General features: G+C 64.4%; 57 protein-coding genes and 1 tRNA gene (2 of these 58 cut by a window edge). 19 read left to right on the top strand and 39 right to left on the bottom strand.

The genetic code is table 11. The features are described 5' to 3' along the window. The 3 genes in view from ACZ1JC_RS20735 to ACZ1JC_RS20725 are tightly spaced (at most 7 nt apart) and all read right to left on the bottom strand, a layout consistent with a single transcriptional unit that may run on beyond the window. Positions 1–218 carry the start of an efflux transporter outer membrane subunit gene (locus ACZ1JC_RS20735; RefSeq protein ID WP_465138370.1) on the bottom strand. 1,192 nt of this gene lie to the left of the window's left edge, so the window shows 218 of its 1,410 coding nt (coding positions 1–218); it begins with the start codon at positions 216–218; the stop codon falls past the left edge of the window. Next, positions 215–3,412 carry a multidrug efflux RND transporter permease subunit gene (locus tag ACZ1JC_RS20730; RefSeq protein WP_465138371.1) on the bottom strand — a complete coding sequence of 1,066 codons (3,198 nt, stop codon included), beginning with the start codon at positions 3,410–3,412 and terminating at the stop codon, positions 215–217. Before ACZ1JC_RS20730 ends, ACZ1JC_RS20735 begins: the two co-directional genes overlap by 4 nt. 7 nt (positions 3,413–3,419) lie before the next feature. Further along, positions 3,420–4,625, bottom strand: coding sequence for an efflux RND transporter periplasmic adaptor subunit (locus ACZ1JC_RS20725; protein ID WP_465138372.1), 1,206 nt, complete (start codon positions 4,623–4,625; stop codon positions 3,420–3,422). A gap of 215 nt (positions 4,626–4,840) precedes the next feature. Between ACZ1JC_RS20725 and ACZ1JC_RS20720 the strand changes: the two genes are divergently transcribed. Further along, positions 4,841–5,143, top strand: coding sequence for a hypothetical protein (locus tag ACZ1JC_RS20720; RefSeq protein WP_465138373.1), 303 nt, complete (start codon positions 4,841–4,843; stop codon positions 5,141–5,143). A 77-nt stretch (positions 5,144–5,220) separates the two neighbouring features. Here the strand turns inward: ACZ1JC_RS20720 and ACZ1JC_RS20715 are convergent. From ACZ1JC_RS20715 to infA, 5 genes are all read right to left on the bottom strand, one after another. Next, positions 5,221–5,296 (bottom strand) — tRNA-Phe (locus ACZ1JC_RS20715). A gap of 100 nt (positions 5,297–5,396) precedes the next feature. Then, the gene (locus ACZ1JC_RS20710) at positions 5,397–5,591 is read right to left on the bottom strand and encodes a DNA gyrase inhibitor YacG (RefSeq protein WP_395332755.1); all 195 of its coding nucleotides are present in this window, start codon (positions 5,589–5,591) and stop codon (positions 5,397–5,399) included. After that, positions 5,588–6,562: a ribonuclease E/G gene (locus ACZ1JC_RS20705; RefSeq protein WP_465138374.1), complete on the bottom strand. Its 975-nt coding sequence runs from the start codon at positions 6,560–6,562 to the stop codon at positions 5,588–5,590. Before ACZ1JC_RS20705 ends, ACZ1JC_RS20710 begins: the two co-directional genes overlap by 4 nt. Then, on the bottom strand, positions 6,555–7,121 hold the full coding sequence (locus ACZ1JC_RS20700; RefSeq protein WP_465148462.1) for a Maf family protein: 567 nt from the start codon (positions 7,119–7,121) through the stop codon (positions 6,555–6,557). Before ACZ1JC_RS20700 ends, ACZ1JC_RS20705 begins: the two co-directional genes overlap by 8 nt. A gap of 67 nt (positions 7,122–7,188) precedes the next feature. After that, on the bottom strand, positions 7,189–7,434 hold the full coding sequence (infA, locus tag ACZ1JC_RS20695; protein WP_007014967.1) for a translation initiation factor IF-1: 246 nt from the start codon (positions 7,432–7,434) through the stop codon (positions 7,189–7,191). A gap of 236 nt (positions 7,435–7,670) precedes the next feature. On the opposite strand from infA, the gene ACZ1JC_RS20690 reads away from it, so the two are divergent. Further along, positions 7,671–10,193, top strand: coding sequence for a TonB-dependent receptor plug domain-containing protein (locus tag ACZ1JC_RS20690; protein ID WP_465138376.1), 2,523 nt, complete (start codon positions 7,671–7,673; stop codon positions 10,191–10,193). A gap of 72 nt (positions 10,194–10,265) precedes the next feature. Then, on the top strand, positions 10,266–12,209 hold the full coding sequence (gene uvrC, locus ACZ1JC_RS20685) for an excinuclease ABC subunit UvrC (protein ID WP_465138377.1): 1,944 nt from the start codon (positions 10,266–10,268) through the stop codon (positions 12,207–12,209). A gap of 7 nt (positions 12,210–12,216) precedes the next feature. Here uvrC and ACZ1JC_RS20680 read toward each other — a convergent pair whose 3' ends face one another. Further along, complete coding sequence (locus ACZ1JC_RS20680; protein WP_465138378.1) at positions 12,217–12,912, bottom strand: hypothetical protein; 696 nt, start codon at positions 12,910–12,912, stop codon at positions 12,217–12,219. A gap of 212 nt (positions 12,913–13,124) precedes the next feature. Between ACZ1JC_RS20680 and ACZ1JC_RS20675 the strand changes: the two genes are divergently transcribed. Then, a complete protein-coding gene (locus tag ACZ1JC_RS20675; RefSeq protein WP_465138379.1) occupies positions 13,125–15,815 on the top strand; it encodes a M1 family metallopeptidase in 2,691 nt (896 codons plus the stop codon). Positions 15,816–16,011: 196 nt separating this feature from the next. On the opposite strand, the gene ACZ1JC_RS20670 is transcribed toward ACZ1JC_RS20675, so the two are convergent. The 8 genes from ACZ1JC_RS20670 to hisG all read right to left on the bottom strand — a co-directional run bounded on the left by ACZ1JC_RS20670 (position 16,012) and on the right by hisG (position 24,788). Next, complete coding sequence (locus ACZ1JC_RS20670) at positions 16,012–16,875, bottom strand: cupin-like domain-containing protein (protein ID WP_465138380.1); 864 nt, start codon at positions 16,873–16,875, stop codon at positions 16,012–16,014. Next, positions 16,872–18,035 carry a GNAT family N-acetyltransferase gene (locus ACZ1JC_RS20665; RefSeq protein WP_465138381.1) on the bottom strand — a complete coding sequence of 388 codons (1,164 nt, stop codon included), beginning with the start codon at positions 18,033–18,035 and terminating at the stop codon, positions 16,872–16,874. Before ACZ1JC_RS20665 ends, ACZ1JC_RS20670 begins: the two co-directional genes overlap by 4 nt. A 110-nt stretch (positions 18,036–18,145) precedes the next feature. Beyond that, positions 18,146–20,239 (bottom strand): sodium-translocating pyrophosphatase, encoded by a 2,094-nt coding sequence (locus tag ACZ1JC_RS20660; RefSeq protein ID WP_465138382.1) that lies wholly within the window; start codon positions 20,237–20,239, stop codon positions 18,146–18,148. Positions 20,240–20,706: 467 nt separating this feature from the next. Continuing rightward, positions 20,707–21,210: a hypothetical protein gene (locus ACZ1JC_RS20655; RefSeq protein WP_465138383.1), complete on the bottom strand. Its 504-nt coding sequence runs from the start codon at positions 21,208–21,210 to the stop codon at positions 20,707–20,709. Positions 21,211–21,360: 150 nt separating this feature from the next. After that, entirely contained in the window at positions 21,361–22,320 is a 960-nt protein-coding gene (thiL, locus tag ACZ1JC_RS20650) for a thiamine-phosphate kinase (protein ID WP_465138384.1), read from the bottom strand. A gap of 70 nt (positions 22,321–22,390) precedes the next feature. Beyond that, on the bottom strand, positions 22,391–22,846 hold the full coding sequence (nusB, locus tag ACZ1JC_RS20645) for a transcription antitermination factor NusB (protein ID WP_465138385.1): 456 nt from the start codon (positions 22,844–22,846) through the stop codon (positions 22,391–22,393). Further along, the gene (gene hisD / locus ACZ1JC_RS20640; RefSeq protein ID WP_465138386.1) at positions 22,843–24,132 is read right to left on the bottom strand and encodes a histidinol dehydrogenase; all 1,290 of its coding nucleotides are present in this window, start codon (positions 24,130–24,132) and stop codon (positions 22,843–22,845) included. The genes nusB and hisD overlap by 4 nt, the downstream gene beginning before the upstream one ends. After that, entirely contained in the window at positions 24,132–24,788 is a 657-nt protein-coding gene (gene hisG, locus ACZ1JC_RS20635) for an ATP phosphoribosyltransferase (RefSeq protein WP_465138387.1), read from the bottom strand. Before hisG ends, hisD begins: the two co-directional genes overlap by 1 nt. Positions 24,789–24,824: 36 nt before the next feature. Between hisG and ACZ1JC_RS20630 the strand changes: the two genes are divergently transcribed. Continuing rightward, positions 24,825–25,898, top strand: a complete 1,074-nt coding sequence (locus tag ACZ1JC_RS20630) for a DUF2332 domain-containing protein (RefSeq protein ID WP_465138388.1) — start codon at positions 24,825–24,827, stop codon at positions 25,896–25,898. A gap of 187 nt (positions 25,899–26,085) precedes the next feature. Here ACZ1JC_RS20630 and ACZ1JC_RS20625 read toward each other — a convergent pair whose 3' ends face one another. Next, positions 26,086–26,358 carry a BolA family protein gene (locus ACZ1JC_RS20625; RefSeq protein WP_465138389.1) on the bottom strand — a complete coding sequence of 91 codons (273 nt, stop codon included), beginning with the start codon at positions 26,356–26,358 and terminating at the stop codon, positions 26,086–26,088. Between the two features lie 39 nt (positions 26,359–26,397). On the opposite strand from ACZ1JC_RS20625, the gene ACZ1JC_RS20620 reads away from it, so the two are divergent. Next, the gene (locus tag ACZ1JC_RS20620; protein WP_465138390.1) at positions 26,398–26,988 is read left to right on the top strand and encodes a DnaJ domain-containing protein; all 591 of its coding nucleotides are present in this window, start codon (positions 26,398–26,400) and stop codon (positions 26,986–26,988) included. 18 nt (positions 26,989–27,006) lie between these two features. Here ACZ1JC_RS20620 and ACZ1JC_RS20615 read toward each other — a convergent pair whose 3' ends face one another. The 8 genes from ACZ1JC_RS20615 to ACZ1JC_RS20580 all read right to left on the bottom strand — a co-directional run bounded on the left by ACZ1JC_RS20615 (position 27,007) and on the right by ACZ1JC_RS20580 (position 31,700). Continuing rightward, a complete protein-coding gene (locus ACZ1JC_RS20615) occupies positions 27,007–27,504 on the bottom strand; it encodes a GFA family protein (RefSeq protein ID WP_465138391.1) in 498 nt (165 codons plus the stop codon). Beyond that, entirely contained in the window at positions 27,501–27,959 is a 459-nt protein-coding gene (locus ACZ1JC_RS20610; RefSeq protein WP_465138392.1) for an SRPBCC family protein, read from the bottom strand. Before ACZ1JC_RS20610 ends, ACZ1JC_RS20615 begins: the two co-directional genes overlap by 4 nt. A gap of 23 nt (positions 27,960–27,982) precedes the next feature. Then, complete coding sequence (locus tag ACZ1JC_RS20605) at positions 27,983–28,648, bottom strand: glutathione S-transferase family protein (RefSeq protein ID WP_465138393.1); 666 nt, start codon at positions 28,646–28,648, stop codon at positions 27,983–27,985. Next, positions 28,645–29,133, bottom strand: a complete 489-nt coding sequence (locus ACZ1JC_RS20600) for a VOC family protein (protein ID WP_465138394.1) — start codon at positions 29,131–29,133, stop codon at positions 28,645–28,647. Before ACZ1JC_RS20600 ends, ACZ1JC_RS20605 begins: the two co-directional genes overlap by 4 nt. Continuing rightward, a complete protein-coding gene (locus ACZ1JC_RS20595) occupies positions 29,130–29,756 on the bottom strand; it encodes a glutathione S-transferase family protein (RefSeq protein WP_465138395.1) in 627 nt (208 codons plus the stop codon). The genes ACZ1JC_RS20600 and ACZ1JC_RS20595 overlap by 4 nt, the downstream gene beginning before the upstream one ends. Positions 29,757–29,853: 97 nt before the next feature. Then, the gene (locus ACZ1JC_RS20590) at positions 29,854–30,654 is read right to left on the bottom strand and encodes a VOC family protein (protein ID WP_465138396.1); all 801 of its coding nucleotides are present in this window, start codon (positions 30,652–30,654) and stop codon (positions 29,854–29,856) included. Between the two features lie 2 nt (positions 30,655–30,656). After that, positions 30,657–31,028, bottom strand: a complete 372-nt coding sequence (locus ACZ1JC_RS20585; protein ID WP_465138397.1) for a DUF1428 domain-containing protein — start codon at positions 31,026–31,028, stop codon at positions 30,657–30,659. A 3-nt stretch (positions 31,029–31,031) separates the two neighbouring features. Then, complete coding sequence (locus tag ACZ1JC_RS20580; RefSeq protein WP_465138398.1) at positions 31,032–31,700, bottom strand: glutathione S-transferase family protein; 669 nt, start codon at positions 31,698–31,700, stop codon at positions 31,032–31,034. A gap of 153 nt (positions 31,701–31,853) precedes the next feature. On the opposite strand from ACZ1JC_RS20580, the gene ACZ1JC_RS20575 reads away from it, so the two are divergent. From ACZ1JC_RS20575 to ACZ1JC_RS20560, 4 genes are all read left to right on the top strand, one after another. Beyond that, entirely contained in the window at positions 31,854–32,582 is a 729-nt protein-coding gene (locus tag ACZ1JC_RS20575) for a winged helix-turn-helix transcriptional regulator (RefSeq protein ID WP_465138399.1), read from the top strand. Between the two features lie 95 nt (positions 32,583–32,677). Continuing rightward, the gene (cobS, locus tag ACZ1JC_RS20570; protein WP_465138400.1) at positions 32,678–33,670 is read left to right on the top strand and encodes a cobaltochelatase subunit CobS; all 993 of its coding nucleotides are present in this window, start codon (positions 32,678–32,680) and stop codon (positions 33,668–33,670) included. A 496-nt stretch (positions 33,671–34,166) separates the two neighbouring features. Further along, positions 34,167–34,625: a CAP domain-containing protein gene (locus tag ACZ1JC_RS20565; RefSeq protein ID WP_465138401.1), complete on the top strand. Its 459-nt coding sequence runs from the start codon at positions 34,167–34,169 to the stop codon at positions 34,623–34,625. Positions 34,626–34,779: 154 nt separating this feature from the next. Further along, positions 34,780–36,189 (top strand): methyl-accepting chemotaxis protein, encoded by a 1,410-nt coding sequence (locus ACZ1JC_RS20560; RefSeq protein ID WP_465138402.1) that lies wholly within the window; start codon positions 34,780–34,782, stop codon positions 36,187–36,189. A 380-nt stretch (positions 36,190–36,569) separates the two neighbouring features. On the opposite strand, the gene truA is transcribed toward ACZ1JC_RS20560, so the two are convergent. Further along, on the bottom strand, positions 36,570–37,316 hold the full coding sequence (gene truA, locus ACZ1JC_RS20555; protein ID WP_465138528.1) for a tRNA pseudouridine(38-40) synthase TruA: 747 nt from the start codon (positions 37,314–37,316) through the stop codon (positions 36,570–36,572). A 97-nt stretch (positions 37,317–37,413) separates the two neighbouring features. Between truA and ACZ1JC_RS20550 the strand changes: the two genes are divergently transcribed. Continuing rightward, complete coding sequence (locus tag ACZ1JC_RS20550) at positions 37,414–37,947, top strand: cupin domain-containing protein (RefSeq protein WP_465138403.1); 534 nt, start codon at positions 37,414–37,416, stop codon at positions 37,945–37,947. A 3-nt stretch (positions 37,948–37,950) separates the two neighbouring features. On the opposite strand, the gene fmt is transcribed toward ACZ1JC_RS20550, so the two are convergent. Next, positions 37,951–38,859, bottom strand: coding sequence for a methionyl-tRNA formyltransferase (fmt, locus tag ACZ1JC_RS20545; protein ID WP_465138404.1), 909 nt, complete (start codon positions 38,857–38,859; stop codon positions 37,951–37,953). Positions 38,860–38,919: 60 nt separating this feature from the next. Here fmt and recR point away from each other — a divergent pair, with 60 nt between their 5' ends. From recR to ACZ1JC_RS20530, 3 genes are all read left to right on the top strand, one after another. Further along, complete coding sequence (gene recR, locus ACZ1JC_RS20540) at positions 38,920–39,516, top strand: recombination mediator RecR (protein WP_465138405.1); 597 nt, start codon at positions 38,920–38,922, stop codon at positions 39,514–39,516. A 73-nt stretch (positions 39,517–39,589) separates the two neighbouring features. Further along, positions 39,590–40,159, top strand: a complete 570-nt coding sequence (gene def / locus ACZ1JC_RS20535) for a peptide deformylase (RefSeq protein ID WP_465138406.1) — start codon at positions 39,590–39,592, stop codon at positions 40,157–40,159. Between the two features lie 68 nt (positions 40,160–40,227). Beyond that, entirely contained in the window at positions 40,228–41,823 is a 1,596-nt protein-coding gene (locus ACZ1JC_RS20530; RefSeq protein WP_465138407.1) for a DNA recombination protein RmuC, read from the top strand. Between the two features lie 2 nt (positions 41,824–41,825). On the opposite strand, the gene ACZ1JC_RS20525 is transcribed toward ACZ1JC_RS20530, so the two are convergent. The 8 genes from ACZ1JC_RS20525 to ACZ1JC_RS20490 form a co-directional block, all read right to left on the bottom strand. Beyond that, positions 41,826–42,275, bottom strand: coding sequence for an META domain-containing protein (locus ACZ1JC_RS20525; protein ID WP_465138408.1), 450 nt, complete (start codon positions 42,273–42,275; stop codon positions 41,826–41,828). Positions 42,276–42,465: 190 nt separating this feature from the next. After that, on the bottom strand, positions 42,466–43,275 hold the full coding sequence (locus ACZ1JC_RS20520) for a TrmH family RNA methyltransferase (RefSeq protein WP_465138409.1): 810 nt from the start codon (positions 43,273–43,275) through the stop codon (positions 42,466–42,468). A 10-nt stretch (positions 43,276–43,285) separates the two neighbouring features. Beyond that, positions 43,286–43,564 carry an HPr family phosphocarrier protein gene (locus ACZ1JC_RS20515; RefSeq protein ID WP_395332831.1) on the bottom strand — a complete coding sequence of 93 codons (279 nt, stop codon included), beginning with the start codon at positions 43,562–43,564 and terminating at the stop codon, positions 43,286–43,288. Then, on the bottom strand, positions 43,561–43,968 hold the full coding sequence (locus tag ACZ1JC_RS20510; RefSeq protein ID WP_395332833.1) for a PTS sugar transporter subunit IIA: 408 nt from the start codon (positions 43,966–43,968) through the stop codon (positions 43,561–43,563). The genes ACZ1JC_RS20515 and ACZ1JC_RS20510 overlap by 4 nt, the downstream gene beginning before the upstream one ends. Before the next feature lie 66 nt (positions 43,969–44,034). Next, positions 44,035–44,997 carry an RNase adapter RapZ gene (gene rapZ / locus ACZ1JC_RS20505; protein WP_465138410.1) on the bottom strand — a complete coding sequence of 321 codons (963 nt, stop codon included), beginning with the start codon at positions 44,995–44,997 and terminating at the stop codon, positions 44,035–44,037. A gap of 52 nt (positions 44,998–45,049) precedes the next feature. Then, complete coding sequence (locus tag ACZ1JC_RS20500) at positions 45,050–45,499, bottom strand: HPr kinase/phosphorylase (RefSeq protein ID WP_465138411.1); 450 nt, start codon at positions 45,497–45,499, stop codon at positions 45,050–45,052. Between the two features lie 2 nt (positions 45,500–45,501). Continuing rightward, positions 45,502–47,103, bottom strand: coding sequence for a sensor histidine kinase (locus tag ACZ1JC_RS20495; protein WP_465138412.1), 1,602 nt, complete (start codon positions 47,101–47,103; stop codon positions 45,502–45,504). After that, positions 47,096–47,866 carry a response regulator transcription factor gene (locus ACZ1JC_RS20490; RefSeq protein WP_465138413.1) on the bottom strand — a complete coding sequence of 257 codons (771 nt, stop codon included), beginning with the start codon at positions 47,864–47,866 and terminating at the stop codon, positions 47,096–47,098. The genes ACZ1JC_RS20495 and ACZ1JC_RS20490 overlap by 8 nt, the downstream gene beginning before the upstream one ends. 238 nt (positions 47,867–48,104) lie before the next feature. Here ACZ1JC_RS20490 and ACZ1JC_RS20485 point away from each other — a divergent pair, with 238 nt between their 5' ends. The 3 genes from ACZ1JC_RS20485 to ACZ1JC_RS20475 all read left to right on the top strand — a co-directional run bounded on the left by ACZ1JC_RS20485 (position 48,105) and on the right by ACZ1JC_RS20475 (position 51,149). Next, on the top strand, positions 48,105–49,706 hold the full coding sequence (locus ACZ1JC_RS20485) for a phosphoenolpyruvate carboxykinase (protein ID WP_465169073.1): 1,602 nt from the start codon (positions 48,105–48,107) through the stop codon (positions 49,704–49,706). 134 nt (positions 49,707–49,840) lie between these two features. Beyond that, positions 49,841–50,704 carry a class I SAM-dependent methyltransferase gene (locus ACZ1JC_RS20480; RefSeq protein ID WP_465138415.1) on the top strand — a complete coding sequence of 288 codons (864 nt, stop codon included), beginning with the start codon at positions 49,841–49,843 and terminating at the stop codon, positions 50,702–50,704. Positions 50,705–50,795: 91 nt separating this feature from the next. After that, entirely contained in the window at positions 50,796–51,149 is a 354-nt protein-coding gene (locus ACZ1JC_RS20475) for a hypothetical protein (protein ID WP_465138416.1), read from the top strand. 79 nt (positions 51,150–51,228) lie between these two features. Here ACZ1JC_RS20475 and ACZ1JC_RS20470 read toward each other — a convergent pair whose 3' ends face one another. Beyond that, a complete protein-coding gene (locus ACZ1JC_RS20470; RefSeq protein ID WP_465138417.1) occupies positions 51,229–51,615 on the bottom strand; it encodes a DUF3597 domain-containing protein in 387 nt (128 codons plus the stop codon). Between the two features lie 201 nt (positions 51,616–51,816). Beyond that, positions 51,817–53,655 carry a DUF885 domain-containing protein gene (locus ACZ1JC_RS20465; protein WP_465138418.1) on the bottom strand — a complete coding sequence of 613 codons (1,839 nt, stop codon included), beginning with the start codon at positions 53,653–53,655 and terminating at the stop codon, positions 51,817–51,819. Positions 53,656–53,748: 93 nt separating this feature from the next. Here ACZ1JC_RS20465 and ACZ1JC_RS20460 point away from each other — a divergent pair, with 93 nt between their 5' ends. After that, entirely contained in the window at positions 53,749–53,961 is a 213-nt protein-coding gene (locus ACZ1JC_RS20460) for a hypothetical protein (RefSeq protein ID WP_465138419.1), read from the top strand. A gap of 41 nt (positions 53,962–54,002) precedes the next feature. On the opposite strand, the gene ACZ1JC_RS20455 is transcribed toward ACZ1JC_RS20460, so the two are convergent. Further along, the gene (locus ACZ1JC_RS20455; RefSeq protein WP_465138420.1) at positions 54,003–54,659 is read right to left on the bottom strand and encodes an alpha/beta hydrolase; all 657 of its coding nucleotides are present in this window, start codon (positions 54,657–54,659) and stop codon (positions 54,003–54,005) included. 133 nt (positions 54,660–54,792) lie between these two features. Between ACZ1JC_RS20455 and ACZ1JC_RS20450 the strand changes: the two genes are divergently transcribed. Beyond that, on the top strand, positions 54,793–55,087 hold the 5' portion of the coding sequence (locus tag ACZ1JC_RS20450) for a cysteine desulfurase family protein (RefSeq protein ID WP_465138421.1). Its footprint extends 761 nt past the window's final position; the window shows 295 of its 1,056 coding nt (coding positions 1–295); it begins with the start codon at positions 54,793–54,795; the stop codon falls past the right edge of the window.

Here is a 55,087-nt window from a genome sequence, read left to right as displayed (position 1 = left end):
TGCTCGATCAGCTTTTGCAGGCGCGGATCGCGGAAGATTTCCGTGTAGGAAACCAGCGGCAGGTTGGCCTCGCTCTGCGCCAGATAGGCATCGCCCACCGGCCACGATGCCGGAGCCGGCAGCGCGGGCTGGACATATTTCGGCGCCATCGAACAGGCGGCGAGTGCCATGGCGGGCAGGGTGAGCGCCGCCAGCTTGAGAATGCGGGAGCGGATCATGCGGCGTCTCCCTTCGCTGCGCGGCGGTTCTGGATCCGGGCGCGGACGGCGGCAAGGCCATCGCGGACCCCGCGACGTACGAGCACGAAGAACAGCGGGATGAAGAAGATCGCCAGCAGCGTTGCGGTCAACATGCCGCCGACCACGGCGGTGCCGATGGCGATGCGGCTGTTGGCGCCGGCACCGCTTGCGACGGCCAGCGGCAGCACGCCGAAGATGAAGGCGAAGCTGGTCATCAGGATCGGGCGCAGACGGATGCGGGCGGCTTCGAGGGCGGCCTCGATCACGCGCTTGCCCTGCTTTTCCGCCTGTTCGGCGAATTCGATCATCAGGATCGCGTTCTTGGCGGCAAGGCCCATGGTCGTCAGCAGGCCGATCTGCAGATAAACGTCGTTCTCAAGCCCGCGTAGTGTCACTGCCAGGATCGCGCCCAGCAGGCCGAGCGGAATGATCAGGATCACCGCGATCGGGATCGACCAGCTTTCGTAGAGCGCGGCAAGGCACAGGAACACCACCAGCAGTGACAGCGCGTAGAGGATCGGCGCCTGGCCCGAGGAGAGCCGCTCCTGATAGGATGAGCCCGACCATGCGACCGCTGTACCCGGGATCTGGCTGGCCAGATCTTCCATGATCTGCATCGCCGTGCCCGAGCTGACGCCCGAGGAAGGCGTGCCGGAAAATTCGTAGGCCTGCAGACCGTTGAAGCGCGAGGTGGAACTGGGCGCCGACGACCAGCTCAGCGTCGAGAACGCGGAGAAGGGTGCCATCTGGCCGCTCGTGCCGCGCACGAACCAGCGGGAGAGGTCTTCGGGGCGCGAGCGGAACTGCGCATCGCCCTGGACATAGACCTTCTTCACGCGGCCCTTGTCGAGGAAGTCGTTGACGTAAGTGCCGCCCCACGCGGTCTGCAGCGTGGAGTTCACATTGGCGGCGGTCAGGCCATAGGCCGTCAGCGCGCGGGTGTTCGTCGCGATCTTCAGCGTCGAGACTTCGGGAAGGTCGCTCAGGCGCACGTTGGTCAGGCGGTTGTCGGCAGCGGCTTTGGCCAGCAACTGGTCGCGCGCCTGCTGGAACTGGGCGCGGGTCATGCCCGACCGGTTCTGCAGTTCCATGGTGAAACCGGCCGAGGAGCCGAGGCCGCGGATCGCGCCGGGGACCAGCGTAAACACCTGGGCGTCGCGCAGGCCGCGGAAAGCCCCGTTGGCGCGCTGGACGATGGCATCTGCGGTATTTTTCGAACCGGGACGGTCATCCCAGTCCACCAGCGTGACGAAGGCCTGACCGGTGTTCTGGCCGGCCGCGCCCTGGCCACCGCCGGAAACGGTGAACATGCTGGCGACGTTGTCCTTCTCGTACTTCGCGAAGTACTGTTCGATCTGGCGCTGCACCGCTTCGGTGCGCGTGCGCGGCGATCCGGCGGGCAGGCGCCACTGGACCATGATCGAACCCTGATCCTCGTTCGGCAGGAAGCCGGTCGGCAGGCGCTGGAACAGCATGAACGTACCGGCGCAGGCGATCAGGAACAGCACCAGCCAGCGCCACTTGTGCTGCACCACGCGCTCCACGCGGCGGCCGTAGGCGTCGGTCATGCGTTCGAAGCTGCGGTTGAACCAGGTGTGGAAGCGATGCCACAGGCGGGCCAGCCACGGGACATGGCGATCGAGCCAGGTGGGTTGCTCCTCACCGTGGACTTTCGCCTTAAGCAGCGTGGCCGTCAGCGCCGGGCTGAGGATCAGCGCGACCAGCACCGACAGCACCATGGCAACGACGATCGTCAGCGAGAACTGGCGATAGATCACGCCGGTCGATCCGCCGAAGAAGGCCATCGGCAGGAACACGGCCGACAGCACCAGCGCGATGGCGACCAGCGCGACCTGGATTTCCTCCATCGACTTGATGGTGGCCTGCCGGGCCGACATGCCCGGATTTTCTTCGAGCAATCGCTCTACGTTCTCGACCACGACGATGGCGTCGTCGACCAGCAGGCCGATCGCGAGGACGAGGCCGAACAACGTCAGCGTGTTGATCGTAAACCCAGCGATGTAGAACACTGCGAAAGTGCCCAGCAGCACCACCGGCACGGCGATGGCCGGGATCAGCGTGGCGCGCCAGCTCTGCAGGAACACGAACATGACGATGACGACCAGCACGATCGCCTCGAACAGCGCCTTTTCGACCTCGGAGACCGAGAGCTTGATGAACGAGGTGGAATCGTTGCCGTAGGTGTATTCAAGCCCGTCCGGCATGCCCTTCGACAGCTGCTCCATCGAGGCCTTTACCCGCTCCGCTGTGGCCAGCGCGTCGGCGCCGGGGGAGAGCGAGATCGAGATGCCGGCGCCGGGGTGGCCGTTGATGCGGCTGACCGTGCTGTAATTGTCCGCACCGATTTCGACGCGGGCGACATCGCCGATGGTGACGGATGAACCGTCCGGATTGGTTTTGAGGACGATATTGCGGAACTGGTCGGCCGTCTGCAGGCGCGATCCGGCGGTGACGATGGCGTCGATCGCCTGATCCTGCGGTGCGGGCAAGCCGCCGATCTCGCCGGCGGCGACTTCGGTGTTCTGCGCGGTGATCGCCGAAGTTACGTCGCTGGGCATCAGCGCCACGGCGGCAAGTTTGTTGGGATCCAGCCAGATGCGCATCGCGTGCGGAGCGCCGAACACGTTGACGTCGCCCACGCCTTCCAGGCGCGAGAGCGGGTCCTGGATGTTCGAGGCGAGATAGTCCGAAACGTCTTGGTTCGAACGGCCGTCCGTCGCGTCGTAGACCGCCACTAGCAGCAGCTGGTCGGGGTTGGACTTGGTGACGGTAACGCCCTGGTTCTGCACCGCCTGCGGCAGGCGGGAGAGTGCGGACTGGACCTTGTTCTGGACCTGGACCTGCGCGATGTCCGGATCGGTGCCCTTGGCGAAGACTGCGCTGATCGTGGCCTGGCCGCGGTTCGACGACTGCGAGGAGAAGTAGAGCAACCCGTCGATGCCGGTCAGCTGCTGCTCCAGAATCTGCGTGACGCTGTTCTCGATCGTTTCGGCCGAGGCGCCGTTGTAGGTCGCACGAATGTTGACCTGCGCGGGCGCGATGTCCGGGTACTGCTCGTTGGGCAGGAAGGCCAGCGCACCGGCGCCGGCCAGCATGACGATGATGGCGAGAACCCAGGCGAAGATCGGCCTGTCGATGAAGATGCGCGACATAGGAGGATCAGTGGCCCTTTGCGCCGGTACCGCCGGCTTCGCCGGGCTTGCCCGACTTCGGCTTTACTTCTTGCGGCGTCGTGGAGGGCACGGCCTTGATCTCGGTGCCCTGCTTCAGGCCGTTCAGGCCCTGGACGATGACCTTGTCCCCATGCTGCAGTCCGGAAGTGACGACCGCGCTGGCGCCGCTGGTGCGGTCTGCCACGACCTTGCGGCGAGCCGCCTTGCCGTCTTGCCCCACGATCATGACATAGGCGGAACCGTCGAAATCGCGCTGCACGGCGTTCTGCGGCACCAGGAAAGCGTTGGGATCATTGGCCTGATCGAAAACCGCCGAAACGAACAGGCCCGGCAACAGCAGGCCATCGGGATTCGGGAACTTGGCGCGCAGGGTCACCGTGCCGGTGCCTTCGTCCACGGTGACTTCGGAAAACTGCACGGTGCCGGCATAGGCATAACGCGAGCCGTCGTCGAAGTTCAGGTGCACGGTGGTGCTGCCCTGGATCACGCCGCCTGCCGCCAGTCGGCGGCGCAGCGCGGTGATTTCGGCGGCCGACTGCTGCATGTCGACATAGATCGGGTCCATCCGCTGGATCACGGCCAGCGGATCGGTCTGGCTGGCGCTGGCCAGCGCACCCACGGTGATGAGCGAGCGGCCGATGCGTCCGCTGATCGGCGCGGGCACGGTGGTGAAGCGCAAGTTGGTCTTGGCCGTATCCAGCGATGCAGCGTTCTGCGCGATCGAGGCACGGGCCGAACGGGCCGTGGCCAGCGCATCGGCATAGTCCTGCTTGGCGACCGCTTCCATGTCGGCAAGCGGCTTGTAACGCTCAGCCTTGGCACCGGCGGCTTCGGCCGTGGCCCGCGCGCTGGTGAGGTCTGCCTGCGCCTGATTGACGGCAGCGCGGTAGAGGCTGGGATCGATCTGGTAGAGCGGCTGCCCCGCCTTGACGTAGCTACCCTCGGTGAACAGCCGCTTGGCGATCACGCCGGTTACCTGGGGGCGCACTTCGGACGTCTCGTAGGCCACAGTACGGCCGCTCAGCGTCACGGCGACCGGCACCGTCGACTGTTCGGCCACGATATAGCCGACTTGCGCGGGCGGCTTCGACTGATCCTTGGCGCCATGGCCCGAACAGCCGACGAGGATCGAGGCGAGAGTCAGCGTAAGGATGGTCCGGCGCATCGGAAGGGCCGGTAGCGTCGAAAGCATGATCGATTTCAAGGTGCGCACCGCGTGACGAAGGGTGCGCGAGCTATCGATGCATTCGTGAAACTGCGCAAGCTGCCATTTCGCGGATGCGACAATTTGTGACCAATTGCAGTTTTTTGCAATTTTATGGCGCGGACACTCAGGGGGGGGGCGGAAATTGAACGGCATGGCCGTCACTCTTGCAGTGTCCGATGGCCGGGGTAGCGTGCCCGGCTATGATCTATCTACAGCACCTTGTCGCCGCTCTGCTGGTCCAATTCTGCATCGCCCGCGCATTTTCGAATTGGTGGGCGGGCGCGGCGATACCGTCCGCCTATTTCGTCGGGCGGGAGATCGCCCAGGCCGAGTATCGCTGGATCGAACACTTCGGCTCCGGCTTGCGTGCGAACATGCCATGGTGGGGGCCGTTCGATTTGCGCGTCTGGACCACGCTCGATCAATGGGTGGACTGGATCGGACCGCTGGCGGGAACGTTTGCCGTGGCGTGGATCGTCACGCGAAAGCGGAGATCGGCCTGACCGACTTTCCGCTGCGTCAGCCGGCGCGTATCGTTCTGATCGGGGGAAAAGGAAGGCACCACTTCCGTGAAAGGAAGTGGTGCCCGGGGACGGAATCGAACCGCCGACACCATGATTTTCAGTCATGTGCTCTACCAACTGAGCTACCCGGGCATCCCTGGTCCGGTGCGGTGCCGAAGCTTCCGTACCGTGTCGGTGGCGGGCCTATGGCGAAGGCAGCGAACCTTGGCAACCCTAAAATGACATGTCCGCTTCAATCGTCCTGTGGAAAAATATTCGGTCGCGATAATTCCGGGAGATCGGGGTCGGCGGGCTGGCCGGGCAGGGCATAGCCATCGTCCAGCCACTTCAGGAGATCGCGATCGCGGCAGCCCTTGGAGCAGAACGGAGTGTGTTCTTCGCTGCGCGGCTTGCCGCAGATCGGGCACTTGCGGGTTTTGGTGGTCATGATGTGATCGCCTGCGCGAATCCTCCGGTCAGCGCAAGCGTTGCGTCTTCGTGCCAGCGCAGGATGCGGCCGGTGCGGCGGGCAAGGTCTGCCTCCCACTCGGGCAGTATCTTCGCACGCACGCGGGGATGAGCGGTGAGCAGTAGGGTGCCGGGTTCCGCCACGCGTTCGGCCCGGCGCAGCAGCAGGCGCGCGCAGGCCCCGGCAGGATCGTGGTGCAAGCGGTGGAGAATCGACGGACGCTCCAGCCGGGCGACGATCTGCACGAAACCGAATCCGTTCATCGCCGTGGACTGGTGCGGCCAGTGATCGAGCGCGGCGGCAAGCGCCTCGTCAACGGCGCGACGATCCTCCTTGCGCTCCAGCGTCGGGAAATCGATGCCGATCGAGCCGCCAAGGTCGAACTGTTCGATGGCGCGGACAATGGCCGGCACGGCGGCGCGGGCCAGCGCGGCGGGTGGCAGCGTGCCGTCGATATCGATCAACGTCATCGCCGGGGTGGGGATGACGAGAATCGCGCCGCCCTCGAACGCAATCTCGCCGGAAAAGGCTTCGGCAAAAATGTCGGGCCAGGGATCGTCCGGAAAAGCGCGAATCCGGCGTGTCGGCATTCCGGTGGCCTGAAGCGATTCGGCAAGTGAGGGGGCAGGGCGCACGGGCTTGGTGCTGGGTTTTGCCTGTGCGCGTTTCAGGCGGCCGGTTTCGGCCACGGCGGCACGGGTGACGATCAGGCGGATCGGCGCGCCTTCGCTGGCGTCGGCCGGAAGGCCATCCACCAGCGCTTCCTGTCCCGAGGGAAAGCGGGCGGTGCCGCGCTTCGATCCCTTGGCGCGGGAAACGAGCACGGCCTCCGCCACTTCACCGGGTTTCAGGCCGGTGTCCCAATCGAGCCTTGCGGCGAGCACTTCGTCGTTATCGACCAGGATCGCGCGGCTCTCGCCGATCCCGTCCTCGACCAGCCATTCAGCCAATTGCGAATCCCGCCGCCTTCAGCAGCGCGCGGGTCTCGAACAGCGGAAGCCCGACGACGCCGGAATGGCTGCCGGAAATCCAGGTAATCAGCCCCTCGGCACTGCCCTGGATGGCGTAGCCGCCGGCCTTGCCGTGCCATTCGCCGCCGGCGATGTAGGCTTCGACCTCATCCTTCGACAGCGGCTTGAAGCACACGATCGTTTCGGACAGCCGTTCACGCAGCGTGCCGTCGGGCGATTTGAGGGCAATGGCGGAAAGCACGCGGTGGCGGCGGCCGGACAGTAGCGCGAGGCACTCGCGCGCGGTCTTCTCATCCTCCGCCTTGGGCAACACGCGGCGGCCACAGGCAACCACGGTGTCTCCGGCAAGGACGTGCGCATCGTCAGCGGCAACCGCCAGCGCCTTTTCCCGCGCCATGCGGCGGGCGTAGGCGCGCGGATGCTCGCGCGGATCGTGCGTTTCGTCGATATCGGCGGCGACGATGGCGTGAGGCGTCACGCCAAGCCGTCCGATCAGTTCGCGCCGACGCGGGCTCGCCGAAGCGAGAACCAGCCGCAAATCGGCGGAAGCGTCGGCCGAAGCGTGTGGGCGCGGTGCGATGGCGTCTCCGTCAGGAGACGCGGCTTCAGTACTGACCGGGGCCACCGCGACCGGGCATGAAGCGATAGGTGATACGGCCCTTGGTAAGGTCGTAAGGGGTCAGTTCGACGAGCACTTCGTCGCCGACCAGAACACGGATGCGGTTCTTGCGCATCTTGCCTGCGGTATGGCCGAGAATCTCGTGACCGTTTTCCAGTTCCACACGGAACATGGCGTTGGGGAGAAGTTCGACCACGCGGCCGCGCATTTCGAGGAGTTCTTCTTTCGCCATCGGCGATCAATTTCCATAAGCTAGCTTTGTCGTTGCGGCGCGACATAGCTACGACTCGTCGAAAATGGAAGCCTTGGCGAACGTTTGGCGAAATTGAGCCTATTTGTCGTGACCCGGTTGCCACTGCGACAAAATGTTACCCGCCCCCGTCTTGCGAGCAATTCTCCGCCACGGCATCAGCGCGCCGGGGGTTTTGGGGCTTTCAACATACTATTTTTTCTTGGCGGAGACCGGACTTGCGTTGCGTTCATCTGATTCCCCTTGCTGCGGGCGTCAGCCTGGCTGCCATGGCGCCGGCGCTGGCCCATGCGCAGGAGAGCCCGGCGGTGACTGCCGATGCTCCTGTGGCGACGGATAGCGCGCCCTCGATCGAGGGCGGCAGTATCGGTACCGGCACGGTGGTCGTGAAGAAGAACGAGATCGTCGTTACCGCCGCGCGTATCGACGGGCAGCTCGACGTGCCGCAAAAGCCGATCGAGACTTTGGATGAGGACGATATCGCCGCATATGGAGTCAATTCGATCAGCGATCTGATCGATGCGATTTCGCCGCAGACGGGCAGCGGACGTGGCCGTGGCGACGGCCGGCCGGTGATCCTGGTCAACGGCGCGCGCATTTCCAGCTTCCGAGAGATGCGGGACATTCCGCCCGAGGCCATTCGCCGCCTGGAGATCATGCCCGAGGAAGTGGCGCTGCGGTTCGGCTATCCGGCGAACCAGCGCGTGGTGAACATCATCCTGAAGAAGAAGTTCGCCGCCACCACCGTTTCCGGCGAATACAATCGCCCGACCGAAGGCGGCTACGACAACTACGAGCTGGAGACCGGCCTCTTCAAGGTGGAGGGGCCCCGCCGCTTCAACGTCAGCGCCAAATATACCGACACCTCGATGCTCACCGAGAACGAGCGCGATGTGCGGCAGGCGGACGGTACCGAGCCGGCGCCGGGCGAACCGGATCCGGCGCGCTATCGCAGTCTGGCCCCGGCCGATTCCGAATTCACGCTCAACGGCACGATGACGCAAGGCCTTGGCAAGGACGGCTTCGACGGGTCGTTCACCACCAACGGCACGTTCACGCACTCGGTGACCAACAGCTGGTCCGGCCTGAACGACAGCGATGCCAACCTGCCGACCCAGCCCGACCCGCTGGCGACGCGGGTGGAGACCAACGAGTTCCAGGCCGGCCTCGGTTACAGCCGGATGCTCGGCGCGTGGAACTTCAACGTCACCAACGATGGCAGCTACACGATTACCGAGACCGACATTGACCAGCGTAGCAGTGAATCCGGGATAGTACCGGGCGATGGCGTGGATGAGGCATTGAACCGGACGGCGACGCTGTCCTCGCTGGCGACCCTGTCCGGCCGGCCGTTCGCGATGCCCGCCGGCGACGCCAACCTGACTTTCAAGGGCGGGTACGACTACACGCACAGCACCAGTGAAAACTCCGCGTCCAACATGGACGCGATGAAGTTGACGCGTGGCGATCTGTCGGGCGGGCTCAACCTTGCGCTGCCGTTGACCAGCCGCAGTGGGGACGTGCTGGGCGCGGTGGGTGACATCACGCTGAACCTGAGCGGCGGACTGGATCACCTTTCCGACTTCGGCACGCTGTATAACTGGAGTGGCGGGCTGACCTGGGCGCCGACAGGCAAGCTGAGTTTTCAGGCGAGCTACATCGTCGAGGAAGCGGCGCCGACGCTTACCCAGCTGGGCGCGCCGGTGGTGCAGACCTATAATGTCACCGTCTACGACTTCACCAACAACCAGACGGCGCTGGTGACCGTGACGAGCGGCGGCAATCCCGATCTGCTCAAGGAAAAGCAGCGGGACATCAAGTTTTCGGCAACGTGGCAGCTGCCCTTTATGCAGCGCTCCAACCTGCTGGTGGAATACTTCCACAACCGCTCGAACGATGTCTCCGAAGCATTCCCGATGTTCACTCCAGCGGTTGAGGAGGCTTTCCCCGATCGCGTGACCCGCGATGCGGCAGGCAACCTGATCGCGCTGGATCGCCGCCCGGTGACGTTCCAGCAGGAAACCAGTTCGCGCATCCGCTGGGGCCTCAACCTGTCGGGCAGTATCGGTCCGCAGCAGCAGGGCGGGCCCGGTGGATTCGGTGGGCCGCCTCCGGGTGGTCCGCCGCCGGGAGGCCCCGGAGGTGGATCTGGTGGCGGATCTGGCGGCGGCGGTTCGCACGCTGGCGGCGGAAGTGGCGGCGGCGGCGGTGGCTTCGGTGGTCCCCCGCCGATGATGGGCGGGGGACGCGGCCCGCAGGGTGCGCGGTGGAACTTCTCGATCTACCACACCTGGCGTTTCACGGACCGGGTGAAGATCGCGGACGGCGTTCCCGTGCTCGATCAGCTCGACGGCGATGCGCTCACCGCCGGCGGCGTGCCGCGCCACGTGATCGAGGCTGAGGGCGGCGTTTTCGTGAACGGCTATGGCCTGCGCCTCAAGGGCGAGTGGGATGCGCCCAGCAAGGTGAACGGCACCGGCGCGCCGGACAGTTCCGACTTGCGCTTCGGCAGCACGTTCGAGGTCAACCTGCGCGTCTTCGCGGATATCGGCCGCAATGCCGAGCTTGTGAAGAAGGTGCCGTTCTTCAAGGGTATGCGCGTGTCGTTCGTGGCCGACAACCTGCTCAATTCGCGGCAGAAGGTTACCGATGACAACGGCGCGGTGCCGATCGCCTACCAGCCGGCCTATCGCAATCCGCAAGGCCGGGTGATCGGGATCGATCTGCGCAAGATGTTCTGAAGGTGAAAACACTCTGAGGATTGATCGCGGCCGGGTCTACCCGATCCGGCTGCGATACCCTATCTGGCGGTGATGGCGCGAACACCTGCCGGAACTCCCGAACACCCCAAGGGCACCGCACGCTTCAACGAGGAGCATGCGACGTCGGCCCTGCGCGGCTCAGACCAGCCCGACCTTCAGCAAGGCGTGGAGGCGATCCGCGAAGTCGTGCGCACGCTGCCTGCCAAGCCCGGCGTCTACCGCATGCAGGATGCGCGCGGGGACGTGCTCTACGTCGGCAAGGCGCGGGTGCTGCGCAATCGCGTGGCCAACTACACGCAGTGGGAACGCCTGCCGATCCGCCTGCAGCGCATGGTCAGCCAGACGCGCAGCATGACCATCGTCACCACCAATTCCGAGGCGGAGGCCCTGCTGCTGGAAGCGCAGCTGATCAAGCGCTTTCGCCCGGCCTACAACGTGCTGCTGCGCGACGACAAATCGTTCCCGTTCATCCTGCTGCGCGCCGAGCACGATTTTCCGCGCATCATGAAGCACCGCGGCGCGCGCAAGATGAAGGGCGACTATTACGGCCCCTTCGCCAGCGCCGGTTCGGTGAACACCACGATCAACGCGCTGCAAAAGCTGTTTTTGCTGCGCAGTTGTACGGACAGCTTCTTCTCCCGCCGTGACCGGCCCTGCCTGCTCTACCAGATCAAACGCTGCTCGGCCCCTTGCGTCGGCCGCATCGACGAGGCTGGCTACGGCGAACTCGTGAAGGAGGCCAAGGACTTCCTGGGCGGTAAGTCCAGCGCGGTGCAGAGGAAGATCGAAAGCCAGATGGCGGAAGCGGCGGAGGCATTGGACTTCGAACGCGCGGCCATGCTGCGCGACCGTTTGCGTGCGGCGACGTTCATTCAGGGCAGCCAGGCGATCAATGCCGAGGGCATGGACAGCGCGGACATCTTCGCGATGGCCTGCAAGAGCGGACAGGTGGGCATCCAGGCCTTCTTCATTCGCGGTGGCCAGAACTGGGGCCATCGCGCCTTCTTTCCCACCCACACCGAAGGGCTGTCCGAAGAGGAAGTGTTCGAAAGCTTCCTGGCTCAATTCTACGAGGAAGTGCCGCCAGCGCGCACGATCCTGGTCGACCGCGAACTGCCAGAGGCTGAACTCATGGCAGAGGCGTTCCGCGAACTGGCGGGCGGCAAGGTGGAGATTTCCGTGCCCCAGCGCGGCAACCGCCGCCGCCTGATCGAACAGGCCATGCGCAACGCGGTCGAGGCGCTGGACCGCCGCATGGCCGAGCGTGGATCGCAGGCGAAGATCTGGCGCGAGATGGCCGAATTCCTCGAACTGCCGGACCTGCCGCAGCGCGTGGAAGTCTACGACAACTCGCACATTCAGGGCAGCAAAGCGGTCGGCGCGATGGTGGTGGCGGGTCCGGAGGGCTTCCAGACCAGCCAGTACCGAAAGTTCAACATCCGCGAGGCGCAAAGCAACGACGACTTTGCGATGATGCGCGAGGTGATGACCCGCCGCTTCGGCCGCGTGCAGGAGGAAGATCCGGAGCGCGAAGGCGGTACTTGGCCCGATCTCGTGCTGATCGACGGCGGCAAGGGCCAGATGAGCGCGGTTCGGGATGCTCTGGAGGAGCTGGGGATCGAGGATGTGAATCTGATCGCCATTGCCAAGGGCCCGCACCACGGGCGCGATGGGCGCGAAGTGTTCCACTTTCCCGATGGGCGCGAGAAGATGCTGCCGGTGAATTCGCCGCTGCTGTTCCATCTCCAGCGCTTGCGCGACGAGGTGCACCGCTTCGTCATCGGCGCACACCGGGCGAAGCGCAGCCGCGCAATCACGGCCAGCCCGCTGGACGAAATTCCCGGCATCGGACCGGCCCGTAAACGCGCGCTATTGCTGCACTTCGGCACGGCGGGGAAGGTGAGGGCGGCCAGCCTGGCAGACCTCCAGCGCGCGCCCGGCGTCAGCGCGGCGGTGGCGCAGACGATCTACGATTTCTACCATCCGGGCGGGTAGAGTTCACCTAGTTGCACTTCGCGTGCGTGCCGATGTCGCGCACGTCGCTGGCCTTGCCGTCGGCGGTGGTCATTTGCACGCACTGCCCGGATTCCCGGCGATACCAGATCGTATAGGAGGCATTGCCGCTCTGGAATGCGTCGACATTGGCAAAGCCGCGATTGCGCAGTTCGGTATCGGCGGTGGAGGCGCGCCAGCCGTTGAGGTCGGAAACCGCGACGGTGCCGTTCGTTGCGGTGCCGGTATTGGTGCCGATATTGGTGACTGCATTGGTGCCTGAGCTGGCGTCCGTCGCCTTCTTGTCGCCAGACTTGTGCGATGCTGCTGCAGCCAGCGCCGCGATCAGCGCTGCTCCTGCAACAACCGCGACCGCCGTGCCTGCGCCGGAGCCCGATTTCTTGCCGCAATCCTTGTCCGTGGCGTCGTCGACGGAACGGATGCGGCCGTTGCGCGTCACTACCGCGACGCAGCGGTCATGCTTGTTGTTCCACCAGAAGGCATGCGCGCTCTTTTCGCCGTCGTAGCCGGTCTGGTAGCGATAGCCGCGATCGTCCAACTCGCGCTCCGCCGAACTGGCGCGCATGCCGACAAGATCGTTGAGATCGGAATAGTCCCTGGCCGTGCCCGGTGTCGAAACCATTGCGCCGCCCAGTGCCAATGCAATGGCAAAGGTGCGCACCGCACCGCGATCAACCCCGTTCATTCGATCCCCCGAGTCGCACTTCGATACTGATAGAATTGCAGAAATGGTCGCGGTTGTCGTCGCACCAATTCGATACCAACAGCCGACTCGCATCGACGAACGACATGGCGGGCGAGTGGCTCCCAAGCGTGGTTCCGGCTATGACGCGCGCATGACTGGCGCGACGTTCCGATCGCGCAACGGCCACCCAATCTCCCGGAGCTTTCCTCCCCATGCGTTCTTCCTTGCGTTCCCTTGCCACGGCCGGTGCCGTGATCGCTTTCGCCGTTTCCGCCCACGCTTTCGCTGCCGCTTCGCCGTCGCAGCCGATGCCTGCCGTCGCGCCGCTTGCCGAAAGCGTGCCCAGCGACCTGCCGCGCAACGCCCGTCCGACGCATTACCGCATCGAAGTGACGCCCGATGCCCAGGCGCTGACGTTCACCGGCAAAGTCTCGATCGACGTCACCGTCTTTTCCGCGACCGACGCGCTGGTGCTGCACGGCAACGGCCTTGCCGTCGCCAATGCGGCGCTGGTCGGTGCGGACGGCAAGCCGGTTGCGCTGACCGTCACGGCTGACGAAGCCGCGCAGACCTTGCGCTTCGCCGCACCCAAGTCCATCGCGCCGGGCCAGTACCGTCTCGACGTGGCCTATTCGGGCAAGATCGGCACGCAGCCTTCGGGCCTTTTCGCGCTCGACTATCCTGACAAGCGCACGGGCAAGGAAGTGCGCGGCCTGTTCACGCAGTTCGAAGCGCCCGACGCGCGCCGCTTCGTCCCCAGCTTCGATGAGCCCAGCTACAAGGCGACGTTCGACCTTTCGGCCATCGTCCCGGCCGATCGCATGGCGCTGAGCAACATGCCAATCAAGGGGCAGGAAGTGTTGGCCGGCGGATTGAAGCGGGTGACTTTCGGCACCACGCCGAAGATGAGTTCCTACTTGCTGTTCTTCGGCGTGGGCGATTTCGAACGCTCCGCCCAGAAGGCGGCGGATGGTGTGGAAGTGGGCATCGTCGCCCCGACCGGCAGCGGCAAGCAGGCGGACTTTGCGCGCGAAGGCCTTGCCCAGATCCTGCCGTGGTACGACGATTACTTCGGCGTGAGGTTCCCGCTGCCCAAGCTGGACAATATTGCGGCGCCCGGCACCTCGCAGTTCTTCGGCGCGATGGAGAACTGGGGCGCGATCATGACGTTCGAGCGTATCCTGCTGCTCGATCCCGCCACCACCAGCCCTTCCGGCGTGCAGTCGATCTATTCGGTGCAGGCGCATGAAACCGCGCACCAGTGGTTCGGCGATCTGGTGACGATGGGCTGGTGGGACGACATCTGGTTGAACGAGGGCTTTGCCAGCTGGATGGCGGACAAGGTCACCGATCACTTCCACCCCGAATGGAACTGGAAGCTGGGCGGCATAGATGGCCGCGAAGGCGCGATGGCACTGGACGCGCTGCCCACCACGCACCCGGTGGTGCAGAAGGTGCGAACCGTTTCGGAGATGGAGCAGGCCTTCGATTCGATCACGTACCAGAAGGGGCAGGCGGTCATCGCCATGCTGGAAGACTACGTGGGGCCGGATACCTGGCGCAGCGGCATGCAGCTTTACATGAAGCGCCACGCCTATTCGAACACCGCCAGCCGCGATCTCTGGGCGGCGATGGAAGATGCGGGCGGCAAGGACGTGGACCGCATTGCGGAGGCGTTCACCCACACGCCGGGCGTGCCGCTGCTGCGCGTGAACGCGGTGGCGTGCAAGAACGGCCAGACGCGCCTCGATCTGACGCAGGACGCCTTCACGCTGGATCCGGCGGCGCGCGCGGCCGAATCGCCGCTCTGGCCGATGCCGCTGCTGGTTCGCGTGGGTGATGCGCAGCCTGCGCGGCACCTGATGGCGGGCCGCAGCGAAAGCGTGACGTTGCAGGGCTGCGGTCCGGTGCTCGTGAACGCGGGGCAGCTTGGCTATTACCGTACGCTCTATTCGGCCCCGGCCGCCAAGGCACTGGTCGGTGCGTTCGCCTCGTTTGCGCCGATCGACCAGTACGGCCTTGTGCGCGACAATCTCTCGCTGGCGCTGGCCGGCTATCAGGACATGTCCGTCGGTCTCGATTTCCTGGCCGCCTTCCCGAATTCTGCCGATGCGACGCTGGCGGGCAAGGTCGCCGCGCAGTGGCAGTCCGTCTACGGCCTGCTCGATGGCGACGCTGCTAAGCCGGCCCGCGCCGCGCTGGGGGGCCGCATTTCCAAGCTGTGGTCGCCGCGCCTCGACAAGTTGGGCTTCGATCCGGTTGCCGGAGAGCCGCTGGTGGATACCAAGCTGCGCGCGCAGCTGATCGATACGCTGGGTTCGGTGGGCGATCCGCGCGTGGTTGCAGAAGCGCGTCGCCGTCTGCAGGGCCTTGCCGCCGATCCGAAGTCGCTCGATGGTCCGCTGAAGGGCACCTGGCTCGCGGTTGCCGCGGCCAACGCCAATCGTGCCGACTGGGAGCTGCTGCGCAAGCAGGCTGCCGGCGCCACCAGCTTCGTCGAGCGGCAGATGTATTACTCCAACCTCGGCCTTGCCAAGGATGACGCACTGGCCAAGGATGCGTTGGCACTGGCGATCTCGGGTACGCCCGATGCCACCAGCGCCTCGCAGATCATCACCTCGGTCGCCCGTTCGCATTCGGAAATGGCGTTCGATTTCGTGCGCGCCAATCAGGACAAGGTTGATGCGCTGATCGAACATTCGGGCCGTGCGCGCTTCTTCGCCCGTATCGTGGCCGGCAGCACCGATCCGGCCATGGTCGCCAAGGTAGAGGCCTATGCCGCCACGCTTCCGGCCGACGAGGCCAAGCCGGTGGTGCAGGCGCTGACCTCTCTGAAGGAGCGCATTGCCAACCGCCCGCGCCAGCGCGATCAGGTTGCCAAGTGGGTGAAGACCGCGAAGTAACGAGGGCGGGGAGCGAGCGCTTCAAGCCTTTCTCCCTCCACCATCGGTCTCCTTCAATCGTCGCCCCCGCGAAGGCGGGGGCCCCGCTTCCTTCTCGCAACGCCTGCGAGTAAAAGCGGGATCCCCGCATTCGCGGGGATGACGAGATAGGAGCAGGGAGTGGTTGGTTGGTTGGTTGGGCTGGTGCGCCGGCCTGTTACCGCCCAACACCCAACTTGCGCAGCACGCGCCAAGCCAAAGCCTTGCCCCGATTACGCGCCGGCCAGCGGCCCGGTGCTTTCGGCTTCAATCCCATACGCCGCAGCACGCCATTGAACGCGCGTGCATCCGCCTCGGCAAAGCTCCACTCGGACCGCCAGGTGATCGACAGCGAGACCGAGGGCTCCGTGCCGTTGCGCACGAAATGCGGTGCCATCACCGGCACGAAAACCGCCTCGCCAGACTGCAGCGCGAATTCGCGGCCGCCGGTCAGCAACTCGTCCCGCCACCTGAGTTCGCGCCCGCCGCCGGTGTGATAGGTTTCGTGCACCTCATCCGGCGCGAAGCGGGCGTCTCCGGCGGGGAACTGGGTCATCACCTTCCGGCCGCGCACTTGCAGCAGGATGTTGTGCTCGGGATCGAAGTGATAGGGCGTCACGCCGCCTGCTGAAGTGACGAAGATGAAGCCCTGCAGCTTCATCATCCGCCCGGTGCGGGCCTCGACGATAGGGCGCAGTTCGGAAAGCAGGTCTTCCAGCAGTCGGGCGTAGTCCGGGTGCTGCTCGACGTTCTTGATCACCGCCCACGAATTGGTCGTCTCGATCTCGCGGATGGTGCGGCCGATGGGAATGCCGGTGGGTTCCGGCTTGCCGTCGACGCCCAGTGGCTGGTTGCCGAAATTGTATTCGACCGAGCGGGCAGGAAGCGTCTCGGCCAGCAGGGCCAGCGCTTCCAGTTCCAGCAGCGGATGGCTGCGCAGGCCATGCTCCAGCGTGTGCGGCACTTCGGGATAGTTCTGTACGAAGGCGTCGCGCGCGCCATCGTCGAAAACCGGACGGCCAGAGGGGGGAAGGGCGTTCATGCGCGGGGTCCTGCGGGATTGCGCGCCAGTTCGGCGGCGACGAAACGGCGAAAGAGCGCCTGGCGCAGGCGCCCGCCGATGGCGATGGAAAGCCGCCCGACCTGACGGCGTTCGCGCCAGATATGGTCGATCATCGGATGATCCTCCGCCGCGCAACTGTCGGTCCAGTCGATCTCGGGCCGGGTGAGCATGTCGAGATATTCGCGCTGAAGCAGGACCCCGGGCGAGAAACGGGCGAACCGCTCGTCGAACGCGGTCTTGAAGGAAAAGGCGCCGGGCGGGGTAAGGAACGTCGCCAGCATGGCCACCGGCTTGCCGTCCAGCCTGAGGGCAAGCCGTTCCAGCCGGCCATAGGCGGCGGCACCGGCAAGCGCATCGCGGAACAGGGCTGCGGTGCCCTCGTCACTGGCCAGAGCCGATCCGGTGCGCCCTTTCCATCCGGCCGCTTCCAGCGCGAGGAACGTGCGGATCCAGCCATCCAGCCCATTCTCGTCGCGACAGCGCTCTATCGTGAGATGCCCCCGCTCGGCCAGCCGGTTCCACTGGCGGCGGATTTCCTTGCGCTTCTTGCCGGAGAGCGAGGATTCCAGATAGCCGTCGGGAGAGAGGCTCGACTGCAGCAGGGCGCGTTCCTCACGATGCACCGTCGCCCATAGGCGCGTGCCCAGCGCGGCGGTCAGTCCGCGATGAACCGGTCCGTCCAGCGGCATGGCTCGCAAATGCAGGAACAGCGCGGTTCCCGGCGAACCATCCGCCCAGGCAAGCACGGCGCGCCAGAACGCCGCTTCCGCACCGCGCTCGATCAGCGGCGTGCCCAGGAACGCATTGGCGTGAAGCCAGCCGGACAGATTGGGGATGGGCCAGCGGTAATAGCAGCGGTTGCGGGCGACCGGCAGCAGGCCCGCCAACCGGCCGTTCCGTTCGAACCGCAGCATCGCCACGCTTTCGGCGCCGCCAAGGTGGCGTAGCGAGGGAAGCAGGTACCAGCTTTCGTAAAAGGGATTGGGTTCGCTGGCCCGCCGGGCGAGCGCGTCCCACGCCTCCACTTCGCCTTCCATCGCGCGCCACTGGACGCAGGCGATCGTTCCGTCCCCGGCGGAGGCCGGCACGGCGGGATCGACGATGTCGTCCTCATGCAGGGGGGAGGAGGAACTGAACATGGAGCCTGTCTTTAGCGCCCTGGTTTCAAGGAAACGCTAACGGCAACACGGAAAAACGAAAGACGCCGGCAGGGATCTCCCGCCAGCGCCTTCCTGCTTGATCGTTGTCGTCAACCTGCGGCCAGTGCGGCCAGCAGCAGGAGGGCGACGATATTGGTGATCTTGATCATCGGATTGACTGCAGGGCCGGCGGTATCCTTGTAGGGATCGCCCACGGTATCGCCCGTCACCGCGGCCTTGTGGGCTTCGGAGCCCTTGCCGCCGTGATGGCCATCCTCGATGTACTTCTTGGCGTTGTCCCACGCGCCGCCGCCCGATGTCATCGAGAGCGCGACGAACAGGCCGCCGACGATCACGCCCAGCAGCAGTGCGCCAAGCGCGGCAAAGCCGTTCTCGACCCCCGCGACGAACGAGATCACGAAGTAGACGACGATCGGCGCCAGCACCGGCAGCAGCGAGGGGACGATCATCTCCTTGATCGCCGCCTTGGTCACCAGGTCCACCGTCCGTGCGTAGTCCGGCTTGGATTCGTAGGTCATGATGCCGGGATTGGCCTTGAACTGCTCTCGCACGTCCACCACCACGTCGCCCGCTGCGCGGCCCACTGCCGTCATGCCCATTGCGCCGAACAGATAGGGCAAGAGCGCGCCGAGCAGCAGCCCGACGATGACGTAGGGGTTTTCAAGGCTGAAATCGACGTTGAGATCGGGGAAGAACTCCCGCAAGTCGGTGGTGTAGGCCGCGAACAGCACCAGCGCGGCAAGGCCGGCCGAACCGATCGCATAGCCCTTGGTAACGGCCTTGGTGGTGTTGCCCACCGCGTCCAGCGCGTCGGTCTTTTCGCGCACGCTGTCGTCCAGCCCGGCCATTTCGGCAATGCCGCCGGCATTGTCCGTCACCGGACCATAAGCGTCCAGCGCCACGACCATGCCTGCCAGAGCCAGCATGGCGGTCGCCGCATAAGCGATGCCGATCAGCCCGGCGAGCTGGTAGGCAACGATGATGCCGGTAACGATCACCAGCGTGGGCAGCGCTGTCGCCTCAAGGCTGATGGCAAGGCCCTGGATCACGTTGGTGCCGTGGCCCGTTTCCGATGCCTTGGCGATCGAGCGAACCGGGCGATAGTTGGTGCCGGTATAGTACTCGGTGATCCAGATGATCAGGCCCGTAATGACCAGACCGACCAACGCGCAATAGAACAGCGTGTTGCCGGAAAAGCCCATCGTGCCGATCTCTGCGGTCCGATCGCCCAGGGCATAGCCGATGGCCCACCAGATCGCGGGGATCGAGAGCACGGCCGTTACCAGGAAGCCCTTGTACATGGCGCCCATGATGTTCTGCGAACCACCCAGCCGCACGAAATAGGTGCCGATGATGGAAGTGACGATGCAGACGCCGCCGATCAGCAGCGGCAGCGCCATCAGCGCCTGCAGATTGGCGATGTCCTTCATCAGCAGCGCGGTCAGCACCATCGTGGCGCCCACGGTGACGACGTAGGTTTCGAACAGGTCTGCGGCCATGCCGGCGCAATCGCCCACGTTATCGCCCACATTGTCGGCGATGACGGCGGGGTTGCGGGGATCGTCTTCGGGAATGCCGGCTTCCACCTTGCCTACAAGGTCGGCGCCGACGTCTGCGGCCTTGGTGAAGATGCCGCCGCCAAGGCGCGCGAAGATCGAGATGAGGGAGGCGCCGAAGGCGAGGGCGGTAAGCCCCTGAACGACGGTGCGGTCCTCTCCGCCGACGGTGTGGCCGCCGGGACCGGTCAGGTACCAGTAGAACACCGCGATGGCGAGCAGCGCGAGGCCGGCCACGAGCATCCCGGTAATGGCGCCCGCGCGGAACGCCAGCGTCAGGCCCGGCTGCAGCCCGGTCTGCGCGGCGGCAGCGGTGCGCACGTTCGATCGAACGGAGATGTTCATCCCGATGAACCCGGCAGCGCCCGAAAGGATCGCGCCGATGACGAAGCCGATGGCGGAGACATGCCCCAGTGTCAGCGAGATGATGATGGCGACCACGATGCCGACGATGGCGATGGTCGAATACTGCCGCTTCAGGTACGCCTGCGCGCCTTCCTGAATGGCGGCGGCGATCTCCTGCATCTTGTCGGACCCGGCCGGAGCGCCGAGGACCTGTCTGCTCGTAATGAAGCCATAGAGAATGGCTAGAAGCCCCAGGATAATTGCGATCGTGACTGGATTCACAAAACGCCCCCTTTTTTCCCAATGCGAACATTCGCTATTTCGACGGGTTTTCCCGTTCTGAACGTAAAGGGCTATAGACAAGGGGGATTACTGGCAAGCGACTTTGTCCAAAGTCGATTTTGTCGGGGTGGAACTTGGCGGGAAGGGGTGTTTGGTATTGTGGAGTATCGTGCCCGAACGGCAGTACGCTGTCCGGAAAGCGCACCTCGTCCCATTCACGCCCGCTCATCCTGAGCCTGTCGAAGGATGGAGAGCCTTGCGCCACGTCTCGGGGGCTTCGACAAGCTCAGCCTGAGCGGGCGGTGGGGGCAGCTTTGGGTGGGAGGTTGCCAGTCCAAGGTCTCTCCCATGTCTCGTCGCCCCCGCGGGGCGGGGGCCCCGCTACCTGGTGCCACGACTTCACGCCTGAAGGAAAAAGCGGGGTCCCCGCCTACGCGGGGACGACGACTTTGGGTGGGAAGCAGGCATTAGGGGGTGTGCTGCGCCTTCGATAATTCAGCCAGACACATGGTTCTCGCATTCCGCAGGCTCGGGCTCGTGACATTTCTCACAGCCGGAACAACTGCCCTAAAATATGCGCGTGCCTGTATTGGTGTCGGTTCAATCATCGGATAGCCGCAAACATCCCGCCACGACGGCTCGCGGGCGATGAGACTGAGCACGCCCGCCGCGTTCTTCGGCAATGCCATGGCAACACTAATACGAAGGCCCTCAGCGGTTCCGGCGTCTGTGCCAGGTTCCAGTTTCGGCGCTAGTGCGAGCCACCGCGGATCGCCAGATGCAATTCCATCGAGCACTGTGTCAAAGTCGCCGAAGTGAGACGTGGTGTCGGCGGGCTCGCGGTCGGCAAGTCGATGCACGGCTTCCTTCGCCCCGTATTGCTTGACCAACGCGCTAATTAATTCGGGCGTGATTCCGTGCGAATCGAAATGCGGTGCCAACAGCGCGGCACTTAGGAACAACAGCAGCACTGGCGGAACTCCCCTCGAATGAACCGAGCGGTTTATGATGTCCTTCAGAGCTAATGTCCGCAATGTCGGCGGTATCCGGAACGGCAGCTTAAGTACCAAAATTGCCAAGAGCGGTCATGGCAATTGCCGCCGCGAAAGTTCGTACGCCGGTTAATGCTGATAACCCAGCCGATCCGGCAGGGAAGTCGGCGCCCCCTTCCACTCCAGATCGATGCCGCTGCCCTCGGAAACCGTGCCGATGGCGTGGATTTGTGTATCGAGCCCTTTGGCTGCCGCACGCAAGTAGGCGCTGTTTACGGGCGGGGCGGTGAACAGCAGGAGGTAGTCGTCTCCCGCCGTCATCGCGGCGATGCGTTGTTCGATATTGTCTCCGGCGACAGCGCAATAAGCCTCCGAAAGCGGCACTTCGGAGGCATCGAAATGAATGGCGACTCCGCTAGCATCGGCCATGCGACGGGCATCGATCAGCAGTCCATCCGATACGTCCATCATCGCGCTGGTCAGCGGGGCGAGCGCCACGCCCAGCGCCGGTTCGGGCATCGGCCGGCGATAGCGGTCGATCAACCAGGCATGATCGGGGCTGACGTCCTTCACCCTGTCCGACAGCAGCGCGAGGCCGAGGCCGGAATCGCCCAGCGTACCGCTGCACCACACAACGTCGCCCACCTGTGCGCCGCTGCGTGTGGGAACGGCTACATCCTCAAGACCGCGACCGATGGCTGTGAGTGAGAAGCTGCGCGCCGAACCGCGGGGCATTCGCACGGTGTCGCCGCCCAGCAAGGGCAGGTGGAAATGGCGGCAGGCCTGATCCATGCCGCCAAGAAAGGCGCGATCCCACTCGTCTTCGCCAAGGGCATGGGATTTAAGGCAGCCGAGCGGCTCGGCGCCCTTCGCGGCAAGGTCTGACGCGTTCACCGCTACCAGTTTCCATGCGATGCTTTCGGGCGGATCGTCGGGCAGGAAGTGGATGCCTTCGACCAGCGTGTCCATCGTCAGGACAAGCTTTTCGCCGCCGATCTCCAGCACCGCCGCATCGTCGGCAAGGCCGCGTGCGGCCGGGCTGACGGCAATGGCGCGCAGGGCTTCGATGAAGGCGAATTCGCGGGTCATAAAAATAACAATGGGCCCCGCAGGGCCCATTGTCGAGATCAGGAGTGCACGCTCATGCTGCGCAAAAACGTCAGCGAACGGCCTTGGCGACGGCATCGAGCACGCCGTTGACGAACTTCGCCTCGCGCGCGTCGAAGAACGCGTGGGCGACGTCGAGATATTCGCCGATCGCAGCTCCGGTCGGCACGTCCGGACGGGCCAGCAGTTCGTAGGCGCCGGCGCGCAGGATCTGCAGCATGGTCTTGTCGAGACGGGCGAGCGACCAGCCTTCGGCCAGCTTGCCTGCGAGCAGTTCATCGATCTCGTCGCGGCGGGCGATCACGCCCTTCACCACGTCGTCGAAGAAGGCGACTTCGGCCTTGGCGTACTGGTCCTCGTCGATCTCCGCGCCAAGGCGATGGCGATGGAATTCGTCGAGCAGGATAGCCTGCTGGGTGCCTTCCATCTCGAACTGATAGAGGGCCTGAACGGCGGCGAGGCGCGCGGCGGAGCGGGCCTGCTTCGAATTGGGCTGGGATTTGCTCATTGGGAAAGTCTCACGGAAATGGAGCGCGCGTGGGCGGGAAGCCCTTCGGCATCGGCAAGGGCAACGGCGGCGGGGCCAATGGCCTCAAGCGCCGCCTGATCGAGCTGGATGAAGCTGGTGCGCTTCATGAAATCAAGGACGGAAAGGCCCGAAGCGAACCGCGCGCGGCGCCCGGTGGGCAGCACGTGGTTGGGGCCGGCGACGTAATCGCCCACCGCTTCGGGGGTCATGCGGCCCAGGAACACCGATCCGGCGTGGCGGATCTTGCGGAACAGGATTTCGGGATCGTCGGTGGCGATCTCTACGTGTTCGGCGGCGAGGGCGTCGGCCAGCGCCGGCGCCTCGTCAAAGCTTTCGACGACGACGATCACGCCGTAGTCGTTCCACGACTGGCGCGCGGTCGCCTCGGTGGCGAGGGCGGAGAGTTCGATCTCCACCGCCTCGGCAACGGCGTCGGCATAGGCGGCATCGTCGGTGATGAGGATCGACTGCGAGGTGGGGTCGTGCTCGGCCTGGCTCAGCAGGTCGGCAGCGATGCGGCGCGGTTCGTTCTTGGCATCGGCGATCACGAGGATTTCGCTGGGGCCGGCCACCATGTCGATGCCGACCACGCCGTACAGCTGGCGCTTGGCTTCGGCCACCCAGGCATTGCCGGGGCCGGTGATCACATCGACAGGCGCGATCTTGTCGGTGCCATAGGCCAGCGCGCCCACCGCATGGGCACCGCCCACGCGCCAGACTTCGTCCACGCCGGCAAGGTGTGCGGCGGCGAGAACGAGCGCATTGACGTCGCCCTTGGGGGTGGGCGTGACGACGACGAGACGCTTGACACCGGCCACCTTGGCGGGGATCGCGTTCATCAGCATCGAGGACGGGTAAGCCGCGCGGCCGCCGGGAACGTAAAGCCCGGCGGCGTCGACCGCGCGCCAGACGGCGCCAAGACGCACGCCGGCGGCATCGGTATAGTCGCGGTTTTCGGGCAGCTGGGCCGCGTGATAGGCGCGGATGCGCTCCGCTGCGAGTTCGAGAGCGCTGCGCAATTCAGGCGACAGGGCTTCGAAGGCAGCGCGGCAGGTCTCGGCGTCGATGCGCCAGCCGGTCTGGTCGAGATCGTGGCCGTCGAAGCGCGCGGTGTAGTCGGCCAGTGCAGCGTCACCACGCGTCCGCACGGCGGCGAGGATATCGGCGACATCGCGCGCCACATCCGTCGCGCTCTCGCGGCGGTCGGCGACTACGCGCTGGAACGCTTCGGCAAACCGGGCATCCTTGCTGGATAGACGCTGCATCAGGCGGCGGCCTTCTGCTCTGCCACCAGCGCGCGGAAGGCATCGACCAGCGCGGCGACGCGCTCGTCGGTCTTCAAGGCGGCGCGGTTGACGATGAGGCGTGCGGAAATGTCGAGAATACGGCTTGTTTCGACGAGGCCGTTTTCCTTCAGCGTGCGGCCGGTGGAAACCAGATCGACGATCCGGCTCGACAGACCCAGCGACGGCGCCAGTTCCATCGCGCCGTTCAGCTTCACCACTTCGGCCTGCACGCCCAGCTTTTCGTAATGCTTGCGCGTGAGGTTCGGATACTTGCTGGCCACCCGCAAGTGCGAGGGCAGCGCGCCGCCCACTTCGCCTTCACGCTCGGCAACCGACAGGCGGCAGTGGCCGATATCGAGGTCGACGGGGGCGTAGAGGTCGGGATAGGCGAATTCCTCCACCACGTCCGAACCGACGATGCCCACTTGCGCCGCGCCATGCGCCACGAAAGTCGCCACGTCGAACGCGCGTACGCGGATCAGGCGCATGTCGCTGTTCTCGCACGCGAAAGAGAGGGCGCGAGATTTCTTGTCGTGGAACTCAGCCTCGGGCACCACACCGGCACGCGCCATCAGCGGCAGCGCTTCGTCGAGGATTCGGCCCTTGGGCACGGCAAAGGTCAAGGTTGTCGGCATGGTGCGCGCATAGGCGGCAAGTGACGAAAGGGCAACATGGCACAGGACGAGAAACGATTCGCCGATGGTATCGGTGATGGCGTGGCTGAGGCTTTCGCCAATCAGGTTGCCTATTGCCGTAAGAACGGCGCGCCGATCACCGCGCGGATCGTTGCGGCGCTGGCAGCGGTTCTGGACGATGCCGATGCCGGCCCGTTCCTTACGCGGATCAGGGAATGGCCGGGCAAGCCGCTGGCCGATGCCGTGCCGTTGCGCGCAGCCGGGGGCATCCATGCGCTCAACCAATCGGGCGAGGAACCCGCATTGGCGCCGATCTATGCGGGCGAGCCGGCTGATGATGCAGCCATCGTTGGCGAGGTGGCGAAACGACGGGGTGAAGACTTGATGCCCTGGCTCGACGGGCCGCCGCAGACCAATGAGGCGGGACGTTCGTCGAATTTCGTGGCGGCCATTCTGTGGCTTGCGGGGCAGGGGCTGCCGGGGCGGTTCGAATGTCTTGAAATCGGGGCGAGCGCCGGGATCAACCTGATGCTGGATCGCTACCGCTACGATCTGGGCGGTGTGGAAGTGGGGCCTGCAGCGCCGGCGATGGCATTCAATCCGGAATGGCGCGGATCGCCGCCGCCGGCCGAGACGATTTCCTTCGCGTCGCTGAAAGGGTGCGACATCGCCCCGGTGGACCTTGCCGATCCGGCGCAGGCGCAGCGGCTGCGTGCCTATATCTGGCCGGAGCATGTCGAGCGTTTCGCCCGGCTGGATGCCGCGATTGCCGCGGCGCAGGAGCGCGCGCCCGATCTGGTGAAGCTGAACGCCGCAGATTTTGTGGAGCAGCAATTGGCCCAGCGGCAGCCCGAGGGCGTGACGCGGGTGCTGATGCACTCGATCGTGATGCAATACGTTCCCGAGGATCAGCGGGAACGGATCAATCGTGCGATGGCGGCGGCAGGTGCGAAGGCGAGCCCGGAGCGGCCGCTGGCGTGGATCGCCGTGGAGGCCGACCGCACACTGCTGGGGCACGGCGTGAAGGTGCGCTATTGGCCCGGCGGTGAGGAATGGCACCTGCTTGCCCACGCCCATGCCCACGGCGCGTGGATCGAATGGCTGGGCTAAGTCGCTCGTCGCTGAACTTTGCCCCACGTCATAAAGGCATCCGTCATCCCCGCGAAGGCGGGGATCCCGCTTTTTACTTATGAGGGCCGCGAAAGGAAACGGGGCCCCCGCCTTCGCGGGGGCGACGATGTATTTGCACCGAAGTCAGTCTATTTGAACCAGGGTCAGTAACTTCAGCCGAAAGGGCTCACTCTCCCGGCGCGCGGGCCTTGATGGCGACGGCGTGAACACGGTTGCCGGGGATGTCGCCCAGGGCCGCATTGACCAGCCGTTGCCGCTGAAGGCGGGAAACGCCGGCGAATTGGGCTGATTCGATCTCTATGGTGAAGTGCGATTCGCCGCTGCCGTCATCGCCCGAATGGCCGCGATGGGTGGCGGAATCGTTGATCACGTCAAGCTGCGTGGGGGCGAAGGCGGCGGCGAGCAATTGCCGCATTTCCTGTTCGAGAGGTCCGGTCATGGCTTCCATTTAGGCGTTCGATCCCCCATCTGGAAGCCGGTGAGACATTCTAGATTTCATGGCAGGGTCGAATCCGGCGGGCGCACGTGCAGCTGGCCGGGATGCGACGAGGACGGCGAATTCCGCGCGCCGGGCGCGCGCACGCCCAGTTTCGACGGTCCGGGCGACTACCGCTGGTTCTGTCTGGACCATGTGCGCGAATTCAACGCCGGCTATGACTATTTCGAAGGCATGGATGCGGAGGAGATCTTCCGCGCCCAATCGCCCCTGCATGGCTGGGAGACGCAGACGCGCGCGTTCCGGCCCGATGCCGGGGTAGACGGTGCGCCGCGCTGGGCCGATTTTTCCGACCCGCTGGAAGCGATCAGCGGGCGGGCGAGGGCGCATGTTCGGCAGCGCCATGCCGACATGAAGCCGGAGAATGCCCGCTTCACGCCGGATGAGCGGCGCGCCCTGGGCGTTCTTGGGCTGGATGGCGATATCGACCGCAAGACGCTGCGCCTGCGCTACACTCGGCTGCTGCGGCAGTACCATCCCGATCACAATGGCGGCGATCATGGTCATACCGCGCGGCTTCAGGCGGTGGTGGAGGCCTATCAGGTGCTCAAAAAGGCCAATGCCTTCGCCTGATCTGTGGCCCCATTTTGATCAACGCCCCCGCAGCGCGGCCCAGCGTGCGGCGCCGCTCTCGCCATAGATGCGCACGACGTCCTTGCCCGAATAGAAGATCGGATACTGTTCCGCACCATCGGGCAGGACGACCCAGGGCTGCTTGCTCTGCGTGAAGATATGGACGTCCGGCGGGCAGGCGTCGGGATCGTCCAGTGTGCCGACGCGGATGTAATCGGCCTTGTCGCCGGCGCCGCCATAATGGCTCCAGAGCGCTACCTTGCAGGTGGGGCAGCGCAGGATCGCCTGGCCCCTGCCGCTGAGCGAGGGCGTGTCTATCCGTTCGGGCGCGGTTTCGCCGATCAGTTCCACCCGATCCGCCTCGATCACGACGTTGAGTGCGAAGGCCGTTCCGCTTTCGCGCTGGCACCAGCGGCAGTGGCAGCAATGAACGACGATGGGGTCGTCCAGCAGACGGTAACGGACTTTGCCACAAGTGCAGCCGCCTTCCGCTCCCCGGTGCAAGCTTTGGCTCAAGCCGCCTTGCCCTCGCAGATTTCGGCGAGTTGCTCGGCGCAGGCGGACCAGCCCTCCTCGAAGCCCATATCGGCATGCTGCTTCATCGTTTCGGCGTTCCAGTGCCGCGCACGGGCGGTGTAGCGGGTGCCGTTGCCTTCGGGGGCGACTTCCCAGATGCCGATCATAAAGGGGCCGGCCGGATGGAAATCTCCGGTGACCGCGTCCGTAGTCACGAAGCGGCGGCCTTCGTCGAATGCCAGATAGATGCCGTTCTGCGGCGCCACTTCGCCATCGGGGCCGTACATCGTCATCCGGCAGACGCCGCCGGGCCGCCGGTCCTGCTCATCCACTTCGACGCGCCAGGGGCGGGGGCACCACCACTCTTCCTGACGGTTGGCCAGCACGTCCCAGACTTCGCCAACGGGGGCATCGATGTAACGGGTGATGACAAGTTCGTGGTCGGTATCGCTCACGGGCATTCTCTCCGTTTTTTCGTTCAATCGCGGTCGGGGGCGCCCAGCGGGAAATAAGGGCGGAACGGCCGCGCATCGTCGACGCAGCGGGCGATGGCGGGCAGCGACAGCAAGTGCGCGCGCCATTGTCGAAGGCGTGGCAGTTCTTCGGGAATGGGATGGACCCAGTCCGCATAGAACAGCGAAGGCGCGGCGGCACATTCGATCAGCGTGATGTGATCCATCCGCGGATAGAACTGCAGCCAGCCTTCAAGCCAGGCGTAAGTGCGTTCCAGCTTGGTGCGCGCTTCGGCACAACGGGCCATGTCCGGCGCCTCGGGGCTGCGAATGTATTCGTCCACCACCACCTGCATCACGTTCATCACGTAATTGTCAAAGACGCGATCGAGCATGCGAATGGCGTTTGCGGCGTCGGGATCCTCCGGGATCAGGGTACCTGGGGTGATATGGTGCCGGTCGATATATTCGAGGATGGAGCTTGCCTCGAACAACAGGTTCTCGCCGTCGCGGAGCACCGGGAACTTCCCTTGCGGTCCGGCCGTCTGCACCACTTCGGCATTTTCCGGGTGCTCGGCATCCAGAATGCGAAATGCAAACGGCACTTCGTAGGCATAGAGCGCGATCAGCGCCTTCCACGTATAGGACGAGAAGGGGTGGCCGAAGAGTTCCAGACTGGGTGCAGGGTTCACGCAGCGCTCCCCGCCAGTGCCGCTTCGATCGTGGCGATGTCGATCTTGCGCATCGTCATCATCGCTTCCATCGCGCGCTTGGCGGCGGCGCGGTCAGGATTGGTGAGGGCGTCGGACAGCGCCTTGGGCGTGATCTGCCAGGAAAGTCCCCATTTGTCCTTGCACCAGCCGCACATGCTTTCGGCACCGCCATTGTTGACGATGGCGTTCCAGTACCGGTCGGTTTCTTCCTGCGTCAGCGTTTCGACCTGAAAGGAGAACGCTTCCGAGTGCGGGAAAGTGGGGCCACCGTTCAGGCCGATACATTCGATTCCCATCACCGAGAATTCCACGGTGATGACATCGCCCGCCTTGCCGTCCGGATAGTCGGTAGGCGAGTTGACGACCTGAGTAACCCTGGTGTCCGGAAAGACGCTGGCGTAAAAATTGGCCGCATCTTCGGCCGCGCCGTCGTACCAGAGGCAGATCCTGTTTTTCGCGGTCATTTCTTCATCTCCGCAATCAGGGTGTTGTCCACAGCCTTGGCGGCCTTGTAGCCATCGCGGGCCTGAAGCCGTTCGGCATAGGCGACGAAGGCCGGGCGCGGGGGCATCGTGCCGAAAGTCAGGCCCCAGTCCACCGCGCTGCCCACGTAGACGTCCGCCATGGTGAAGCGGCCGCCGCAGACCCAGTCGTTGACGTCGAAGTGCTTTTCCAGCGCGTTCATCGTCCGGTCGAAGCTGCCCCAGCCGGCCATCATCTCCTGCTCGGGCGCGGGTTCGCTCTTGAAGTGGCGCGATGTGATGGCCTGTTCCACCGGGCCGGATGCAAAGAAGGTCCAGCGGTAATAGTCCGCCATTTCCGTGTCGCTGGGCAGCAGGCCGGCGTCGGGGTGCATCTCGGCAAGGTAGAGGCAGATCGCGGCGGCTTCGGTCACCACCCGGTCACCGGATTCGGCGTGGTGGACGATCGTGGGCACTTTGCCCATCGGGTTGATGTCCAGAAAGCCCGCCGGCTTCTCCTTCCAGTCGATGATCACCTGATCGTAGTCGGCGCCGGCTTCGTGCAGCGCCCAGCGGGCGATCTGACCGCGCGACATAGGGTTGGTGTAGAAGGTGTAGTCGGCCATTCCCGTGCTCCTTCACGTGCATCCGGGTGGAACAATCATGGAACAAACGCCTGCCGTCAAGCCTTGATCGGCCGGCGCATGTCCATGAATTGTCCGCTCATTCGCCTTTCGGGCCGACCAGGCCGAAGCCCGCGCCCTGCGGGTCCATGGCGACGACGATCCAGTCGCCGCCGGGAACCTCGTGCGGGCCCATCAGGACCTTGCCGCCGCTGTTCTCGATCGCCGATTTCGCCGCCGCGATGGAGGGGACGCCGAAGTAGAACATCCAGATCGCCGGCTGCTGGTCGCTCTGGCGCTGCATGATCGCGCCCAGCGTCTGCCCGTGATGGCCGATGAAGCAATAGTCGCCCATGTCGCCCATCGACATCTTCTCGTCGAACGTGAAGCCGAAGTGCTTGCCGTAGAACGCCATGGAGGCGGCCTGATCGGGGCTGGCCAGTTCGTTCCAGCGCACGTGCTGGTTTTCGGTGACGGAGAACACGTCGCTGGTGGCATCCGGATTGCCGGCCGGGGGCACCGGCTTCATCAGGTAGATCGGCACGCCCTGCGGGTCCGCAACCATGGCGATGCGGCCCACCGGCATATCGAAAGCGGGCAACTGTTCGCGGCCGCCCTCCGCAACGATGGCGTGGACTTCGGCATCGACGTCGTCGACATTGAGGTAGGGCAGCCAGCAGGGGCGGGCGCCGCCCATCTGCATGTCCTGCGTGATCTGCATCGCGCCGCCGGCCATGCCGCCATCGTCGCGCTGGATCATGCGGTAATCCATGCCGCCCGCGTCGGGATCGGAGTGGCGGGAGATCGTCCAGCCGACCACCGCCTTGTAGAAGGCGGCCGCGCCGTCGATGTCGCTGGTGAGCAGTTCGTACCAGATGAAGCTTCCGACAGGATTGCCCATGGTCATTCTCCCACCACGACGACGGGCTGGAAGCCGCCGAAGATCATGCGTGCACCGTCGAACGGCGGCGGATTGTTCTGCGGATCGAAGCGTGGGTCGTTCTTCATGAGTTCCATCAGCAGGGCCATCTGCCGATCGCGCGTTTCCTTGTCCGGCCATTCGATCCAGCTGAAACAGACGGCTTCGTCTTCCTTGGCCCCTACGGCCATGTAGAAGTCGGTCTGCTTGCCGTGGGGCACATCGTCGCCCCAGCACTCCCATACCCGTGTGGCGCCGTATTCGATGAAATAGTCGTCGAATTCACGGGCATGCGCGATGAACTTGTCCTTGTTGGCAAGGGGTACGGGGATCACGAAACCGTCGACATAGGCCATGGTTCACTCTCCTGCGGGGGCGGAATAGGCGTCCAGTTGTTCGGCAAGGGCGTGGCGGAAGGCCGGGCGTGCTTCGGCGCGGGCCTTGTAGGCGGTGAGCGCGGGGAAGGCGGCCAGAATGTCGGTGTGGTCTAGGCAGCGCAGCACCGTGACCATCAGGATGTCGGCGACGGTGAAGGGGCCGGCCAGCCATTCGCGGCCTGCCAGCGCCTTTTCGACCACGGCCAGCTTGCGCTCCGCCTGCTTGACCGCGCCGGGGCGTGCCTGCGCGGCCCACGGCTCATTGACGTAGAATATGTCGATCGCGTTGACCTGCATGATATGCGGTTCAACGCTGTTCATGCCGGCGAACAGCCAGGTGATCGCCTGCCATCGCGGAGCCGAAGCGATGGGCAGCAGGCGCGGGTCCTGCTCACCCAGATAGAGCAGGATCGCGCCGCTTTCGAACATGCGGATCTCTCCATCGTCGAAGGCGGGAACCTGCGCGAAAGGCTGCCATTCGCGATACTCGTCGCTGCGCGGCGTCATCGCATCGAACAGTTCCATCCGGTAATCGCGCCCGATCTCCTCAAGCGCCCAGCGGATGCGAAGATCGCGCACCACGCCGCGCACGGGCGGGGGCACGTTGTTGAATCCGCTGACTACCGTTGCTGCGTTGTCGCACACAGGCATCTGCTTTCTCCCACTGATGGCCATACCACAGGTCAGCTGGTGAGCGGACCTGCGAAGTGATCCTTCCCGTCCATGTTGCGGCGAATCGTTATTGCCTGACGCTGCGCTGATGGGTTACAAAAAGCAACTATGAAGTTACCAAATGAAACTAGTGTGACGACGAAGCGAATGCGTTCCCCGGCAAAAGGTGCCTGCGCGGCGGACGGACAGGCCGGCGCGCGCCATGGCCGGTGGTATGAGGATGCCTGCGGCGGTTCCTTGGCGCTCGAACTCATCGGAGAGCGCTGGTCCTTGCTGATCGTGCGAGAGATGCTGCTGGGCCCGCGCCGTTTCAACGAATTGCGCGCGGCACTGCCGACATTGAGTGCCAAAGTGCTTACCGAGCGGCTGAACTCGCTGGAGGCATCGGGGATCGTCCGCCGCACCCGATTGGCGCCGCCGGCTTCAGTGCAAGTCTATGGTCTCACCGAATGGGGCCTGGGGCTTGAGCCGGTACTGCTGGAACTGGTGCGCTGGGGGCTGCGTTCGCCCGGGCACGACCCGGCGCTGGCCTTTACTCCGGTTTCGCTGATGCTTTCGCTGCGCGCGCTGATCGACCGGCCGCGCGCGGGCGATCTTTCGCTGCTGACCGCATTCGATATCGGCGGGCTGAAATTCGCCGCGCAACTGCACGATGGCGTATTGGATGTGCGCCCGGCCGGAGATTCCGCAACCGCGCCGGATTTGCGCTTTTCCGCTGCCAGCGCATCCGATTTTCTCCCGGTCTTCTACGGCAAGAAGTCGGTGGAGGAGGCAGGCGGAAAGCTGGCCATCGAAGGGTATGCTGCCATGGCGGCGCGCTTCATCGATCTGTTTGCATTGCCGCCCAAGTTCCGCGTCTGAAGCGAAACAGGAAGCGGGGTACAGCGCCCTCCAATGTCATTCCATGGTCAAAGCCTGTTGCGGTGCAGCGCCCGCTTGTCTACCCGGTACGCACGATGACTGAGTCCGAGACCATGAAGCCCGAGAACCGCGACACCACCGTCCTTGCCGCTCCCGACATCGAAGTCGACGTTCGTGAGACGTTCGGCATCGATATCGACATGAAGGTGCCGGCCTTCTCCGTCGCCGACGAACGCGTGCCCGACCTTGACGAGACTTATGTCTTCGATCCGGACACCACACTCGCGATCCTGGCGGGCTTTGCCTACAACCGCCGCGTGATGGTGCAGGGCTATCACGGCACCGGCAAGTCGACGCATATCGAGCAGGTGGCCGCGCGCCTGAAGTGGCCGTGCATCCGCATCAACCTGGACGCGCACATCAGCCGTATCGACCTGATCGGCCGTGACGCCATCGTGCTGCGCGACGGTCTTCAGGTTACCGAATTCCGCGAAGGCCTGCTGCCGTGGGCGCTGCAGCACCCGGTGGCGCTGGTGTTCGACGAATACGACGCCGGCCGTCCGGACGTGATGTTCGTGATCCAGCGCATTCTGGAGACAGAGGGCAAGCTGACCCTGCTGGACCAGAACCGCGTGATCCGCCCGGACAAGCATTTCCGCCTCTTCGCCACCGCCAACACGGTGGGCCTTGGCGATACCTCGGGCCTCTATCACGGCACCCAGCAGATCAACCAGGGCCAGATGGACCGCTGGAATCTGGTGGTTGGCCTCAACTACCTGCCGCAGCCGGTCGAGACCGACATCGTCTCGAAGAAGGTGCCGCAGATCGATGCCGCGACGATCGCCAACATGGTGAAGGTGGCCGACTTCTCGCGTCAGGGCTTCATGAACGGCGATATCTCGACCGTGATGAGCCCGCGTACCGTCATCACCTGGGCGCAGAATACCGCGATCTTCAATGACGTGGGCTTCGCCTTCCGCCTCTCGTTCCTGAACAAGTGCGATGAGACCGAGCGCGTGATGGTGGCCGAATACTATCAGCGTGTGTTCGGCACCGACCTGCCGGAGAGCGTCGTCTCCAAGGCCTGAGAGTCTGTCTGGAAATTCGCGAAGAGCGAATTTCACGGTCTCTGAATACACAGGAACGACCTTGAAAAAGGGAGGCTGCGGCCTCCCTTTTTTTGTGTCTGAGAGTCCGTTTGAAAAATGCCCGCAGGGGCATTTTTGAGGCGGCACCGGCCCTCTCCCCCACCCTACCACCCATCGGTAGTATCCTGCGGGTGGTAGGCCCCCTCAGCGAAAAGGTCCCCCGGACCTTTTCGTGTTCTTCGGAACGGGAGAGGGCCGGTGCCGCAAAATTCGCATTTCGCGAATTTTCAAACGGTCTCTGTGCGCCGGCAGACGTGCCCGGCAGGGATAGCATGTGGGTACTTGCGTTAACTGTTGTCGCATTAAGGTGGTGCCGTTCGGCAAATTGACAGGATTCCCGGTGTAGCTGGACGGCGAGGTCGGGAATCAAGGAGTTTCGATGGTGTTTGGCGTTCTCGCGGCGGCGGCTGTTGCTGCGTCGGGCACTCGGCCTGCCGTGAGCGAATCCCGATTTCAGGATGTCGTCCTTGCCATCCACAACGAGGAACGCGCCGCCGTAAATTCCCAGCCACTGCGCTGGAGCACCAGGCTGGCCCGCGACGCCGCCGATTGGGCAGACAAGCTGGCGTCTTCCAACGTATTCCAGCACGATGCATCAAATCGGACGGAGGGCGAAAACCTCTGGATGGGAACGCGCGGCGCCTACGGCATCGACGAGATGGTTTCAGGCTGGACCGACGAAAAGATTCCGCTGCGCCGAATGCGGTCGTGGCAGGACAATTATCATCGCGTCGGCCACTATACGCAGATGATCTGGTCCGGCACGACGGAAGTCGGCTGCGCCTTGTCCCGAGGGGTGCGGTTCGAATATCTGGTGTGTCGATACGATCCGCCCGGCAATGTCCTGAACGAAAGCCCCTATCGCGGCCAGGCGATTGCCCTCGGCAGGCGATAAGGCGATTCGCTTGGCGCCCGCCTTTCCGTTTCTACACAGCGCGCTACCTGAAAGCCCTTAGCGGGCACGCCCCAATCCCTTTGCAAATCGTCGGTACATCGTCGGCTCGCCCAGGGCATTTTGGCCTTGCGGAACGTGGTCAGCGAGGCTGAGGATGTTCGACTGGTTCGAAAAGTACGCGCCGATCCGGCTCAAATTCCGTACTCTTTTCTATCTGCACGGTTTGTGGGGCCTGCTTTCTTCAGCCGGGGCGGTTCTCGCCTCCCGACATTTTACCACGGCGGGCATCGGGCTGGCCGTGCTGTCGCTGCTGGCATCGCTGGCGACCGTAAAGATCAGCGGAAAGTTGATCTGCGACCCTTATGTCGAAACCGTGGTGCGCATGGAAGGGCTGGCGGCTGGCGATCTTGCCAGCCCGATACGCTTTACCGACCACAGCGACTGCGTGGGCCGGATGACCAAGGCCATGGCGGTGTTCCGGGACAATGCCTTGCAAGTGCAACTCAACTCCACGCGCGTGCAAATGGTCGAAGCGCTGGAACGCGGCCTGCTTGCCCTCGAAAGCGGGGACATGACGGTGAAGCTGGAGACAGCCTTCGCCGAGGAATACGAAACCCTGCGGGCCAGCTTCAATCGCACCGTTTCCGGCCTGGAGGCAAGCATCGCGCAAGTGGTTTCCTCGGCCAGCAGCGTGCGCACCGGGTCGGCTGAAATTCGCGCCGCGTCGGACGATCTGGCGCAGCGCACGGCAAGCCAGGCGGCAACGCTGGAACGGACTTCGGCTTCCATGACCCACGTGACGGGCATGGTGGAAGTAACGGCACGAAGCGCGGGTGAGGTGCGCGTTGCCGTCGGCGCGGCAAGCGGCGATGCCGACGATGGCGCAAAAGTGGTGAGCAAGGCGGTTACCGCCATGGATGCGATCGAAAAGAGTTCGCTGCAGATCAACCAGATCATCGACCTGATCGACGGCATCGCTTTCCAGACCAATCTTTTGGCGCTGAACGCCGGGGTGGAAGCGGCGCGCGCGGGCGACGCCGGCCGCGGGTTCGCCGTTGTCGCCAATGAAGTGCGGGCGCTGGCGCAGCGATCTTCCGATGCGGCCCGGGAAATTCGCGCGCTGATAACCACATCGTCCCTGCAGGTGGCGGAAGGGGTCGACCTGGTCGGGCAGACCGGGCGCATGCTCGAACGGATCGGGACCAGGATCGGCGAGATCAACGAACTGGTCGATGCGATCGCCCGGGGCGCGCAAGTGCAGTCGGAGGCCTTGACCGACATCAGTGGGGGCGTTGCCAGCATGGACCAGATGGTCCAGCAGAATGCTGCGATGGTGGAGCAGACCGCCGCTGCTGCACGCGGTCTTGCCTCGGAAGCCGAAGGGCTTTCAGAACTGACTGCGCGCTTCAGGATGAATGCCGGCGAAAGTGCGTCGGTCCGTCTTCTCCCTCGGCAAGCGCCGGCCGTTCCCCCGCCTGCACGACCGCGCTTCGCGCCGGTGGCGATGCACGGGAACCTGGCGATCAACGCGGCGAAATCGGGTGAGGATTGGTCTGAATTCTAGAGCAGCTTTCGACCCGACTGCGTCGGATCGACTGATCTAAGTTTTTGGTTTGGCGCATTTTCCGAGTCATCAGGTGATTCCGCCTGATTAGAAATGCTCTAAGCTGTGTGGGAGGCGCTTTTCCTACATCCCGGGGCCTGAGGTAACGTGTTCGGATGTTTCACGTCGCCCAAGGGACCCGGCGCCTTGCCGCTATCGCCGCTCGAAGGCGCAACTGCGTCGCGGGCAAGGTGACACCTGGCTGTCGCAAGATGACGGTATTTCAGCGCAAGGTGACAGTATTTCGCCGCAAGGTGACAGGTTCGCCCCCGGAAGGGCATATTTCATCAGGACCGTGTCAACTGTGTCAACCAAACTGTCACCTTGCGGCACTGGCGGGGTCAGCCCTCTGGGTAGGTCGCCTTCACGAAATAGAGTCCGTCCGGCGGGGAATTGAGGCCCAGCGCCTGCCGGTCGCGGGCTTCCAGCGCTTCGGCGAGCTTCCTCTCGTCCCAGCGGCCCATGCCCACCAGTGCAAGGCAGCCGACCATCGAGCGGACCTGATGGTGCAGGAAGCTGCGGGCCTCGGCCTCGATCAGCACCATCTCGCCCTCGCGCCGCACATCGAGCCGGTCGAGCGTCTTGAGCGCGCTTTGCGACTGGCAGTGGGCGGAGCGGAAGGTGGTGAAATCGTGAAGCCCCACCAGCGTTTGCGCGGCGTGATGCATGGCGTCGGCATCCAGCGGCTTGGGCACTTGCCAGGCCTTGCCGCGCTCCAGCGTCAACGGCGCGCGGCGGTTGGCGATGCGGTAGATGTACGAACGCCCGATGCAGGAGAAGCGGGCGTGCCAGTCGTCCGGCACGATCTCGCAGGCGACCACGGCGATCGGATGCGGGCGCAGCCGCGCGTTCATCCCTTCCGAGAGCTGGAAGGGCGTGAACGGCTTGTCGATGTCCATATGCACTTTCATGCCCAGCGCATGGACGCCTGCGTCGGTGCGGCCGGCGGCATGCATGCTGGTGACCTGCCCGGTCAGCGCGAAAGCCGCTTCCTCCACGCTCTGCTGGACCGAGGGGCCGTGCGCCTGGCGTTGAAGGCCCATGTACGGGGCGCCATCGAATTCGAGAGTGAGTGCAAAGCGGGTCATCGCGCCGCCGATACAGGACTGCGGCCCCGCTGCAAACGGCTTGGTGTCGGTGTGGAAGCGGCGCATCCTTGGCGCTGGTTCACGTGGGAGAGTGCAAATGGCCGAGGAACGACCTCGCTTCGAGATTTTCCGGGGCGGCGACGCGCCTTCGCTGAACGACTGCGGCTGCATGACTTTGGCGGACGAAGCGCCCAATATGATCGCTGCGCTACCGCTCTTCGCCGGAGCCGGCCCGGAAAGCGGCGAACTGGTGGACGTGCCTTATCGCCGGCCGGGAATGAGCCTTGCGCGGCTCCTGCTCAAGAGCGGCTTCGCGCTGCCGCTCCACAGTCATGACTGCGATTGCCTCTACTACATCGTCGCCGGCAGCGTGGAACTCGGCACCGAAACGCTGGTCGCGGGCGATGGCTTCTTTGTTGGCAGCGAAGTTCCCTACGCCTATGTAGCGGGCCCGGAAGGTGCGGAAGTGCTGGAATTCCGCGCTACCGATGCATTCGACATCCGCGTGCGCGACAAGTCGCCGGAAGGCTGGGCTAAGGCCGCCGACAAAGTGCGAGAGGCGCAGGATCGCTGGGCGAACGAGCCTCCGCCCATCCGCCGCGTGCCTGAAAAGCTTGCCAGCTCGTCCTGACTATCAGCCGAGGCGCGTGCCGGCCGGGATCGGCCGCCCGCGCAGCAGGTCTGCCGTGTCCATGGCGGGCTTGCCTGCGCGCTGGATGCGCGTGACGCGGATGGCGCCTTCGCCGCAGGCCACGGTAAGGGCGTCGTCGAGCGTTACGCCGGGCTCACCGGAACCTTCCGTGAGATCGGCGGCGAGCACCTTGTACCGTTCGCCATCGAGTTCAAAGAAAGCGCCCGGTGCGGGCATGAAGGCGCGGATTTGTCGCTCAACCTGCTCGGCAGGAAGCGTGAAGTCGAGCCGGGCCTCGGCCTTGTCGATCTTCTTCGCGTATGTAACGCCATCCTCCGGCTGGGTGACGGCGCGGTGCACGGCAAGATCGCGCAGGGTGCCGACCATAAGCTGCGCGCCCTTTTTGGCGAGTTCCGTGGTCAGTTTACCGGTCGTCTTGCGGTCGATCGTGGTGCGCAGCGTTGCCAGCATCGGGCCGGTATCGAGGCCGATCTCCATCTGCATGATGGTCACGCCGGTGGTCGGATCGCCGGCCAGAATCGCCCGCTGGATCGGCGCTGCCCCGCGCCAGCGCGGCAGGATCGAGGCGTGGATGTTCAGGCAGCCCAAACGCGGCGCATCAAGCACCGCCTGCGGCAGCAGCAGTCCATAGGCCGCCACCACGGCGATATCGGCCTCCAGCGCGGCGAACTTCTCCTGCTCCTCCGCACTCTTGAGCGAAACCGGATGGCGCACCTCGATCCCGCGGGCTTCCGCTTCCTTGTGGACGGGCGAGGGCGTCAGTTCCTTGCCGCGACGACCGCCGGGGCGCGGCGGCTGGCTGTAGACGGCGACAACCTCGTGCCCAGCCTCGACCAGCGCGACGAGTGCGGGCACCGCGAAATCGGGCGTTCCCATGAAGACGATGCGCATGGTGTGGGGAATTCTCCGAAGGACTTTCTCAAAAGCTCCGGAGGCCCTATCTCCGCCGCCATGGCATCGCAAGAGATCGAGACGCTTACTGCCGCGCTGTCGCGCCTTCCCGGCCTTGGCCCCCGTTCCGCGCGCCGTGCGGTGCTGTGGCTTATAAAGCGGCGCGAGACGTCTCTGGTGCAACTGGTCGATGCCCTTGCCGCCGTCCGCGAAGCGCTGGTCGAGTGTCAGACTTGCGGCAATATCGACACCACCAATCCCTGCGGCATCTGCGCCGATCCGCGCCGCGATGCGGGTTCGCTCTGCGTGGTTGAGGAAGTGGCCGACCTTTGGGCGCTGGACCGTGCGCGGCTGTTCAATGGCCGATATCACGTCCTTGGCGGCCGTCTTTCCGCGCTCGACGGCGTGCGCCCGGAAGATTTGACGATCGATCGCCTGCTGGGGCGCGTGGAGGCGGGCGGCGTCGACGAGGTCGTCCTCGCCATGAACGCCACGCTCGAAGGACAGACTACCGCGCACTATATTGCTGAGCGTCTTGAAGGGCTTCCGGTGCGTATCACGCAGCTAGCGCATGGCCTGCCGGTAGGCGGTGAACTGGACTATCTGGATGAGGGAACGCTGGCCCAGGCGATCCGCGCAAGGCGGCCCGTTGCCTAGGGCCCGCTTCGCCGATCACTGTCATCGAAGCGTCCATCTTGCGAGAATCGGCCATCGCGCTTATTTGCGGGGCATGGCTATTCGTGAAATCCTCGAAGTTCCCGATCCGCGTCTCAAGCAGGTTTCGGTCCCCGTCGAAAAGTTCGACGACGAGCTAAAGACGCTCGTCGAAGACATGTTCGAGACGATGTATGACGCGCCGGGCATCGGCCTTGCCGCCATTCAGGTGGGCGTGCCGCTGCGCGTGCTGGTGATCGATCTCCAGCCTGACGACGAAGATGCCGAGCCGGAAGTGTGCTCCGCGCACGGCGGTCACCACCACACGCACCAGCCGACCAAGAAGGAACCCCGGATCTTCATCAATCCGGAAATCCTCGATCCTTCGGAAGACCACACGGTCTATCAGGAAGGCTGCCTTTCGGTGCCGGAGATCTTCGCTGACGTCGAACGCCCCTCGCGCATCCGTGCGCGCTGGCAGGATCTTGACGGCAAGGTGCACGAGGAAGAGATGGATGGCCTGATGGCCACCTGCCTCCAGCACGAGATGGACCATCTCGAAGGCATCCTCTTCATCGATCACCTCTCGCGCCTGAAGCGTCAGATGGCGCTCAAGAAGCTCGACAAGCTGCGTAAGGCAGCCTGATTTCGCACATTGGGGAAAAGCTGGCTTGAGGGCTGGCGTTCCCTGAATGTTCCGGCTATGCTGCCGGAATGGAAATCGCTGTCGTCGCTATTCTCGCGCTTGTTGTCGGTCTTGGGGCCGGCTGGTTCTTCGGTTCCAGACCGGCCGCCGACTGGCGAAACCGCCACGAAATCCGCGATCGTGAGGCGCGCGAACTCGATGAGAAGTTCCGCGCCGCGATTCGCGATCTTGCATCGGCCAGCGAACGCGCCAGCCGTGCGGATGACCTTGCCGAAACTCTAGATCGTACCCGCGTTGACCATGCGCAGGCGATGGAACTCGCCCGTCGCAGCCATGGTGAAGCGGTGGAACGCCTGCGCGGCGAGCACGGCACGGTGCTGGATCGCACGCGCGGCGACCTGACTCAAACCCTCGAAAACACGCGCTCAGAGCATGCGGCTCTGGTTGATGCTTTGCGCCGCGAGCAGCGCGAACTGGCGTCGGAACTGGCGACTCTGCGCGAAAAATCGGCCAACTTCGACGAACAGAAGCGTCTGCTGATCGAAGCGCAGGAAGCGCTGCGCAAGGAGTTCGAGAACGCCGGTGCCAAAGTGCTGGCAGGCGCGCAGGAAGCCTTCCTCAACCGTGCTGGCGCGCGTTTTGAGGAAAGCGAGAAGGCCAATGCAGAGCGTATTGCCACACTGCTGGCCCCAGTCGGCGCGCGGTTGAAGAGCTATGAGGAGCAGGTCACTGCGCTGGAAGCGAAGCGCGTCGACGCCTTCGGTCAGCTTACCGGCCAGATCGAGGCGCTGCGCGTTGGCCAGGAGCAAGTGCGGGCGGAAGCGGTCCGTCTCGGCAACTCGTTGCGCAATGCCCCGAAGGCGCGTGGCCGCTGGGGCGAGCAGCAGCTCAAGAACGTGCTCGAACAGTGCGGCCTGACTGAACATACCGATTTCGTGACCGAGCATTCGGTCGATACCGAGGAAGGGCGTCTCCGCCCCGATGCGATCGTCCGGATTCCCGGCAACAAGCAACTCGTTATCGACGCCAAGGTTTCTCTCAACGCCTATCAGGACGCGTTCGAGGCCGATGACGAGACGCGGCGCATGGCGTTCCTGGACCAGCATGCTGCCTCGATGCGCAATCACATCCAGACGCTGGGCAACAAGAGCTACCAGAGCCAGTTCGAGAACGCCCCGGATTACGTTCTGATGTTCGTGCCGGGCGAGCATTTCATTGCCGCGGCGCTCGATCACGATTCCAGTTTGTGGGACTATGCCTTCGAGCGGCGCGTGCTGCTTGCCAGCCCGACCAACCTCGTCGCCATCTGCCGCACCATTGCGCAAGTCTGGCAGCAGGAAGGGCTCGCCAAGGAAGCGCGCGAGATCGGCAAGCTCGGCAGTGATCTTTATGACAGCCTTGCCAAGACGCAGGACGATCTCGGCAAAGTAGGGCAGCACCTTGGGCGAGCGGTGAACTCGTTCAATGCATTTGCCAGAACTTACGAAGGCAATGTGATGAGCCGCGCGCGTCGTCTTACCGAAAAGCACATCAAGATCGGCAAGCGCGAGATTTCCGACGATGTAGCGGCGGTGGAAGAGATGCCGCGTTATGCTGACACCGGGGCGCAGCTTGCCGATTTTTCGGATGATCTTGAAGCGGAAGGCGCCGAAGCGGCGGAGTAAGCCTAGAAGGCCTTGCCGCTGGCTTCGTTAGCTTTGTCGTTCCCGGCAACGCTGGTTTCGCGCTGCAGTTCGGCCGTATGGCCGCTCGATTGCAGGGTCATCCGGTTGTTGTCGATGACAAGGCGCGGGGTGGCGACGAGCAGGGCGCCGATGGCTTTTTCCTGATCCCATGCAGGCGTGGGGCAGCTCATCTCGGTGAGAGAGAGGGGGCCGGCAATGAGCCGGTCATCATCGATATGCCATGGGCCGTCCATCTGGTTGCAGCCTACACGGATGCCGATTTTCCGGCCTTCGAACGAGATCCTGGCGCCATCGGCCTGCGGGCGTTGTCCATCGATCAGAGTGATACGCCAGGAACTGCGGGCAAGCTGCGGATCGCCGTTACCGCCCGAACCGGAACAGGCAGCAAGCATGGCGGCGCAGGAGGCCGGAAAAATCGCGTGACGAAGCATGCGAAAGTTTCTCGCACATCCGACCTGAGGCTGTGATGAACACCTTTGTAGGGATTCAGGCGCGAAAGGTGTTCATTCCGGCAATGCTTGTTCACCTGATATGTGAGGCGAAGCGCAGGTGGTGATGGAGGTGCAGGGGCTTTGCTCCCCTGCTTGCGCCCAAATCTTCAATAACGCGAAGCGACTGGAATTAGTCGGTGCGAAGATGTGCCAAGGCTTCGTATGCCAATACCGCGCCGGCAACTGCCGCATTGAGGCTATCGGCGCGACCCAGCATCGGGATCGTTACTCGCAGATCGCATGCTTCCTCGTACTCCTGCGGAAGCCCCTGCGATTCGTTGCCCACCATCAGGAAGCATGGTGCGGCATAGGCCGCCTCGCGATAGTCGGTCGGATCGCGTAGCGAAGCGGCGACCAACTGGCCTTCGCCGCCCCGCAGCCACGGCAGGAATTCGTCCCAGCGTGCGGTGACGATCTTCTGCGTGAAGATCGCGCCCATGCTGGCGCGCACGGCCTCTACCGAGAACGGATCGGCGCAGTCATCCAGCAGGATCAGGCCGCCCGCGCCGACGGCATCGCCAGTACGGAGCATGGTGCCCAGGTTGCCAGGATCGCGCAGGGCCTGCGCCACCAGCCAGATCGGCGCGGCGGCGCGATCGAGGTTGGCGATGCGGGTATCGAATTCGGCGAATACGCCAGCAACGGCCTGCGGATTGTCCTTGCCGGTGACTTTGGCAAGGATGTCGACATCCATCTCGACGATGTCGCCACCGGCAGCCGCCACGGCGTGTTCCAGCGCGTCGAGCAGCGGGTGAGGATCGCGGCCGATCGCCATGACCAGCATCTCGGGCACGATGCCGCATTCGCGGGCATCGGTCAGCAGACGCAGGCCTTCGGCAAGGAACCGCTGTTCCCGCTTGCGGTGCTTCTTCTCGCGCAGCGAGCGCAGGAACTTGACCAGCGGGTTCGAAAATCCGGTAATAGTGCGGCGCTCGGCCAACGTACTGCCCTTATTCTTCGCCGAAACCATCGCGGACGAGGCCGGCGAGCAGATTCAGCGCTTCCGGCGCGCCTTCGCCTGCGCAGGAAATCTCGATGCTGTCGCCCTTGGCGGCGCCCAGCATCATCAGGCCGAGAATGGAGTTGCCGGCCGCTTCCACGCCGTCCTTGCCAACCTTGACGAGTACGGATGTCGGCAATTCGGCGACATGGTTTACGAACTTGGCACTGGCGCGCGCATGCAATCCGCGCTGGTTCACGATCAGGACGGTCTCACTGCAATCGTTCATGCGGCATCTTGTCCCAGATATTCGCTGGCAATGGTAATGTAATTGCGTCCGGCATCGCGCGCGGCAGCTGCCGCTTCGCGCACGGACATGCAGGCCCGCGCTTTTGCGAGGCGGATCAGCATCGGCAGGTTGATGCCGGCGATCACTTCCACGCGCCCGGCTTCCATCAGCGAGATCGCCAGATTGGAAGGGGTGCCGCCGAACAGGTCGGTGAGGATGATGACGCCTTCGCCGCTGTCGACCGCGACGATCGCATCGGCAATCTCGCTGCGGCGGCGTTCCATATCGTCATTGGGACCGATGCAGACAGTCGCCACCGCCGACTGATCGCCGACGACGTGCTCCATCGCGTGTACGAACTCTTCGGCGAGATTGCCGTGAGTCACCAGGATCATGCCGATCATGCTGGAAACGGGCTCCGAAATTTTTCTTGCTTGGGCGACCAGGTTGATAGTTCCCGGGGAATATACTTATCGTTCACGCCGCTGACCTCCTTCCAGAAGATCGGCTGCTCGCGAGCCCAGGTTGCGGTGCAACAATGTGGGCGAAAATCCCGCTTCGCGCAAGGCCGCAGCCATGCGTTCGGCTGTGTATACCGATCGATGACGGCCGCCGGTGCAACCGAAGGCGATGTGGACATAGGCCTTGCCCTGCGCCCGGTATCGCGGAAGCAGCAGGAGAAGCAGGTCGCGGATGCGGGTAAAAGCCTCGTCAAAGGCGGGATCGCGACGCACGTAATCGCCCACTGGCGCGTCGAGGCCGGTCATCGGGCGCAGTTCCGGATCCCAATGCGGGTTTTCCACGAAGCGCATGTCGAAGACGAGATCGGCCAGTGGCGGCATCCCGCGCGAGAAGCCGAAGCTGGAGACGGTCAGCGTCAGATCGTCAGGCTGTTCGGTGGAGAAGCGTTCGCGAATCACCCGCTGCAGATCGTTCGAGGTGAATTCGGTGGTTTCCACGAGCAGGTCCGCCCAGCGGCGCAGCGGGGCGAGCAATTCGCGTTCTGCACGGATGCCGGTGTCCACGGGGGCATCCGCGGCCAGCGCGTGGCGGCGGCGGGTTTCGTTGAAGCGGCGCTCCAATTCCTTGCTCGAACAATCGAGGAACAGTGTGTTCAGTTCGATGTCGTGGCGTTCGCTGAGCGCCTTCACTTGCGCAATCACGCGGTCGGGGTCGAACCCGCGCGTGCGGCAATCGAAGCCGATCGCCAGCGACGGCCGCGGCGACTGGTCCGCAACCGGCGCGCTGTCGATCAGGCGATCGAGCAGGCGCACCGGGAAGTTGTCGATGATTTCCCAGCCCAGATCCTCAAGCACCCGCAGCGCGGTCGTCTTGCCGGCACCGAGCATGCCGGTGACCAGCAGCACGCGCTGCCGGTCGGGAGCGGCGCTGGTTTCCGGCAATTGATCGGTTTCGGGGGAATCGAGGGTCATGGGGGCCTGTTTGCGCCGGGCCGCCCGGAAAAGGAAGGGGGCGGAAGGAGAGTCAGCAAACCCTGTTGCCAAAGTGGGACACTGCCAGTTCCACCTTAAGTGCAAGAGATCCGCCCTGTGGCCACAGTCGCACCAGTGGTAGCTCGATTCCGGCGATTTCCACCGTCTCGGCCGCTTCGATGAAGCGCGGCGCCTCCGGATCGAGCGCGATGACCAGCACGACTGGCGCTTCGTCGATGCAGGGAAACGCCAGAATTCCCAGATTGCGGACTTCCAGCAGCCCGCGCGTGTTGGGATGGGGATGGGCGAGCAGGCGATTGTCGGCCGCTTCGAGCACCACGCCGTCGTCGCCCACGAGCACGGCGCCGCGATCGATAAGCTCCAGCGCGAGGGTCGATTTGCCTGCGCCGGAATTTCCCTCGATCAGTATCGCGCGGCCATCGATGGCGATGCAGGTCGCTTGTCGAACATTGGCGGGGGCGGGCGCAGGCGAACTGGGCATCGTCATTCACCCTGCCATGCGGGCAGCGAGAACACCAGTCGGGCGCCATGTTCGCCGTCGGTGCGGTCCGTCGCGCGCAATTTGCCGAAGTGGGCCTCTACGATGGTGCGTGCGATGGCGAGACCCAGGCCGCTGTGCTTGCCGAACTCTTCGCCGGATGGACGGAGCGAGTGGAAGCGTTCGAAGATGCGTTCGCGCGAGGCTTCGGGAATGCCCGGGCCATGGTCGGAGACGCCGATGATCACGCGCTGGCCCTCTCGCGCCAGGGTGACTTCGATGGGCGCTCCGCCAGGCGAAAAGGAGATCGCATTATCCAGCAGGTTCTGCAGCACCCGCTCCAGCCGGCCCGCGTCGCCGGCCACGACAAGCCCTTGCTTTCCAATCGCATCGCTTGCGGCAATCTCTGCGATCTCGATCGGGCAATTGCCGTTGACGCCGCGCTGCTCGCGCTCCGCCACCAGCGCGCGTACCAGGCGCAGCATGTCAACCGGCTCGAAAGTAGTGCGGCTGAGTTCCGCATCGATGCGACTGGCGTCAGCGATCTCGGTCACCAGGAAATCGATCCGCCGCACGTCGTCCTTGGCAATGCCGATCAGCTGGCGGCGCAGGCCTGGTTCATCCACGCGGTCCAGACTTTCGAGCGCGCTACGCAGCGAGGTGAGCGGGTTCTTGAGTTCGTGGGCGACGTCGGCTGCGAAGCTTTCCACCGCGTCGATGCGCTGGCGCAGCGCACCGCTCATGTCGGATACCGCGCGGGCCAGCAGGCCGATCTCGTCGCGCCGGTCGGGCAGGCGGGGGACCACGACGCTGCGATCGCGGCCCAACCGCACCCGGACGGTGGCGCGCACCAGCTTGCGCAGTGGCTCGACGATCGTGCGGGCAAGAAACAGGGAGAGCAGGATCGAGACACCCAGTGCGCCGCCGACAATAAAGGCCAGCGTCTGGCGTGCCATGCGCACGTTTTCCGTAATGTCGCGGGCGTTGCGGGTGACGAGCAGTGCGCCGCCGGTTGCGCCGACCGGGGTTGCGGCGATGATGACGGGTGTGCGGTCCGGCGCGGCCTCGTGGCTCACCTCCGTGCGTCCGGCGGTGAGGGCGGCGGAAATCTCCGGCCAGGCCCGCGCATCGGCGCCGGGATTGTCATGATAGGGTGGAACCGGGGGCGAGCCGAGCACGAAGTCCATGCTGCGATCGAGAACGCGCGCGGCATCCTGCAGCCAGGGTTCCTTGGCGGGGTCGACCAGCGTGTACGAGGGTGGGGCGAGCGCGAAGCTGTCTGCCACCAACTGGCCCTTGGCGTCGAACAGCCGCAGGCGGAGTGTCTCGCTGGATCCGATCCGTGCGATCAGCTTGCGGTGCTGGTCTCGCGGCGTCGCGGCCAGGGCATGGGCGACGATCTCCGCCTGCGAAGCGGCAAGGCGATAGCGTTCGTCCAGAAGTTCGCGGCGATAGCTGTCGAGATAGAACAGGCTGCCCGCCAGCAGGGCCAGGGCAATGACGTTGACGGCCAGGATGCGTGCAGTAAGCGAGACGCGCCACGGCAGCCCGAGGCGGACTCGCTTAGGCGCCTTGCGCGAGGCAGGCCGGCGCGCGCGGTCAGCCATCGGTGAACGAGTAGCCGGCGCCGTAGAGCGTATCGATCGCCGCAAACTCCGCGTCCACAGCGCGGAACTTGCGACGCAGGCGTTTGATGTGGCTGTCGATCGTGCGATCGTCGACATAGACGTCGTCGCTATAGGCGGCGTCCATCAACTGGTTGCGGCTTTTTACCACGCCGGGGCGCATGGCGAGTGCTTCGAGGATTAGGAATTCGGTCACCGTCAGCGAGACCGGCCGGCCTTGCCACGAGACCTGATGGCGCGCGGGATCCAGTTGCAGGCGGCCACGCACCACGGTTTCCGGCACCGCTTCGCCGGAGGTGGCATCGGCGGGTGCGCGGGCCAGTTCGCTGCGCCGCAGGATGGCGCGAATGCGCGCGACCAGGAGGCGCTGGCTGAAGGGTTTGGTGATGTAGTCGTCCGCTCCCATGGCAAGGCCCAGCGCCTCGTCGGGCTCCTCGTCCTTCGAGGTGAGGAAGATGACCGGCAGGCTCGATTGTGCGCGAAGGGCCTGCAGCAAAGACAGGCCGTCCATGCGCGGCATCTTGATGTCGAAGATCGCAAGGTCCGGCGGATTGTCGAGCAGCGCCTTCAAGGCGGCCTCGCTGTCGGTATAGACGCGGGTGGCGAAGCCTTCGGCCTGCAGGCCGATCGACAGTGTGGCCAGAATATTGCGGTCATCGTCGACCAGAGCGATCGTCTGGGGCCGCGCTGCGCTGTCGCTGCGCTGCGGCTCGTTCTGCCCGGGCGGTGTCGACGGCTCTGCCATGGGGCTGATCGGGTTCCTCTTTTCGCTTGGTGATAACGCCTAGCGATACTCCATCCGGCTGACAATCTCCGTTCCGGACGCAAAAGAGATCACGTTCGTCGCAACCCGATTGGTTTATTTTCCTGTGGATTTGACGGAAAAGAGGGGCGCGATTAAGCGCGCCCCCGAGTCTTGCGTAAAAATGTCCGGGTACGTCTCGATCCCGATCGAGAGGTGTCTGAAAATGGAGGAGATGACATTGACCGCTACCCTTAACTACTCGCTCGCCAAACAAGGCATTGAAACAAGCGCGGAAATATTCGCGAATCTGGGCACGGCCCCGCTCGTCGAACATGCGGTCAGGAACGGAGAGGGCGTGCTGAGCGTCGACGGTCCGTTCGTGGTCGCCACCGGCAAGCACACCGGCCGTTCGGCCAAGGACAAGTTCATCGTCAAGGATGCCGAGACGGAGAACACGGTGTGGTGGGGCAAGACCAACGTCGCCATGACGCCGGAGCACTTTGCTGCACTGAAGGAAGACTTCCTTAAAGCGGTCGCTGAGAAAGACACGCTTTACGTCGCCGACCTTTTCGGTGGTTCGCAGCCCGAGCACCGTGTCAACGTGCGCGTGATCAACGAATTCGCCTGGCACAACCTGTTCATCCGCACCCTGCTGGTGCGCCCGAGCGCGACCGAACTCGAAGGCTTCGCGCCCGAGTACACGATCATCGATCTGCCCAGCTTCCGCGCCGATCCTGAGCGTCACGGCAGCCGCAGCGAAACCGTGATCGCGGTCAACTTCACCGAGAAGCTGATCCTGATCGGCGGCACGTCCTATGCGGGCGAAATGAAGAAGTCGGTCTTCGGCATTCTCAACTACCTGCTGCCCACCAAGGGCGTGATGCCGATGCACTGCTCGGCCAACATCGGGCCTGAAGGTGACACAGCCGTGTTCTTCGGCCTTTCAGGCACCGGCAAGACCACGCTTTCGGCCGACGCTTCGCGCACGCTGATCGGTGACGATGAGCATGGCTGGTCGGACACCGCCGTGTTCAACTTCGAAGGCGGTTGCTACGCCAAGATGATCCGTCTCTCCAAAGAAGCAGAGCCGGAAATCTTCGCCACCACCAAGCGTTTCGGCACCGTTCTCGAAAACGTGGTGATTGATCCGGTGACGCGCCAGATCGATCTCGACGACAACTCGCTGGCCGAGAACAGCCGCGGTTCCTATCCGATCGACTTCATCCCGAACACGTCGGAGAAGAACCTCGGCCCGGTTCCGAAGAACATCATCTTCCTGACCGCGGACGCTTACGGCGTGCTGCCTCCGATCGCGCGTCTGACGCCCGATCAGGCGATGTACCACTTCCTCTCGGGCTACACCGCGCGCGTTGCCGGTACCGAGATCGGCGTGACCGAACCGGAAGCCACGTTCAGCACCTGCTTCGGCGCGCCGTTCATGCCGCGTCACCCGTCGGTCTACGGCAACCTCCTGAAGGAGCGTATCGCCAAGGGCGGCGTGAAGTGCTGGCTGGTCAACACCGGCTGGTCGGGCGGTAAGGCCACGATGGAAGGCATCAAGCGCATGCCGATCAAGGCCACCCGCGCGCTGCTCAATGCTGCACTGGACGGCAGCCTGAACACCGCCGAATTCAAGGAAGATCCGAACTTCGGTTTCGAAATTCCGGTGGCGGTGCCGGGCGTCGATGCCAAGCTGCTCGATCCGCGTGCGGCCTGGGCTGACGGTGCCGAATACGACAAGACCGCGCAGACGCTGGTGAAGCAGTTCATCGACAACTTCGCCCAGTTCGAAGCCCATGTCGACGAAGGCGTTCGCCGGGCGGCTCCCGTCTCGGCCTGATCGGCTTAGGCGAAAGCAATCACGAGGGCCTCGGAGCATACGCTCCGGGGCCCTTTTGCTATCCCGGCCGGATGGCATTTGAAGTGTGTTCCAAATATGATATTAAGTCGCAATAGCATATTAAAGAGGCGTCGATGTCGCGCAAAAATGTCTATCAGGTCTCGGATTGGAACGGAACGAGTGGCCTGCGCTGGGTGACCAATCAGGCGCGGCTTGACCTGATGCTGCAGCCTTTCGGCCAGGCCGCTTTGGCAGCCGCCGCACCGCAGACTGGGGAGCATGTGCTCGACGTGGGATGCGGGGCCGGGACTCAGACGTTCGAGATCGGCAGGCAGATCGGTTCGCGCGGCCATGTTCTGGCGCTCGATATCTCGACACCGCTGATCGAGCGGGCGCGCCAGACCACGCCGCCGAACCTGCCGATCACTTTCGACGTGGCGGACGTCAGCGTTGCGCCGCTTCCGGTGGAAGGCTTCGACCTGCTCTATTCGCGCTTCGGCGTGATGTTCTTCGACGATCCCGTTGCAGCATTCGCGCACATGCGCCTTTCGCTGCGGCCCGGCGGCCGTCTGGTCTTCGTCTGTTGGCGAAGTGCGGCGGAGAACGACTGGGTTCGCCTGCCGATGGGCGCGATCAAGGAAATCGTGCCGCCAACCGAGCCGCCGAGTGCCGATGCCCCCGGGCCGTTTTCGTTCGGTGATCGGGCGCGGGTGGAGGGCATTCTGGCCGCCGCCGGCTTCGCGGACTGCGAAATGCGCCCGTTCGACCACACCATTAGCTTCGGATTGGGTGAGGACCGCCCGGCCGCCGTGGCGGATGCGGTGAACATGGCGTTCGAGGTCGGCCCGCTGTCCCGCGCGCTGGCCGATCAGCCAGACGCGATACGCGAACGTGCCGAGAAAGCCGTACACGCCGCCTTTTCCGCCTGTCCCGGCGAACGCTCGGTGGAGATCGAAGGGGCTGCCTGGATCGTCACGGCCTGCAATCCGGGGCGTTGATCGCGCATAGCCGAATGGACACTGCGGAAAGCCTTCCGTTCGTCATCGTTTGCGCTCATATTCCGCCTGCACTCATCAAGGAGACTGCACCATGGGACTTTTCGACGGAATTCTCGGCCAGGTCAGCGATCACCCCGATGTCGAAAATCTTGCCGGCAAGTTGGGCCTCGATACGGCCACGACTGAAAAGGCTATTGCCGCGCTTGGCTTCGCGCATCAGCAAGAGGGCGATACCGCGCAACTGGCGGCGGAGAAGACCGGCCTTGGCGTCGGCACCATTCAGCAGATCATCGCGTCGATCGGCGGCGAAGGTTCGCTGGGCCAGTTCGCCAGCATGGTGTCGAGCGACCCCGGCAAGTTCGCCTCGTTCCTGGACAAGGACGGCGATGGCAGCGTGATCGACGACATTACCGACATGGCAAAGGGCCTGTTCGGCAAGAGCTGAACACCTCTGCTGCGATGAAGAAAGGCCGCCCTGCCAAAGCGGGGCGGCCTTTCTCGTGCCGGGGGTTCCGGCGATCGGTTCAGTCCAGCATGTCGGCCGGCACTTGCCCGCCATGTGCGGCCAACTGGCGCAGCGTTTCCTTGTGCAGCCACAGGTTCATTTCGGCCGATCCGTCCAGCGCGCCGGTATAGCCCAGCTCCTGCGCCAGTTCCTTGCGGTTGCCGAGGCTGGAATCGATATTCAGCACTTTCATCAGATCGACGATCGAGTGCTTCCAGTCGAGATTGGTGCCGGATGCCATTTCGGTCAGCACTGCGTTCACGTCCACCGGCTCTTCGGCGACCGGGGGTGGCGGAGCGGCTGCAGCCGGGGCTGGGGCCGCCGCGACAGGAGCTGCGGCAGCAGGCGGGGGCGCGGCCTTCTTCTTGCCGAAGATGGCATCCTTGATCGAGCCGAAGATGGACATGGTCGTACTCCTTGGCTGAACCGCATGAGGCTAAGCCGCATGGGGCAGAGTTCCGGGGGGCAGGGTACAGAACGCAGTGAACGGCAAGGGCCGGAGTCGGCCTTGTGCCCACGGCGCAGCAATCCTGCCCGTTAGCCGGTGCTCTGCCTACGCCATGTCCGCACCCACGGGGCACGGTGCCCCGTGAGTGCGGTGGAGTGATCAGTGTGCCTTATGGCCCGCGATATACTCGTCGATATTGGTCGCCAGCACGTCCAGCGGGACGTTGCCGCCATCGACCACGGCCTGGTTGAAATCGCGCAGGTCGTAGGCCGAGCCCAGCGCCTGCTGCGCGCGGGTGCGCTGGCGGTTGATTTCCGAATGGCCCATCTTGTAGCCGCAGGCCTGACCCGGCCACGAGCAGTAACGGTCCACTTCGCTGGCGATTTCGCCTGCGTTGCTGCCGTTCTTCTCCACGAAGAACTGCACCGCCTGCTGACGGCTCCAGCCCTTGGCGTGAAGGCCGGTATCCACCACCATGCGGCAGGCGCGGAAGGCGATTGACTGGAGGTAGCCCAAGCGGCCGACCGCATCGTCGTCATAGGCGCCAAGCTCGTCTGCAAGCTGCTCGCCGTAAAGCGCCCAACCTTCGGAATAGGCGTTGAATGCCAGCATGGAGCGGATCAGCGGCAGTCGGTTGGCATATTCGCCCTGCCAGACGTGGCCGGGGATCGCCTCGTGATGGACCAGCGTGGGCAGGTCGAACTTGCGATGCAGATCGGTGGTGTGGAGGTTGATCCACATCTTGCCGGGCACGGTACCGTCCTTCGAGCCGCCGCCGCCATAGGCTGTGGGCGCGCCGGGCTCTTCGGAAAGCGGCAGGCGGCGCACTTCAACCTTGCCGCTGACCGGATCGCGGAACGCGCGCGGCATCTGTGCACGGATCCAGTCGATGCGCTTCTGGATGAAGGCCATGATCTCGGCGCGGCCGGGATCGCCTTCGGGGAACATGAAGCGCTTGTCGCTGCCCAACGCGGTCATGCGTGCACCCACCGTTCCGGTGGTGTAGCCCAGCGACTTCAGGATCGGGTCCATACGGGCGTGGAGCGCGGCCAGTTCCTCCAGCCCCCGCTGGTGGATTTCCTCTGCCGGAACGGTCGTGGTGGTGCTGGCGCGCAGGGCCCAGGCGTAGAATTCGGGGCCATGCGGACGGGCGCCCATGCCCGGATCGCTCTTGGCAAGGCCGCGTTGGCGCTTGAGTTCGGCCAGCTGACGTTCCAGCGCCGGCACCACTTCGCCCGCGACGATGGTCTTGGTGCGGTTTTCCCAGTCGCCGGGGATAGTCTTGGTGCGGCCCACAAGCGAAGAAACGAGCCCGCCGCCGTTATTGCGGGCATCGGCAATCGTGCTTTCCATCTGGGCGATGGCGCGGTCCAGCAGAAAGTCCGGCGGGACGAGGCCCTTGTCGGTGGCCGCGCGCATCCGCTCCAGCTCGCCGTCTAGCTGCGAATCGAACTGGGCAAGGCGTGAGACGTAAGCCTCCGCGTCCTCGGCCGTTTTTACCTGATGGTCGGCATCGAGGAATTTGGGCGTATCGAGATAGGCGCCCACGTTCTGGATCACGACGTAGGGCGTGTTGCGCCAGCCACCCACGGCCACGTCGCCATAAGGCTGGGCCAGACCGTCCAGCGCGGTGCGATAGGCGCTGCGGATCACGGCAAGGCTGGTACGATCGGCATGGTCGAGCCCTGTGGTGTCGAACGCCTCGGCACGGGCCAGATCGGCGCGCAGCGTCTTTGCCAGCGCATTGCGGCCGGCGAAGGAGCGATCCTCAAGGCGCGAACGCAGGCCCGCGTGAGCGCCAGTATCGACGCCCAGGCTGGTGGCGTTTTCAGGGGCGTGTTCCAGCAGGTTCCAGGCGATCGAATCGAGCAGATCGGAAGCCGCCTTCTGGCCGGACGGTGCAGCGGCCAGCGCCCGCGCGCCGGGCAGGGCAAGTGCAGCGGTTCCGGTGGCTAGAAGCTGGAGGGTGGTGCGGCGCGAGAGGGGCGCGGTTCCCATGACTTGGTTCTTCATGGGCCGCGAAACTGGCGAGCGGTGGAGCGTGTGTCAAACCCGCTCGATTGCCGGATCGTGCTGGGCTAGGGGAAAACGATGGATATTGCGCTTTCCCTGCTCGTTCTTGCCTCCGCCGCGCTAGTGCTGGGCGCTATCGCGCTGTTTCGGCGCGGGGGCTATCGCAAGCAAGCCGTTTTGATGCTCGTGCTGGCCGGGGTGATGGCGGTGAACGTGGCGATTCTGGTGGTGCCGACGCCCGACGGCAATTCGCTGGCCGACGCTGCGGCAAAGGAAAAGGCGCCGGAGTAACCCTCCGGCGCCCTTCATTTTTGTTCGCGATCTCGCGCCGATTACTTGATCGGGCAATCCGGCGAGAGGCGCATGTCGAGGTAGTTGTCGACCGAGCGCATCAGGTCGTCCATCTCGTTCTCGAAGAAGTGGTTCGCGCGCGGAATTTCATCGTGGTGGATGGTGATGTGCTTCTGCGTGCGCAGCTTGTCGACCAGCTTCTGCACCGCGTTCGGCGTAACCACCGTGTCCGCCGCACCCTGGATGATGATGCCCGAAGCGGGGCAGGGGGCGAGGAACGAGAAGTCGTACATGTTGGCCGGCGGCGCCACCGAGATGAAGCCGCGAATCTCAGGACGACGCATCAGCAGCTGCATGCCGATCAGCGCGCCGAACGAATAGCCGGCGATCCAGGTGGTCGAAGCCTCAGGATGGATCGACTGCACCCAGTCGAGCGCGGCCGCCGCGTCGGACAATTCGCCCACGCCGTTGTCGAAGCTGCCCTGGCTGCGGCCGACGCCGCGGAAGTTGAAGCGCAGGGTGGCGAAGCCGCGGGCCACGAACGCCTTGTACAGGTTCTGGGTGACGCGGTCGTTCATCGTGCCGCCCGCCTGCGGGTGGGGGTGAAGGATCATGGCCACGGGCGCGCGCGGGCGCGTTGCGGGCTGGAAGCGGCCTTCGAGGCGGCCTTCGGGTCCGGGAAAAATGACTGCGGGCATGTGTTTGCGGGCCTGACCTGTTGAAACTCCCGCGAAATACCGGCGGCGATTTGCCACGTCGGCACTCACGGGAGTGGAAAAGGAATGGTTCGCTATATAGAAACAACCGGCCCGAAAACAACTTTTGCAAGCAATGGCCTCTCATACGATCTATCTCGACCACGCTGCGACCACTCCGATCATGCCCGAGGCGCGCGACGCCTGGCTGGAAGGTGCGGCGATCTGGGCGAACCCTTCCAGTCCGCACAAGGCCGGCCGCGCTGCCCGCGCCGCGCTGGAAGACGCGCGCGACCGGCTGAAAAAGGCGCTGAACTGGCAGGGTGAACTGATTTTCACCTCCGGCGCGAGCGAGGCTCTGGCCATCGGCCTCGGCCGGGCCAAAGCGCAGCGGCGGCTGGTTTCGGCAGTGGAGCATGATGCCGTGTTCC

The sequence above is a fragment of the Sphingomonas sp. BL-S-28 genome (assembly GCF_055521515.1).
This window is presented reverse-complemented; position numbering and strand designations above follow the sequence as displayed.

What these genes read in the sequence shown, in the direction of transcription:
- ACZ1JC_RS20480 (WP_465138415.1), top strand. Translation starts at nt 49,841, where the DNA reads ATGTCGCGCAAAAATGTCTATCAGGTCTCGGATTGGAACGGAACGAGT.
- cobS (WP_465138400.1), top strand. Translation starts at nt 32,678, where the DNA reads ATGACTGAGTCCGAGACCATGAAGCCCGAGAACCGCGACACCACCGTC.
- ACZ1JC_RS20595 (WP_465138395.1), bottom strand. Translation starts at nt 29,756, where the DNA reads ATGGCCGACTACACCTTCTACACCAACCCTATGTCGCGCGGTCAGATC.
- recR (WP_465138405.1), top strand. Translation starts at nt 38,920, where the DNA reads ATGGCATCGCAAGAGATCGAGACGCTTACTGCCGCGCTGTCGCGCCTT.
- def (WP_465138406.1), top strand. Translation starts at nt 39,590, where the DNA reads ATGGCTATTCGTGAAATCCTCGAAGTTCCCGATCCGCGTCTCAAGCAG.
- ACZ1JC_RS20510 (WP_395332833.1), bottom strand. Translation starts at nt 43,968, where the DNA reads ATGATCGGCATGATCCTGGTGACTCACGGCAATCTCGCCGAAGAGTTC.
- hisG (WP_465138387.1), bottom strand. Translation starts at nt 24,788, where the DNA reads ATGCCGACAACCTTGACCTTTGCCGTGCCCAAGGGCCGAATCCTCGAC.
- ACZ1JC_RS20560 (WP_465138402.1), top strand. Translation starts at nt 34,780, where the DNA reads ATGTTCGACTGGTTCGAAAAGTACGCGCCGATCCGGCTCAAATTCCGT.
- ACZ1JC_RS20590 (WP_465138396.1), bottom strand. Translation starts at nt 30,654, where the DNA reads ATGGGCAATCCTGTCGGAAGCTTCATCTGGTACGAACTGCTCACCAGC.
- ACZ1JC_RS20580 (WP_465138398.1), bottom strand. Translation starts at nt 31,700, where the DNA reads ATGCCTGTGTGCGACAACGCAGCAACGGTAGTCAGCGGATTCAACAAC.
- ACZ1JC_RS20495 (WP_465138412.1), bottom strand. Translation starts at nt 47,103, where the DNA reads ATGGCTGACCGCGCGCGCCGGCCTGCCTCGCGCAAGGCGCCTAAGCGA.
- ACZ1JC_RS20665 (WP_465138381.1), bottom strand. Translation starts at nt 18,035, where the DNA reads ATGTTCAGTTCCTCCTCCCCCCTGCATGAGGACGACATCGTCGATCCC.
- ACZ1JC_RS20460 (WP_465138419.1), top strand. Translation starts at nt 53,749, where the DNA reads ATGGATATTGCGCTTTCCCTGCTCGTTCTTGCCTCCGCCGCGCTAGTG.
- ACZ1JC_RS20470 (WP_465138417.1), bottom strand. Translation starts at nt 51,615, where the DNA reads ATGTCCATCTTCGGCTCGATCAAGGATGCCATCTTCGGCAAGAAGAAG.
- nusB (WP_465138385.1), bottom strand. Translation starts at nt 22,846, where the DNA reads ATGAGCAAATCCCAGCCCAATTCGAAGCAGGCCCGCTCCGCCGCGCGC.
- ACZ1JC_RS20725 (WP_465138372.1), bottom strand. Translation starts at nt 4,625, where the DNA reads ATGCTTTCGACGCTACCGGCCCTTCCGATGCGCCGGACCATCCTTACG.
- ACZ1JC_RS20730 (WP_465138371.1), bottom strand. Translation starts at nt 3,412, where the DNA reads ATGTCGCGCATCTTCATCGACAGGCCGATCTTCGCCTGGGTTCTCGCC.
- ACZ1JC_RS20490 (WP_465138413.1), bottom strand. Translation starts at nt 47,866, where the DNA reads ATGGCAGAGCCGTCGACACCGCCCGGGCAGAACGAGCCGCAGCGCAGC.
- thiL (WP_465138384.1), bottom strand. Translation starts at nt 22,320, where the DNA reads ATGACCCGCGAATTCGCCTTCATCGAAGCCCTGCGCGCCATTGCCGTC.
- ACZ1JC_RS20680 (WP_465138378.1), bottom strand. Translation starts at nt 12,912, where the DNA reads ATGAACGGGGTTGATCGCGGTGCGGTGCGCACCTTTGCCATTGCATTG.
- uvrC (WP_465138377.1), top strand. Translation starts at nt 10,266, where the DNA reads ATGGCGCGAACACCTGCCGGAACTCCCGAACACCCCAAGGGCACCGCA.
- ACZ1JC_RS20475 (WP_465138416.1), top strand. Translation starts at nt 50,796, where the DNA reads ATGGGACTTTTCGACGGAATTCTCGGCCAGGTCAGCGATCACCCCGAT.
- ACZ1JC_RS20500 (WP_465138411.1), bottom strand. Translation starts at nt 45,499, where the DNA reads ATGCCCAGTTCGCCTGCGCCCGCCCCCGCCAATGTTCGACAAGCGACC.
- ACZ1JC_RS20720 (WP_465138373.1), top strand. Translation starts at nt 4,841, where the DNA reads ATGATCTATCTACAGCACCTTGTCGCCGCTCTGCTGGTCCAATTCTGC.
- ACZ1JC_RS20670 (WP_465138380.1), bottom strand. Translation starts at nt 16,875, where the DNA reads ATGAACGCCCTTCCCCCCTCTGGCCGTCCGGTTTTCGACGATGGCGCG.
- ACZ1JC_RS20455 (WP_465138420.1), bottom strand. Translation starts at nt 54,659, where the DNA reads ATGCCCGCAGTCATTTTTCCCGGACCCGAAGGCCGCCTCGAAGGCCGC.
- ACZ1JC_RS20525 (WP_465138408.1), bottom strand. Translation starts at nt 42,275, where the DNA reads ATGCTTCGTCACGCGATTTTTCCGGCCTCCTGCGCCGCCATGCTTGCT.
- rapZ (WP_465138410.1), bottom strand. Translation starts at nt 44,997, where the DNA reads ATGACCCTCGATTCCCCCGAAACCGATCAATTGCCGGAAACCAGCGCC.
- ACZ1JC_RS20550 (WP_465138403.1), top strand. Translation starts at nt 37,414, where the DNA reads ATGGCCGAGGAACGACCTCGCTTCGAGATTTTCCGGGGCGGCGACGCG.
- ACZ1JC_RS20625 (WP_465138389.1), bottom strand. Translation starts at nt 26,358, where the DNA reads ATGACCGGACCTCTCGAACAGGAAATGCGGCAATTGCTCGCCGCCGCC.
- hisD (WP_465138386.1), bottom strand. Translation starts at nt 24,132, where the DNA reads ATGCAGCGTCTATCCAGCAAGGATGCCCGGTTTGCCGAAGCGTTCCAG.
- fmt (WP_465138404.1), bottom strand. Translation starts at nt 38,859, where the DNA reads ATGCGCATCGTCTTCATGGGAACGCCCGATTTCGCGGTGCCCGCACTC.
- ACZ1JC_RS20530 (WP_465138407.1), top strand. Translation starts at nt 40,228, where the DNA reads ATGGAAATCGCTGTCGTCGCTATTCTCGCGCTTGTTGTCGGTCTTGGG.
- ACZ1JC_RS20710 (WP_395332755.1), bottom strand. Translation starts at nt 5,591, where the DNA reads ATGACCACCAAAACCCGCAAGTGCCCGATCTGCGGCAAGCCGCGCAGC.
- infA (WP_007014967.1), bottom strand. Translation starts at nt 7,434, where the DNA reads ATGGCGAAAGAAGAACTCCTCGAAATGCGCGGCCGCGTGGTCGAACTT.
- ACZ1JC_RS20675 (WP_465138379.1), top strand. Translation starts at nt 13,125, where the DNA reads ATGCGTTCTTCCTTGCGTTCCCTTGCCACGGCCGGTGCCGTGATCGCT.
- ACZ1JC_RS20630 (WP_465138388.1), top strand. Translation starts at nt 24,825, where the DNA reads ATGGCACAGGACGAGAAACGATTCGCCGATGGTATCGGTGATGGCGTG.
- truA (WP_465138528.1), bottom strand. Translation starts at nt 37,316, where the DNA reads ATGACCCGCTTTGCACTCACTCTCGAATTCGATGGCGCCCCGTACATG.
- ACZ1JC_RS20515 (WP_395332831.1), bottom strand. Translation starts at nt 43,564, where the DNA reads ATGAACGATTGCAGTGAGACCGTCCTGATCGTGAACCAGCGCGGATTG.
- ACZ1JC_RS20465 (WP_465138418.1), bottom strand. Translation starts at nt 53,655, where the DNA reads ATGGGAACCGCGCCCCTCTCGCGCCGCACCACCCTCCAGCTTCTAGCC.
- ACZ1JC_RS20600 (WP_465138394.1), bottom strand. Translation starts at nt 29,133, where the DNA reads ATGACCGCGAAAAACAGGATCTGCCTCTGGTACGACGGCGCGGCCGAA.
- ACZ1JC_RS20585 (WP_465138397.1), bottom strand. Translation starts at nt 31,028, where the DNA reads ATGGCCTATGTCGACGGTTTCGTGATCCCCGTACCCCTTGCCAACAAG.